Source organism: Teichococcus wenyumeiae (assembly GCF_003696345.1).
In the GTDB taxonomy this organism is placed as follows: domain Bacteria; phylum Pseudomonadota; class Alphaproteobacteria; order Acetobacterales; family Acetobacteraceae; genus Pseudoroseomonas; species Pseudoroseomonas wenyumeiae.
Genome location: NZ_RFLX01000020.1, coordinates 1 through 56,403, shown reverse-complemented (window position 1 = coordinate 56,403; position 56,403 = coordinate 1). Strand labels below are relative to the sequence as shown.

51 protein-coding genes and 2 other RNA genes (1 of these 53 only partly in view) are annotated in these 56,403 nt (G+C 70.3%); 32 read left to right on the top strand and 21 right to left on the bottom strand.

What is annotated here, in order from left to right:
* A protein-coding gene (locus EBE87_RS20600) for an aminotransferase class V-fold PLP-dependent enzyme (RefSeq protein WP_120638481.1) crosses the window boundary here: on the top strand, positions 1–732 show its 3' portion. It extends 399 nt beyond the left edge of the window; only the last 732 of its 1,131 coding nucleotides appear in the window; the start codon falls outside the window, past its left edge; the stop codon is at positions 730–732.
* On the opposite strand, the gene EBE87_RS20595 is transcribed toward EBE87_RS20600, so the two are convergent.
* The 8 genes from EBE87_RS20595 to miaA all read right to left on the bottom strand — a co-directional run bounded on the left by EBE87_RS20595 (position 729) and on the right by miaA (position 9,477).
* Entirely contained in the window at positions 729–1,934 is a 1,206-nt protein-coding gene (locus tag EBE87_RS20595) for a mandelate racemase/muconate lactonizing enzyme family protein (RefSeq protein ID WP_120638480.1), read from the bottom strand. The two genes, EBE87_RS20600 and EBE87_RS20595, sit on opposite strands and share 4 nt — an antisense overlap.
* Complete coding sequence (gene puuE, locus EBE87_RS20590) at positions 1,931–2,854, bottom strand: allantoinase PuuE (protein ID WP_120638479.1); 924 nt, start codon at positions 2,852–2,854, stop codon at positions 1,931–1,933. Before puuE ends, EBE87_RS20595 begins: the two co-directional genes overlap by 4 nt.
* A gap of 40 nt (positions 2,855–2,894) precedes the next feature.
* The gene (locus EBE87_RS20585) at positions 2,895–3,788 is read right to left on the bottom strand and encodes a metallophosphoesterase (protein WP_120638478.1); all 894 of its coding nucleotides are present in this window, start codon (positions 3,786–3,788) and stop codon (positions 2,895–2,897) included.
* 4 nt (positions 3,789–3,792) lie between these two features.
* Positions 3,793–4,872 carry a zinc-binding metallopeptidase family protein gene (locus EBE87_RS20580; protein ID WP_120638477.1) on the bottom strand — a complete coding sequence of 360 codons (1,080 nt, stop codon included), beginning with the start codon at positions 4,870–4,872 and terminating at the stop codon, positions 3,793–3,795.
* A gap of 134 nt (positions 4,873–5,006) precedes the next feature.
* Entirely contained in the window at positions 5,007–6,023 is a 1,017-nt protein-coding gene (gene ilvC, locus EBE87_RS20575; protein ID WP_120638476.1) for a ketol-acid reductoisomerase, read from the bottom strand.
* Between the two features lie 28 nt (positions 6,024–6,051).
* Positions 6,052–6,576: an acetolactate synthase small subunit gene (ilvN, locus tag EBE87_RS20570; RefSeq protein WP_120638475.1), complete on the bottom strand. Its 525-nt coding sequence runs from the start codon at positions 6,574–6,576 to the stop codon at positions 6,052–6,054.
* A gap of 49 nt (positions 6,577–6,625) precedes the next feature.
* The gene (locus EBE87_RS20565) at positions 6,626–8,422 is read right to left on the bottom strand and encodes an acetolactate synthase 3 large subunit (protein WP_120638474.1); all 1,797 of its coding nucleotides are present in this window, start codon (positions 8,420–8,422) and stop codon (positions 6,626–6,628) included.
* Between the two features lie 89 nt (positions 8,423–8,511).
* Positions 8,512–9,477, bottom strand: a complete 966-nt coding sequence (gene miaA / locus EBE87_RS20560) for a tRNA (adenosine(37)-N6)-dimethylallyltransferase MiaA (protein WP_120638473.1) — start codon at positions 9,475–9,477, stop codon at positions 8,512–8,514.
* 26 nt (positions 9,478–9,503) lie between these two features.
* Between miaA and serB the strand changes: the two genes are divergently transcribed.
* Positions 9,504–10,394 (top strand): phosphoserine phosphatase SerB, encoded by an 891-nt coding sequence (serB, locus tag EBE87_RS20555; RefSeq protein ID WP_120638472.1) that lies wholly within the window; start codon positions 9,504–9,506, stop codon positions 10,392–10,394.
* Positions 10,395–10,447: 53 nt separating this feature from the next.
* Here the strand turns inward: serB and EBE87_RS20550 are convergent, their stop codons facing one another.
* The 3 genes from EBE87_RS20550 to hflK all read right to left on the bottom strand — a co-directional run bounded on the left by EBE87_RS20550 (position 10,448) and on the right by hflK (position 14,422).
* Positions 10,448–12,001, bottom strand: coding sequence for a DegQ family serine endoprotease (locus EBE87_RS20550; RefSeq protein WP_120638471.1), 1,554 nt, complete (start codon positions 11,999–12,001; stop codon positions 10,448–10,450).
* A 172-nt stretch (positions 12,002–12,173) separates the two neighbouring features.
* Positions 12,174–13,160 (bottom strand): protease modulator HflC, encoded by a 987-nt coding sequence (gene hflC, locus EBE87_RS20545; protein WP_122140064.1) that lies wholly within the window; start codon positions 13,158–13,160, stop codon positions 12,174–12,176.
* On the bottom strand, positions 13,157–14,422 hold the full coding sequence (gene hflK, locus EBE87_RS20540; protein WP_367604911.1) for an FtsH protease activity modulator HflK: 1,266 nt from the start codon (positions 14,420–14,422) through the stop codon (positions 13,157–13,159). The genes hflC and hflK overlap by 4 nt, the downstream gene beginning before the upstream one ends.
* A gap of 171 nt (positions 14,423–14,593) precedes the next feature.
* Here hflK and apbC point away from each other — a divergent pair, with 171 nt between their 5' ends.
* On the top strand, positions 14,594–15,763 hold the full coding sequence (apbC, locus tag EBE87_RS20535) for an iron-sulfur cluster carrier protein ApbC (RefSeq protein ID WP_122140065.1): 1,170 nt from the start codon (positions 14,594–14,596) through the stop codon (positions 15,761–15,763).
* Positions 15,764–15,768: 5 nt separating this feature from the next.
* Positions 15,769–16,470: a DJ-1/PfpI family protein gene (locus EBE87_RS20530; RefSeq protein WP_120641099.1), complete on the top strand. Its 702-nt coding sequence runs from the start codon at positions 15,769–15,771 to the stop codon at positions 16,468–16,470.
* A 15-nt stretch (positions 16,471–16,485) separates the two neighbouring features.
* On the opposite strand, the gene EBE87_RS20525 is transcribed toward EBE87_RS20530, so the two are convergent.
* The 6 genes from EBE87_RS20525 to EBE87_RS20500 form a co-directional block, all read right to left on the bottom strand.
* Positions 16,486–16,635, bottom strand: coding sequence for a hypothetical protein (locus tag EBE87_RS20525; protein WP_233553509.1), 150 nt, complete (start codon positions 16,633–16,635; stop codon positions 16,486–16,488).
* 257 nt (positions 16,636–16,892) lie between these two features.
* Complete coding sequence (locus EBE87_RS20520; protein WP_120641098.1) at positions 16,893–17,783, bottom strand: PfkB family carbohydrate kinase; 891 nt, start codon at positions 17,781–17,783, stop codon at positions 16,893–16,895.
* A complete protein-coding gene (locus EBE87_RS20515; protein WP_120641097.1) occupies positions 17,780–18,001 on the bottom strand; it encodes a hypothetical protein in 222 nt (73 codons plus the stop codon). The genes EBE87_RS20520 and EBE87_RS20515 overlap by 4 nt, the downstream gene beginning before the upstream one ends.
* Before the next feature lies 1 nt (position 18,002).
* Complete coding sequence (locus EBE87_RS20510; RefSeq protein ID WP_122140066.1) at positions 18,003–18,191, bottom strand: hypothetical protein; 189 nt, start codon at positions 18,189–18,191, stop codon at positions 18,003–18,005.
* Between the two features lie 156 nt (positions 18,192–18,347).
* Entirely contained in the window at positions 18,348–19,286 is a 939-nt protein-coding gene (gene thyX, locus EBE87_RS20505) for an FAD-dependent thymidylate synthase (protein WP_120640335.1), read from the bottom strand.
* A 116-nt stretch (positions 19,287–19,402) separates the two neighbouring features.
* Positions 19,403–20,464 (bottom strand): SDR family oxidoreductase, encoded by a 1,062-nt coding sequence (locus EBE87_RS20500; RefSeq protein ID WP_120640337.1) that lies wholly within the window; start codon positions 20,462–20,464, stop codon positions 19,403–19,405.
* Positions 20,465–20,563: 99 nt separating this feature from the next.
* On the opposite strand from EBE87_RS20500, the gene EBE87_RS20495 reads away from it, so the two are divergent.
* The 4 genes from EBE87_RS20495 to EBE87_RS20480 all read left to right on the top strand — a co-directional run bounded on the left by EBE87_RS20495 (position 20,564) and on the right by EBE87_RS20480 (position 23,186).
* Positions 20,564–20,941 carry a winged helix-turn-helix transcriptional regulator gene (locus EBE87_RS20495; RefSeq protein ID WP_120640334.1) on the top strand — a complete coding sequence of 126 codons (378 nt, stop codon included), beginning with the start codon at positions 20,564–20,566 and terminating at the stop codon, positions 20,939–20,941.
* Between the two features lie 69 nt (positions 20,942–21,010).
* A complete protein-coding gene (locus tag EBE87_RS20490) occupies positions 21,011–22,186 on the top strand; it encodes a M20 aminoacylase family protein (RefSeq protein WP_120640333.1) in 1,176 nt (391 codons plus the stop codon).
* Positions 22,187–22,237: 51 nt separating this feature from the next.
* Positions 22,238–22,568: a transfer-messenger RNA gene (ssrA, locus tag EBE87_RS20485) on the top strand.
* 87 nt (positions 22,569–22,655) lie between these two features.
* On the top strand, positions 22,656–23,186 hold the full coding sequence (locus tag EBE87_RS20480; RefSeq protein WP_408887723.1) for an SspB family protein: 531 nt from the start codon (positions 22,656–22,658) through the stop codon (positions 23,184–23,186).
* A 77-nt stretch (positions 23,187–23,263) separates the two neighbouring features.
* Here the strand turns inward: EBE87_RS20480 and EBE87_RS20475 are convergent, their stop codons facing one another.
* Positions 23,264–24,892, bottom strand: a complete 1,629-nt coding sequence (locus EBE87_RS20475; RefSeq protein ID WP_120640331.1) for a helicase HerA-like domain-containing protein — start codon at positions 24,890–24,892, stop codon at positions 23,264–23,266.
* Between the two features lie 303 nt (positions 24,893–25,195).
* On the opposite strand from EBE87_RS20475, the gene EBE87_RS20470 reads away from it, so the two are divergent.
* The 5 genes from EBE87_RS20470 to EBE87_RS20450 all read left to right on the top strand — a co-directional run bounded on the left by EBE87_RS20470 (position 25,196) and on the right by EBE87_RS20450 (position 28,446).
* A complete protein-coding gene (locus tag EBE87_RS20470; RefSeq protein ID WP_120640336.1) occupies positions 25,196–26,797 on the top strand; it encodes a fumarate hydratase in 1,602 nt (533 codons plus the stop codon).
* Between the two features lie 8 nt (positions 26,798–26,805).
* Positions 26,806–27,207, top strand: a complete 402-nt coding sequence (locus tag EBE87_RS20465) for a RidA family protein (protein WP_120640330.1) — start codon at positions 26,806–26,808, stop codon at positions 27,205–27,207.
* Positions 27,207–27,605 (top strand): VOC family protein, encoded by a 399-nt coding sequence (locus EBE87_RS20460; RefSeq protein ID WP_120640329.1) that lies wholly within the window; start codon positions 27,207–27,209, stop codon positions 27,603–27,605. The genes EBE87_RS20465 and EBE87_RS20460 overlap by 1 nt, the downstream gene beginning before the upstream one ends.
* Positions 27,606–27,701: 96 nt before the next feature.
* Positions 27,702–28,058 (top strand): hypothetical protein, encoded by a 357-nt coding sequence (locus EBE87_RS20455; RefSeq protein ID WP_122140067.1) that lies wholly within the window; start codon positions 27,702–27,704, stop codon positions 28,056–28,058.
* Positions 28,059–28,212: 154 nt separating this feature from the next.
* A complete protein-coding gene (locus EBE87_RS20450; RefSeq protein ID WP_120641260.1) occupies positions 28,213–28,446 on the top strand; it encodes a ribbon-helix-helix domain-containing protein in 234 nt (77 codons plus the stop codon).
* On the opposite strand, the gene EBE87_RS20445 is transcribed toward EBE87_RS20450, so the two are convergent.
* From EBE87_RS20445 to EBE87_RS20435, 3 genes are read right to left on the bottom strand one after another with little or no spacing between them, the layout of a single operon-like run.
* Positions 28,443–28,946, bottom strand: coding sequence for a GNAT family N-acetyltransferase (locus tag EBE87_RS20445; RefSeq protein WP_120641261.1), 504 nt, complete (start codon positions 28,944–28,946; stop codon positions 28,443–28,445). The genes EBE87_RS20450 and EBE87_RS20445 overlap by 4 nt on opposite strands.
* Positions 28,943–31,852 carry an AsmA family protein gene (locus EBE87_RS20440; protein WP_122140068.1) on the bottom strand — a complete coding sequence of 970 codons (2,910 nt, stop codon included), beginning with the start codon at positions 31,850–31,852 and terminating at the stop codon, positions 28,943–28,945. Before EBE87_RS20440 ends, EBE87_RS20445 begins: the two co-directional genes overlap by 4 nt.
* Positions 31,852–35,493 carry a hydantoinase B/oxoprolinase family protein gene (locus EBE87_RS20435; protein ID WP_120640480.1) on the bottom strand — a complete coding sequence of 1,214 codons (3,642 nt, stop codon included), beginning with the start codon at positions 35,491–35,493 and terminating at the stop codon, positions 31,852–31,854. The genes EBE87_RS20440 and EBE87_RS20435 overlap by 1 nt, the downstream gene beginning before the upstream one ends.
* Positions 35,494–35,673: 180 nt before the next feature.
* On the opposite strand from EBE87_RS20435, the gene EBE87_RS20430 reads away from it, so the two are divergent.
* From EBE87_RS20430 to ftsZ, 19 genes are all read left to right on the top strand, one after another.
* The gene (locus EBE87_RS20430) at positions 35,674–36,444 is read left to right on the top strand and encodes a TerB family tellurite resistance protein (RefSeq protein WP_120640481.1); all 771 of its coding nucleotides are present in this window, start codon (positions 35,674–35,676) and stop codon (positions 36,442–36,444) included.
* A gap of 19 nt (positions 36,445–36,463) precedes the next feature.
* Positions 36,464–37,213 (top strand): N-acetylmuramoyl-L-alanine amidase, encoded by a 750-nt coding sequence (locus EBE87_RS20425; RefSeq protein ID WP_456316297.1) that lies wholly within the window; start codon positions 36,464–36,466, stop codon positions 37,211–37,213.
* 63 nt (positions 37,214–37,276) lie between these two features.
* Positions 37,277–37,694, top strand: an RNA gene (gene rnpB / locus EBE87_RS20420) — RNase P RNA component class A.
* 285 nt (positions 37,695–37,979) lie between these two features.
* The gene (mraZ, locus tag EBE87_RS20415; protein WP_120640482.1) at positions 37,980–38,450 is read left to right on the top strand and encodes a division/cell wall cluster transcriptional repressor MraZ; all 471 of its coding nucleotides are present in this window, start codon (positions 37,980–37,982) and stop codon (positions 38,448–38,450) included.
* Entirely contained in the window at positions 38,447–39,397 is a 951-nt protein-coding gene (gene rsmH, locus EBE87_RS20410) for a 16S rRNA (cytosine(1402)-N(4))-methyltransferase RsmH (RefSeq protein ID WP_120640483.1), read from the top strand. The genes mraZ and rsmH overlap by 4 nt, the downstream gene beginning before the upstream one ends.
* Positions 39,382–40,254 (top strand): cell division protein FtsL, encoded by an 873-nt coding sequence (ftsL, locus tag EBE87_RS20405; RefSeq protein WP_122140069.1) that lies wholly within the window; start codon positions 39,382–39,384, stop codon positions 40,252–40,254. The genes rsmH and ftsL overlap by 16 nt, the downstream gene beginning before the upstream one ends.
* A gap of 5 nt (positions 40,255–40,259) precedes the next feature.
* A complete protein-coding gene (locus EBE87_RS20400) occupies positions 40,260–42,344 on the top strand; it encodes a peptidoglycan D,D-transpeptidase FtsI family protein (protein WP_122140070.1) in 2,085 nt (694 codons plus the stop codon).
* Between the two features lie 4 nt (positions 42,345–42,348).
* Positions 42,349–43,800, top strand: coding sequence for a UDP-N-acetylmuramoyl-L-alanyl-D-glutamate--2,6-diaminopimelate ligase (locus EBE87_RS20395; RefSeq protein WP_120641243.1), 1,452 nt, complete (start codon positions 42,349–42,351; stop codon positions 43,798–43,800).
* Positions 43,797–45,167 (top strand): UDP-N-acetylmuramoyl-tripeptide--D-alanyl-D-alanine ligase, encoded by a 1,371-nt coding sequence (locus tag EBE87_RS20390; protein WP_122140071.1) that lies wholly within the window; start codon positions 43,797–43,799, stop codon positions 45,165–45,167. The genes EBE87_RS20395 and EBE87_RS20390 overlap by 4 nt, the downstream gene beginning before the upstream one ends.
* Positions 45,164–46,252, top strand: a complete 1,089-nt coding sequence (mraY, locus tag EBE87_RS20385; RefSeq protein ID WP_120640497.1) for a phospho-N-acetylmuramoyl-pentapeptide-transferase — start codon at positions 45,164–45,166, stop codon at positions 46,250–46,252. Before EBE87_RS20390 ends, mraY begins: the two co-directional genes overlap by 4 nt.
* A complete protein-coding gene (gene murD, locus EBE87_RS20380) occupies positions 46,252–47,625 on the top strand; it encodes a UDP-N-acetylmuramoyl-L-alanine--D-glutamate ligase (RefSeq protein WP_120640496.1) in 1,374 nt (457 codons plus the stop codon). Before mraY ends, murD begins: the two co-directional genes overlap by 1 nt.
* Complete coding sequence (locus EBE87_RS20375; RefSeq protein ID WP_199707857.1) at positions 47,625–48,752, top strand: FtsW/RodA/SpoVE family cell cycle protein; 1,128 nt, start codon at positions 47,625–47,627, stop codon at positions 48,750–48,752. The genes murD and EBE87_RS20375 overlap by 1 nt, the downstream gene beginning before the upstream one ends.
* On the top strand, positions 48,749–49,858 hold the full coding sequence (murG, locus tag EBE87_RS20370) for an undecaprenyldiphospho-muramoylpentapeptide beta-N-acetylglucosaminyltransferase (RefSeq protein WP_120640494.1): 1,110 nt from the start codon (positions 48,749–48,751) through the stop codon (positions 49,856–49,858). The genes EBE87_RS20375 and murG overlap by 4 nt, the downstream gene beginning before the upstream one ends.
* Positions 49,859–49,865: 7 nt before the next feature.
* Positions 49,866–51,299, top strand: coding sequence for a UDP-N-acetylmuramate--L-alanine ligase (murC, locus tag EBE87_RS20365; protein WP_120640493.1), 1,434 nt, complete (start codon positions 49,866–49,868; stop codon positions 51,297–51,299).
* 8 nt (positions 51,300–51,307) lie between these two features.
* The gene (gene murB / locus EBE87_RS20360; RefSeq protein WP_120640498.1) at positions 51,308–52,204 is read left to right on the top strand and encodes a UDP-N-acetylmuramate dehydrogenase; all 897 of its coding nucleotides are present in this window, start codon (positions 51,308–51,310) and stop codon (positions 52,202–52,204) included.
* Complete coding sequence (locus tag EBE87_RS20355) at positions 52,201–53,112, top strand: D-alanine--D-alanine ligase (RefSeq protein ID WP_120640492.1); 912 nt, start codon at positions 52,201–52,203, stop codon at positions 53,110–53,112. The genes murB and EBE87_RS20355 overlap by 4 nt, the downstream gene beginning before the upstream one ends.
* Positions 53,102–54,007: a cell division protein FtsQ/DivIB gene (locus tag EBE87_RS20350; RefSeq protein ID WP_233560117.1), complete on the top strand. Its 906-nt coding sequence runs from the start codon at positions 53,102–53,104 to the stop codon at positions 54,005–54,007. The genes EBE87_RS20355 and EBE87_RS20350 overlap by 11 nt, the downstream gene beginning before the upstream one ends.
* Complete coding sequence (ftsA, locus tag EBE87_RS20345) at positions 54,004–55,290, top strand: cell division protein FtsA (RefSeq protein WP_120641109.1); 1,287 nt, start codon at positions 54,004–54,006, stop codon at positions 55,288–55,290. Before EBE87_RS20350 ends, ftsA begins: the two co-directional genes overlap by 4 nt.
* A gap of 70 nt (positions 55,291–55,360) precedes the next feature.
* On the top strand, positions 55,361–56,403 hold a 1,043-nt coding region (ftsZ, locus tag EBE87_RS20340), incomplete at its 3' end, for a cell division protein FtsZ (protein ID WP_122140111.1).

The following is a 56,403-nucleotide window of genomic DNA, read 5'->3' as shown; positions in this document are numbered from 1 at the left end:
GCGGATGGCGACTGGACCCGCGCGGTGCTGGAAGCCATCGCCCGCCCCGGCGCGCCGCCGCTGGCGGTGGCCTGCCTGACGCCGCTGCACTGGTCGGACGGCGCGGTGATCGACCTGGACCGCATCGCCCCCGCCGTGCATGCCGCCGGGGCGGCGCTGGTGGTGGATGCCACCCAGGCGGTGGGCGCCATGCCGGTGGACGTGGCCCGCTGGCAGCCGGATTTCCTGGCCTTCCCGACCTATAAATGGGTGCTAGGCCCCTATAGCCTCGCCTTCCTCTATGCCGCGCCGCACCGCCAGTCCGGCCTGCCGCTGGAGGAGAATCAGGTGAACCGCCCCGGCGGCCAGTTCGCCCCCGGCGCCCGCCGCTACGACAAGGGCGAGCGCAACGACCCCATCGCCCTGCCCATGGCGGCGACGGGGCTGGAACTGGTGGCATCCTGGGGCACGGCGGCGGTGGAAGCGCGGCTGCGCAGCCTGACGGACCGGCTTGCAGAGGATGCCATGGCGCTCGGCATCCCGGCGCTGCCACGGGCGCTGCGGGCACCACATATCCTGGGCCTGCGCATTCCCGGCGGCATGCCGCCCGGGCTGATCGAGGCGCTGGCGGCGGCGGGGGTTTATGCCAGCGACCGGCTGGGGGTGCTGCGCGTCAGCCCGCATGTCTGGGCCGAGGAAGCCGATTGCGACCGCTTCCGCGCGGCCCTGGCGCGGGCGCTGGGGCGCAGCTAGCGCCCCTCCAGCGCCTTCTCGTAGCCCACCTGGCTATTGCCGCCCACCGTGGCCCAGAGGAAGGGCGCCATCACTTCCTGCCGCAGCTCCATGCCCAGGCCGGGGCGGTCCGGGATGGAGACGCGCCCGCCCTGGATGCGGCCTTCCGGCGGGTCGTCGGTGATTTCCACGTATCCCTCCATCTCCTGCCACATCGGGTAGATTTCCTGGATGGCGAAGTTCGGGATGCAGGCGGCGAATTGCAGCGCCACCGCCGTGGCCAGCGGGCTGCCGCAGACATGCGGCTGCACCCGCATGCCATAGGCCTCGGCCATGGCGGCGATCTTCTTGCCCTCCATGATGCCGCCGGTCAGGCCCAGGTCGGGCTGGATGATGTCCACCGCCCGCGCTTCCAGCACCGGCTTGAAGCCGTATCGGGTGTAGAGCCGCTCCCCGGCCGCGACGGGCATGCGGATGCTGTCGCTGATCTTTTTCAGCGTGCCGGTGTCGAAGGGGTCGCAGGGTTCCTCGACGAAAAAGATGTCGAATTCCTCGATCTTCCGGCAGAAGCGGATCGTCTCGTCCGTGGTCAGCCCGCCGCTGAGGTCCAGCAGGATATCGACATCCGGCCCCACCGCGCCGCGCAGCGCCTTCACTTTCTCATAGGCCAGCGTCAGCGCCTCCCGCGGCAGGTCGCGGCGGGACGGATGGCGGGAGGTCGCCTGCGGATGCGCTTCCCGATAGGCGAAGGGATAGAATTTCAGCGCGTCATAGCCTTCCGCCACCGCCTTCTCGGCGGCCTGCACGAAGGGCGCGACCTCCCGGTGCGGCTGGCCCCAGCCATTGTGGTAGAGGCGCACGTCGTCGCGTATCCTGCCGCCCAGCAGCTCATAGACCGGCACGCCCAGCGCGCGGCCCTTGATGTCCCAGAGCGCCTGCTCGATGGCGGAGATGGCGGCAAAGACGATCGGCCCGCCGCCCTTGGCCCAGAAGGTGTGATCATACATCTCCGACCACAGTGCCTCGATGCGGAAGGGATCGGCGCCGATCAGCATCCGCTCCCCGATATCGCGCAGCATGCCGGCGGCGGCGGTGGCGCCCAGGCCATAGGCGATGCCGGCCTCGCCGATGCCGGTGATGCCCTCGCTGGTGCGGATCTCCACCACCACGGGGTGCAGCCGCGCGGTCTGGACGATGGAGATGCGGAGCTCGGTGATCCTCATTTCGGCGGATGCACCTTCAGCCAGTGGCGGGCGATCTCCTCCCGCGTCGTCACCCAGACATCCGGGCAGGATTTCACGTGGTCCAGGAAGCGGGCCAGCGCGGCGGCGCGCGCGGGGCGGCCCACCAGGCGGCAATGCAGGCCGACGCTCATCATCTTGGGCGCGGTCTGGCCTTCCTGCCGCAGCAGGTCGAAGGCATCGCGCAGGTGCTGCTCGAACCCGTCATTGGAGGCGAAGCCGGGCGGCACCGCGAATTTCATGTCGTTGTTGTCGAGCGTGTAGGGAATGATCAGCAGCGGCTTGCCGGCGACCGTGACGTAATAAGGCAGGTCGTCGTCATAGGCATCGCTGTCGTAGAGAAAGCCTCCGTGTTCGGCGACGAGGCGGCGCGTCTGCTCGCTGATGCGGCCGGTATACCAGCCGACCGGCGGCTTCCCCACCGTGCGGGTAATGGTCTCCACGCATTTCGCGATATGCTCGCGCTCGGTGGCCTCATCGATGTTCTGGTAGTTGATCCAGCGCCAGCCATGGCTGGCGACCTCGTGCCCCGCTTCCGCGAAGGCGGCGCCCACCGCCGGGTTCAGCTCCAGCGCCCGGCCGACGCCATAGACCGTCAGCCGGAAATCCCGCTGCCTGAACAGCCGCAGCACCCGCCAGACACCGGCGCGGGCGCCGTAGTCGAACTGGCTTTCCTTGCCGATGTCGCGGGCGCCCAGCACCGGGTTCCCGCCCGGCGTCTCGTTCAGATAGATCTCGCTGCCGGCATCGCCGTTCAGCACGCTGTTCTCGCCGCCCTCCTCGTAGTTCAGCACAAAGGAGATGGCGAGCTTCGCGCCCGCCGGCCATTGCGGGTCCGGCGGGTTCGGGCCGTAGCCCTGGAAGTCGCGGGGATAGCAGCTGTCTGGGGCCAGGATCGTCATGGGAACGAAGCTTGGACGGCTCCAGGCGCCCTGGCAACGCTCAGGACAGCCGCACCATGACGATCTCCGGCGCCACGCCCAGGCGGATGGGGAAGACGCTGCAGCCCAGCCCGCCGGAGACGATCAGCCGCTTCCCTTCCTCCTCCACCAGCCCATAGGCATAGCGGTTGCCGTAGCGGGAGCCGACGATGGGCGACCAGCCCGCCAGCCGCACCTGCCCGCCATGGGTATGGCCAGACAGCGTCAGCGCCACCCGCCCGGGCACATTGGGGAACTGGTCAGGCTCATGCGCCATCAGGATGGCCGGGGCATCGTCGGCGGCCAGGGGCGCCATGGCGGCGCGCAGGTTGTCGACGCCGCGGTAGATGCCGGGGATACGGCGGAAGGCCAGCATGCTCTCGGTGCCGCAGAGCCAGACGCCATCCCCATGCGGCAGCCGCACCGCGCCATTGGCCAGGATGGTGAAGCCGGCCTGTTGCAGCAGGCCCCGCAGCGCCGGCACGCCCCGTCCCGCCCGCTGCACCGCCTGGTCGTCCCACCAGTCGTGGTTGCCCAGCACGCCGAAGCAGCCCAGCGGCGCCCGCAGGCCGGAGAGCGCCTCCACCACCTCCGGCATCGGCAGGCGGCGGCGGACCCAGGGGAAATGGCCGGGAATGTCGCCCAGCAGCAGATGCGCGTCCGGCTCCAGCGCATTGGCGGTGGCAACGATCCGGCGGATACGGTCCAGCGGCATCCAGGGCTCGTTGGAATGGATATCGGCGATGACGCAGAGGTTCAGCGGCGGCCGTGCGCCCCAGCCGGGCAGCGAGAGCCGGTATTCCCGCACCGTCAGCAACAGCCCCGGCTCGATCACCAGCCCAAAGGCACTGACGGAGGCGCCGCTGGCCAGGGTGATGACGCCACCGGCCAGCAGGCGGCGGCGCGTCAGCCGCATGAGCTCACCCGGCGTCGGCCCGCACCTTGCCATGCACCAGGGACTGGATGAAGCCGAGCTTCGTCACGACCTCGGGCGAGAGTACGAAGGGGTAGAGATCCGCCACGCCCATGGAGCGGTTGAGGCTGTTCACCGCCACCGTCAGCGGCACCCAGGCCTCCATCACGGCATGGATGTCGGTGGAGCGGTAGGGGTCGAAATCCACCTCCGCCTCCAGCTCCCCTTCCCGGTCCACGCGGGGCGAGATGCCGATGCCCAGCGCCCGCGCCATCTCCAGCGTGTCCACGATATGGAGGTAATGCGCCCATGTTTCCGCGAAATCCTCCCACGGATGCGCGGTAGCATAGGTGCTGACGAAGTGTTCCTGCCAGTCCGCCGGCGCGCCCTCGTTGTAATGGCGCTGGAGGGCGGCGCCGTAGTCCTGGCTGTCGTCGCCAAAGATGGCGCGGCATTCCTCGAGCCGCCCGGCGTCCCGGACCAGCAGGTCCCAGAAGTGGTGGCCGGATTCGTGGCGGAAATGGCCCAGCAGGGTGCGGTAGGGCTCGCCCATGACGGTGCGGCGGCGGGCGCGCTCGGCATCGTCGGCCTCCACCAATGCCAGGGTGATCAACCCGTGGTCGTGGCCGGTCATGACCTTCTGCTGTGCATCCGGCGCGTCGGCCAGGAAGTCGAAAGCCAGGCCGTGCTCGGGGTCCTCCGCGCGCGTGTGCAGCGGCAGGTGCAGGCGGATGAAGCTGTAGAAGGCGCGGCGCTTCGCCATCTCGATCTTCTGCCAGCGCTCCAGGTTCACCGGGTCGGAAAGGTCCGGGATGGTGCGGTTATGGCGGCAGGCGAGGCAGAAGCGCTCCTCGCTCTCCGCCGGCACCAGCCAGTTGCAGGCCTCGTGCCGGGCATTGTCGCAGAAGCGCAGGGGCTGGTTCGGCAGGGCCCTGGCATAGAACTCGCCCGGCTTGCCCACGATGTCTTCCAGGGCAGAGAGCACGTTGCGCTCCGGCAGATAGCCCAGGGTGCTTTCGCACTTCACGCAGCGCGTGTTCTCGAAGTGCAGCACCTGGCCGCAGACCTGGCATTTGTAGAGGCGCATGGAGGATGTCCCTGAACCCGGGACCACCCCGGCGCGTGGCAGGTGAAATGCCGCGCCGTCGTTACGGTTGCGGCCCGCTTCAGCATAGCAGAGCCGCAACGGAAAAGGGGCCCCGAAGGGCCCCTCGCCGATGCTCAGTTCTTGGCCTTGTCGACCAGGGCGCCCTTGGTGATCCAGGGCATCATGGAGCGGAGCTTGGTGCCGACCTCCTCGATCGGGTGCTCGGCCAGACGGCGGCGGGTCGCCTTGAAGGAGGCCTGGTTGACCTTGTTCTCCAGCATCCAGTCGCGGGTGAACTTGCCGGACTGGATGTCGTTCAGCACGCGCTTCATCTCGGCCTTGGTCTCGGCGGTGATGATGCGGGGGCCGGTCACGTACTCGCCATACTCCGCGGTGTTGGAGATGGAGTAGTTCATGTTGGCGATGCCGCCCTCATAGATGAGGTCGACGATCAGCTTCACTTCGTGCAGGCACTCGAAATAGGCCATCTCGGGGGCATAGCCGGCTTCCACCAGCGTCTCGAAGCCCGCCTTGATCAGCTCCACGAGGCCACCGCAGAGGACGACCTGCTCGCCGAACAGGTCGGTCTCGCATTCTTCCTTGAAGGTGGTCTCGATGATGCCCGAGCGGCCGCCGCCGACGGCGGAAGCGTAGGAGAGCGCGATCTCCAGCGCATTGCCCGAGGGGTTCTGGTGCACGGCCACCAGGCAGGGCACGCCGCCGCCCTTCTGGTACTCGCCGCGCACGGTGTGGCCGGGGCCCTTCGGCGCGATCATGAAGACGTCGATATCGGCGCGCGGCTCGATCAGGTTGAAGTGCACGTTCAGGCCATGCGCGAAGGCCAGCGCGGCGCCTTCCTTCATGTTCTCGTGCAGGTGGTCGCGGTACAGGTCGCCCTGGCCCTCGTCCGGCGTCAGCACCATCACCAGGTCGGCCCACTTGGCGGCCTCGGCGGGCGACATGACCTTGAAGCCGGCGGCCTCGGCCTTCTTGGCGGACCCACCCGGGCGCAGGCCGATCACGACATCCGTCACGCCGGAATCGCGCATGTTCATGGCATGGGCGTGGCCCTGGCTGCCGAAGCCGATGACCGCGACCTTCTTGCCCTTGATCAGGTTCACATCCGCATCGCGGTCGTAGTAAACGCGCATCTCTCGCGCTCTCCTCAGGCTTGGTTGTTCAGGGTTGCAGCGCGGCGGTGCCGCGCGCGATGGCCACGGCGCCGGTCCGGCTGACTTCCGCCAGCCCGATCGGCCGCATCAGGTTGATGAAGGCATCCAGCTTCTCGCCGCTGCCCGTCATCTCAAACACGAAGCTCTCGGTGGTGGCATCCACCACGCGGGCGCGGAAGGCATCGGCCAGCCGCAGCGCCTCCTGGCGCCCCATGCCGGTGCCGACCACCTTGATCAGCGCCAGCTCCCGCGTCAGGTGCGGGCCTTCCAGCGTCAGGTCGGCCACCTTGTGCACCGGCACCAGGCGGTCGAGCTGCGCCTTGATCTGCTCGATCACCATCTCCGTCCCCGTGGTGACGACGGTGATGCGGGACAGGCGCCCGGCCTCGTCCACCGGGGCCACGGTCAGGCTGTCGATATTGTAGCCCCGGCCGGAGAAGAGGCCGATGACGCGCGCCAGCACGCCGGCCTCATTCTCCACCAGCACGGCGATGGTCGCCGCGCGCTGCGCGTTGTCGGTCATGTCGGACATGGTCTCGGTTCCGTGGAGGGTCAGGGTCGCGGATCAGGCTGGCCGAGTATCAGACCAGCACCTTGCCCTCATCGGTCACGCCGGCGATGCCGCCTTCCTGCCCGGCCGCCAGCAGCATCTCGTTATGCGCGGCGCCGGACGGGATCATCGGGAAGACGTTCTCCTTCTCGTCCACCGCGCAATCCACGATCACGGGGCGGTCGATGGCGATCATCTCGCGGATCACGCGGTCCAGGTCGTCCGTGCCCTCGATCCGCATGCCGACGCCGTGGAAGCTCTCGGCCAGCTTCACGAAGTCCGGCAGGGCCGCGCTGTAGCTTTCGGAATAGCGGCCGCCATGCAGCAGCTCCTGCCACTGCCGCACCATGCCCATGTACTGGTTGTTCAGGATGAACACCTTCACCGGCAGGCGGTACTGCGCCAGCGTCGCCATCTCCTGGATGTTCATCAGGATCGAAGCCTCGCCGGCGATGTCGATCACCAGCGCGTCCGGATGGGCGATCTGCGTGCCCATCGCCGCCGGCAGGCCATAGCCCATGGTGCCGAGGCCGCCCGAGGTCATCCAGCGGTTCGGCTTCTCGAAGCCGAAATACTGGGCGGCCCACATCTGGTGCTGGCCGACCTCGGTGGTGATGAAGGTCTCGCGGCCGCTTTCCTGGGTCAGCTCGTACAGGCGGCGCACCGCGTGCTGCGGCTTGATGATCTTGCCTTCCTGGACGTAGGACAGGCACTTCTTGCCGCGCCACTCGTCGATCTGGCGCCACCAGCCAGCCAGGGCCTCGCGGTCCTGCTGCGCCGGCATTTCCTCCCAGGCGGCGATCATGGCGCGCAGGATGGCGGCGGCATCGCCCACCACCGGCACCTCGACCTTGACGTTCTTGTTGATGGAGGACGGGTCGATATCGGCGTGGATCTTGATGGAACCCGGCGCGAAGGCGTTCAGCCGCCCGGTCACGCGGTCATCGAAGCGGGCGCCGATGTTGAACATCACGTCGCACCCATGCATGGCGAGGTTCGCCTCAAAGGTGCCGTGCATGCCCAGCATGCCCAGGAACTGCGGGTCGCTGGCCGGATAGGCGCCCAGGCCCATCAGTGTATTGGTGCAGGGCATGCCCGCCATGCGCACGAACTTCGCCAGCAGCTCGCTGGCCTCTGGGCCCGCGTTGATGACGCCGCCGCCGGCATAGACGATGGGGCGCTTGGCCTGCTTCAGCAGCGACACCGCCTTGCGGATCTGCCCGGCATCGGGCTCCGTCTGCGGGCGGTAGGAACGGTGGTCCTGTTTCGGGGCCTCGGTATAGGGGCCCTTGCCGATCAGGATGTCCTTCGGCAGGTCGATCACCACCGGGCCGGGGCGGCCGGAGCGCGCCACGTAGAAGGCCTCGTGCACCGTCTCGGCCAGCTTGTTGATGTTCTTGACCAGGTAGTTGTGCTTGGTCGCGGGCCGGGTGATGCCGGTGGTATCGGCTTCCTGGAAGGCATCGTTGCCGATCAGATGCGTCGGCACCTGCCCGGTCAGGCAGACGATGGGGATGCTGTCCAGCAGCGCGTCCACCAGCCCGGTCACGGCGTTGGTGGCGCCGGGGCCGGAGGTCACCAGCACGCAACCCACCTTGCCGGTGGAGCGCGCATAGCCCTCGGCGGCATGCACCGCCGCCTGCTCATGCCGCACCAGGATGTGGCGGATGGCGTTCTGGTTGAAGATGGCGTCGTAGATCGGCAGTACGGCGCCGCCGGGATAGCCGAAGATAACCTCTACGCCCTGCTCCTTCAGCGCGCGCAGGACGATCTCGGCACCCGTCAGGGACTGGGTGTCGGACGCGGCGGGAAGGATCTGGGAAGACATGGCGGTTACGGGCTTCCTGACATGTTGGGCCCTGGCACGGCATGACGCCATGCGGGCGTGGCGGTGTTACCGCGCCCGCGCCACGCCCGTCAACGGTGCCGATCAATAAAAGCGATAATTTGAGCCCAATCACTTTCTGAAAATTGCTCTAGACCCGTCACGCGCGCATGGATCGTATGCGTGGCGCTCACATCCGCGAGTGGCTGGTGCCGGAACCAGGTGGCCTGCCGCTTGGTGTACTGGCCGATGGCGAGGCAGGCGCGGCGTCCGGCCTCCTCCAGGCTCATCTCCCCGCGCAGGGCCGCCGAGATCTCCGGCACGCCATGCGCACGCATCGCAGGCAAGTCGGGGTCCAGCCCCTGGGCCAGCAGCGCCCGCACCTCCTCCACCGCGCCCGCCGTCATCATACCCGCCCAACGGACGCCGATGGCGGCGCGCAGAACCTCACGCGGCGGGTCCAGCCGGATGGCGGCGAAGCGCCAGGGCACCCCATCCCGCTCCGCCGGGCCGGTGCCGGGCTCCCGCTGCCAGGCGGCCAGCCCGCGCCCCGTGCCGCGCCAGACCTCCCAGGCACGGGCGAGGCGCTGGCTGTCGCTGGGGCGCAGGCGGGTGGCGGTGTCCGGGTCCTCGGCTGCCAGGCGGGCATGCAGGGCGGCGGGGCCATGCTCCGCCAGGAAGGCGCGTGCTTCCTCCCGCGCCTCGGGCGGCACGGGCGGCACTTCGGTCAGGCCCTGGGTCAGGCTGCGGAAATAGAGGCCGGTGCCGCCGCACAGGATCGGCAGCCGTGCCGCCGCCATTTCCTCCAGTGCCCGCTCCCGCCACCAGGCGACGCTGGCGGCCTGCCCCGGTGGATGCACGCCGTAAAGGCGGTGCGGCGCGCGCGCCTCCTCCTCCGGGCTCGGGCGGGCGGTCAGCACGCGCAGCCCGTCATAGACCTGCATGGAATCGGCATTGATGACCGTGCCGCCCAGTTGCTCGGCCAGGGCCAGCGCCAGGGCCGACTTGCCGGATGCGGTGGGCCCCGCCACCAGCAGCGCGAAAGGTTGATCACTCATGGCTGCACAGGCATGGTCCGGCCCCGATGTCTCATATTCTCACCCTGATCGCCCCGCCGGGTCACCTGCAGGCGTCCGTCATCTCCCGCATGCGCGCGGCCCTTCTCGACCTTGGCGGCCAGCCCGGCACCCCGGACTGGCTGGCGGAAGGCGAGGCCTTGGACCTTCCCTTCTCCGGCCTCGCCCCGGAACAGGCCGATGCCATCGCGCGCGGCGCTTTGGAAGGGGCGCCGGTGGATTGCATCGCGCAAGCCGCCGAAGGCCGCCGCAAGAAGCTGCTGGTGGCGGACATGGACAGCACCATCGTCACCGCCGAGACGCTGGACGAGCTGGCCGCCTATGCGGGCGTGCAGGACCAGATCGCCGCCATCACCCAGCGCAGCATGAATGGCGAGATCGACTTCGCCACCTCGTTGCGGGAGCGGGTGGCGATGATCAAGGGCCTGACGCTGACGGCGCTGGAGGAAACCTGGGCCAAGATCGAGATGATGCCGGGCGCCGAGGTGCTGGTCCGCACCATGGGCGCGCATGGGGCGCATTGCGCCATCGCCTCCGGCGGCTTCACCTGGTTCACCTCCCGCGTGGCGGAGAAGCTCGGCTTCCACAGCCACCACGCCAATATCCTGCTGGATGACGGCACCGCCCTGACCGGCAAGGTCGAGGAACCGGTCTTCGACCGCGACGCCAAGCTGACCATCCTGAAGAAGCTGGCGGCCGAGCTGGGCCTGCCGCTCACCGCCACCGTCGCGGTGGGGGATGGCGCCAATGACCTGGCGATGCTGGGCGCCGCAGGCCTGGGCGTGGCCTATCACGCCAAGCAGGTGGTGGCCGCCACCGCGCGCGTGCGGGTGGACCATGCCGACCTGCGCGCCCTGCTCTTCGCCCAGGGTTACCGCGCCGCCGACTTCGTGGCCTGACACGAAAAAGGGGGGCCGAAGCCCCCCTTCCCCAAGCCTGGGCAAAGCCCGGTTCAGCCCGGGCTGCCGCTTTCCGGCCGCAGGCGCAGCGGCACGAAGCGCTGGCCCTGGCCATTCTCGATCAGCAGCAGTGCGCTGGGGCGGTTCTGCTTGCGCAGGCGCTCCAGCTGCTCACGCACCTCCTGCGGGGTGGAGACGCGGTTCTGCTGCACTTCCACGATCAGGTCGCCAGGGGTGATGCCACGCTCGGCGGCGCTGCTGCCCGGCGCCACCTCGGTCACCACCACGCCCTTGGCCTCGTCGCGCAGGCTGAAGCGCTCCTTGGCCTCGGGGGTGATGGGCGAGACCTTCAGGCCGAGGCCGGAAAGTTCCAGCGCAGAGCCGGGGCGGGTCTGCTCGGGCGCGGCGCTGGTGGAGGCCTGCTGGTCGGTCGGCAGCTCCGCCACCGTCACCTTCAGCTGCTCTTCCTTGCCGTTGCGCCAGACGGTCATCGGCACCTCGGTGCCCACCGGCGTCTCGGCCACGATGCGCGGCAGGCTGCGCATCTCCTTCACATCCTGGTTGTTGAAGCGCAGGATCACGTCGCCGTTCCTGACGCCGGCCTTGGCAGCCGGGCCATTCTCGTCGGCGCGGGCCACCAGGGCGCCACGGGCGCCGCCGGGCACGTTCAGGCTCTCGGCGATCTCATCCGTCACCTGCTGGATGTTCACGCCCATCCAGCCGCGCTTCACCCGGCCACCGTCGCGCAGCTGCGCCACGATGTTCTTGGCCAGGTTGGACGGGATCGAAAAGCCAATGCCGATCGAGCCGCCGGAAGGGGAGACGATGGCGGTGTTGATGCCGATCACCTCTCCCTGCATGTTGAACAGCGGGCCGCCCGAGTTGCCGCGGTTGATGGCGGCGTCGGTCTGGATGAAGTCGTCATAGGGGCCGGCATTGATGTTGCGCCCACGGGCCGAGACGATGCCCGAGGTGACGCTGCCGCCAAAGCCCAGCGGGTTGCCGATGGCCAGCACCCAGTCGCCCACCTCGGCCTTGTCGGAATCACCGAAGGGCACGGTGGGCAGCTGCTTGTCCGTCTTCACCCGCAGCACGGCCAGGTCGGTGCGCGCGTCCACGCCCACCAGCTCGGCCTTCAGCGTCGTGTTGTCCTGCAGCACGACGTTGATCTCGTCGGCGCCGTCCACGACGTGGTTATTGGTGACGATGATGCCGGAGGCATCGATGATGAAGCCCGAACCCTGGCTCTGCGCCCGGCGCGGCGGCTGGCCCGGGCGCTGGCCCGGCCGCTGACGCTCCAGGAAGTCGCGGAACAGCTCTTCAAACGGGCTGCCCGGCGGGACCTGCGGAATCTCGGGCGCATCGGGGCGTCCGGCGCGCGGACCGCCGATGGTCTGGCTGGTCTGCACATTCACCACCGCCGGCAGCAGCTGCCGCGCCAGGGGCGCGAAGCTCGGCGGGGCGGGGAACGTCTGGGGGGCGGGTGACGTGGTTCCGGGGGGAGTGACGTTGGGCGCCGTCATGGTGGCCTGTGCCCAGGCCGACAGCGGTGCTGTCAGCGGGGCGGCGGCCACGGCGGCGGCCAGCATCATGGGGGCGAGACGCATCGGCAGAACCTCGCTTTCGACCGATATCGGCCGCGTGGGTCAAGAACGCAGTGCAAATGGGGCCGTTGCCCGTGAAGGCAAAGCCCGTAACCGCGATGAGTTACGAGAAAGCTCAACTCGAAACGGGCCGCAAGGGATGCGGCCCGTTTTGGAACATTTGGATACGCGGCGCTCAGGGCGCCGGGGCGGGTGCCGGCTGCGGCGCGGCGGCGGCCGCAGCCGGGCTGGCGGGCACCGTCGACGCGGGCCTGCCGTCCGTCCCGGTCGCGGGCGCGGCGGGTGTCGGCAGCGGCATGCCGGACTGGCTGGAGCGGAAGTAACGGAAGAACTCCGAATCCGGCGTCAGCACCAGCCGCGATTCACCGTCCGAGAAGGCTTCCCGGTAGGCCTGCATGGTCCGCCAGAACTGGAAGAACTGCGGGTCCCGCTGGAAGGCATCGGCGAAGATGCCGATCGCCTCCTGCTCGCCCTGGCCGCGCAGCACATCGGCCTGGGCCTGGCTTTCGGCCAGCAGCACGGTGCGCTCGCGGTCGGCGCCGGCGCGGACGCGGGCGGCCACCTCGGCACCCTCGGCCCGCGCCTCGCGCGCCACGCGCTCACGCTCGGACTGCATGCGGTTCAGCACGGCCTGGGTATTCTCTTCCGGCAGGTCGGCGCGGCGGATGCGGACATCCTCCACGGTGATACCGAACTGCGTGGCCTCGGCATTCACCTGGCGCTTGATCTCATCCATGATCTTCTGCCGGTCGGAGGAGAGCACCCCCAGCAGCGGCTGGCTGCCCAGCACGCGGCGCAGCGAGGACGAGACGATCGAGGACAGCCGCCCTCGGATGCCCGCTTCCTGCGCGCCCGAGGTCTGGAAGAAGCGCAGCGGGTCAGAGATGCGGAAGCGGGTGAAGCTGTCCACGATCAGCCGGCGCTGGTCGCCCAGAATGACTTCCTCGCCCGGCGCGTCGTAGTCCAGCAGGCGGCGGTCAAAGGACACCACGGTCTGGATGAACGGGATCTTGGCGTGCAGACCCGGCTTCGAGATGACGCGGATGGGCTCGCCGAACTGGGTGATCATCACCTGCTCGGTCTGCTGCACCGTGAAGAGGGTGGAGGCGATGGCGACCACGGCCACCACGGCCACGCCCGCCAGAAGCGTCAAGCGGTTCATCGGGCAGCTCCCCCCTGGCGGTTGAGCATGGCCGGCGGCGCCGGCGGCGTGGACTGGGCCGCGCCCTGGGCCGGCGGCTGCGGCGCGCGCTGCTGCGCGGCGCCCTGCCCGTCCAGCGGCAGATAGGGCACGATGCCCTGCAGCCGGTCGTCCACCACGATCTTCGGGTTCTTGCGCAGGATCTCTTCCATCGTCTCCAGGTAGAGGCGGCGCATCGTCACGTCCTGGGAGGTCTGATAGGCCGTCAGCACGGACAGGAAGCGCGCGGCCTCGCCTCGGGCACGGGCGACCTGCGATTCCTTGAAGCCCTCGGCCTCCTGGATCATGCGCTGGCCCTCGCCGCGGGCGCGGGGAATGATGTCGTTGCGATAGGCCTCGGCCTCGTTGCGGGCGCGCTCGCGGTCCGCATTGGCGCGCTGCACGTCGCGGAAGGCGTCGATCACGGCCGGCGGCGGGTCCACCTTCAGCAGCTGGATCTGCATGATCTCGATGCCCGAGCCATACTGGTCCAGGATGTACTGCGTGCCCTGGCGCACCGCCTGCTCGATCTGCGCGCGGGCCTCGGTCAGCGCCGGCTGGATGGGGGTGCGCCCCACCACCTCGCGCATCACGCTCTCGGCCGCCGACTTCACGGTCTGGTCCGGGTTGCGGGTGTTGAACAGGTATTCGCCCGCGTCGCGGATGCGCCAGAACACCGCGAAGTCGATGTCGATGATGTTCTCGTCGCCCGTCAGCATCATGCTCTCCTCCAGCACGTCCCGGGCGGAGACGGGGCGGGAGAGCGGCGTGTCGTTGGGCGCGCGGAAGCCGATGTCGATGCGGTTGATGCGCGTCACGCGCGGCGTGGTCACGCTCTCCACCGGCCAGGGGATGCGGTAGTTCAGGCCGGGCTGGGTGGTGCGGTTGAAGGCGCCGAAGCGCATCACCACACCCTGCTCGTCCGGCTGCACGCGATAGATGCCGCTGGCGGCCCAGACCGCGATCAGCGCCAGCACGCCCAGGCCGATCCACTTGCCAGTGCCGCCACGGCCACCGCCGCCGGGAAGGATGCGGCGCAGCGCCGCCTGCGCCTGGCGGATCGCATCATCCAGGTCAGGGCCGTTGCTGCCGGGGCCACGCCCACCGCCGCCACCACCCTGGGGCGGTTGCCCCCAAGGCCCGCCCGGACGCGGATTGCCCCAGGGGCTCCCCCCAGAGTTCGAGCCACCAGTATTGTTCCAGGGCATCGGCCGGCACATCTCCCGTAACGTGTCGTCGCGCACCGCGCGGGTTCCGCGCGGCACAGGTTGTCGTCGGCCGCTTGCGCGAAGCGGATGCATGCGCGACAGGGCCGGATCATATGTCGCCCTGTCCGGGCTGCGGCGCAATGCGGTTGCATCACGCCACTGCGAGGGCAGGGCGGATATTGTCCGGGAAGAAGAGGTTTTCAAGCGATGTCGGAGACACTTGCAGAGGCCGTCCGGGCCGCCCTGAGCGCGGTGCGTGACCCGGACACGGGCCGGGACGTCGTCTCCTCCGGCATGTTGCAGGGGCTTTCGGCGCGGGACGGGCTGGTGCAATTCGCCCTGGCCGTGCCGCGGGAGCGTGCCCGGGCGCTGGAGCCGCTGCGCGCGGCGGCGGAGCGGGCGGCGGCGGCGGTGCCGGGCGTGCTCTCCGCCACCTGCGTGCTGACGGCGCACCGAGATATCCAGGCCGGGCCGGCGCCGACGGCACCTCATGACCATGACCATGCGGGGCACAGCCATGCCGCGCCGCCACCGGGCGCCGCCCGCGCCAGCCGCCCGCCGCCGGGCCAGGGGCCGATGCTGCTGCCGGGAGTGAAGTCCATCATCGCGGTGGCTTCCGGCAAGGGCGGCGTCGGCAAATCCACCACGGCGGTCAACCTCGCCGTGTCGCTGGCGGCGGAAGGGCTGAAGGTCGGGTTGCTGGACGCCGATATCTACGGCCCCTCCCTGCCCCAGATGCTGGGCACGCGGGAACGGCCGCGCGCCACCCAGGGCCGCATCATCCCGATCTCCCGCTGGGGCCTGAAGGCCATGTCCATCGGCTTCCTGGTGGAGGAGGAAACGCCGATGGTCTGGCGCGGCCCCATGGTGATGGGCGCGCTGGAGCAGATGCTCGGCCAGGTGGAATGGGGCGAGCTGGACGTGATGGTGGTGGACATGCCGCCCGGCACCGGCGACGCGCAACTGACCATGAGCCAGCGGGTGCCGCTGGCCGGCGCCGTCATCGTCTCCACCCCGCAGGACGTGGCGCTGATCGATGCCCGGCGCGGCATCCGCATGTTCCAGAAGGTGAACGTGCCGGTGCTGGGGCTGATCGAGAACATGTCCTACTTCTGCTGCCCCAACTGCAACCACCGGGCCGAGATCTTCGGCCATGGCGGCGCGCGGGCGGAAGCCGAGCGGATGGAGGTGGAATTCCTCGGCGAATTGCCGCTGAAGCTGGCCATCCGGGAACTGGCCGATGCCGGCACCCCCATCGCCATGGCGAAGCCGGAAAGCGAGGAGGCAAAAACCTACCGCGCCATCGCCCGCCGTTTGCGCGATAAGCTGGAACAAGGCGCGGCGGCCCCCGCCATGCCGCGATTCGTGGTGGAGTGAAGCGCGTGTCGGACACCGGCCTGCAGATTGGCTTCCTGATCTTTCCCCGCATGACGCATCTGGACTTCGCCGGACCCTGGGAGGTGCTTTCCCGCCTGCCCGGCGCCACCCTGCATGTGGTGGCCAAGGACCTGGCGCCGGTGGAGGGCAGCGGCCTGAAGGTGCTGCCGACGGTGACGCTGGAGAACTGCCCGCAGCTCGACCTCATCTGCGTCCCCGGTGGCCCCGGTCACCTGGAGGCCATGGAGGACGAGGCCGTGCTGCATTTCCTGCGGGAGCAGGAGATCGGCTGCCGCTTCCTCACCTCCGTCTGCACCGGGGCGCTGGTGCTGGCGGCGGCGGGGCTGCTGCATGGCTTCAAGGCCACCACCCACTGGGCCTCGCACGACCGGCTGGCGGCATTCGGGGCCGAGCCGGAAAAGGCGCGGGTGGTGGTGGACCGCAACCGCATCACTGGCGGCGGCGTCACCGCCGGCATCGATTTCGCGCTGACCCTGGTGGCGGCCCTGGAGGGCGAGACTTTCGCCCGCCAGGTGCAGCTTGGCCTGGAATACGCACCCGAGCCCCCCTTCCCCGGCGCCGGCAGCCCGGATGAGGCCGGCGATGCGGTGCTGGAAGCCGCGCGCGCGGCTACTGCCCCTTACCGCGCCCGCATGGCGGAGGTGGATGCGCGGGCCCTGGCGCGGCTGTCCCGCGTCACGCTGTGATCTCCTGGCAGCGCCTCAGGCGCTGCCGATGAAGATGCCCGCCAGCAGCACCAGCACGCCGCCCAGCACCACCTGGACGGTGGCGGACTGGAAGGGCGTTTCCACGTATTTCCAGCGCACCCAGGAAATCAGCAGCAGCTCCACCACCACCACGGCGCCCGCCACCGTCGCCGCTATGGCGTTGAAGACCGCGGCCGAAGCCGGATAGCTGCCCCGCAGGCGCAGGGCGAAGTGCCTTTAGATGCGCGAATCCTCCTCGCTGGAAATGGCCAGGGCGAGGGGGTCGGCTTCGGTCAGGTCCTCAAGGCGTCTCATGCGGCGACTCCCGAGCCAATTATGGCCGGGGCCGCGCCGTCTCGTGATAATATCCTTTTAAATCAAAAACTTGACGAGAATACGCCGTGTTCGCAACGGCGCTGGCGTCAGGCGGAAGCCAGCAGCGCCTCGGTCTCGGTGGCCGTGGGCATCGCAACGGCCGCCCCTTCCCGCCCCACGGCGATGGCGGCGGCGGCGCTGGCGCGGCGCATGGCGGTGGGCAGGTCCTCCCCGGCATCCAGCGCGGCGGCCAGCGTGCCGCACCAGCAATCGCCGGCGCCGGTGGTATCCACCGCCAGGGCCTGGAAGGCGGGCTGGTGATGCGTGCCGGTGGCCGTCGCGGCTTCGGACCCCTGCTCGCCCCGCGTCACCACCACGTCGATGCCGAGCGCGCCGCGCAACGCCGCCGCCTCGGGCGCCACGCCCAGGCTGGCGGCCAGCCAGGCGGCCTCATGTTCATTGGCCACCAGCAGGTCGATCTGCCGCAGCATGGCCTCCGGCACCGGCGCGGGCGGCGCCAGGTTCAGGATGATGCGGGCCCCCGCGGCGCGGGCACGGGCCACCAGCGCCACCATCTCCTCCACCGGCACTTCCATCTGCAGCAGCAGCACGGTGTCGGGGCCCAGCTCGGCATCCGCCACCTGCGTCGCCCGCACCGCCATATTGGCGCCGGAGGCCACGGAAATCTGGTTGGCGCCCCTGGCATCGACGCAGATGGCGGCGGCGCCGGTGGCCACCCCCACCCGCGCCAGGCCAGACAGGTCCACCCCCGCCGCCGCCATGCCGGAGAGCGCGACCTCCGCCAGCGAATCCGTGCCCACGGCGCCGATGAAATGGGTCCGCGCCCCGGCACGGGCCGCCGCCGTGGCCTGGTTGGCGCCCTTGCCCCCAGGCGATGCGCGCCAGCTTTCTCCCAGCACCGTCTCGCCCGGCGCCGGCAGCGTGGGGGTTGGGAAGATCAGGTCGGCATTGGCGGAGCCGAAGACCAGGACGCTCACAGGCCTCGCTGCCTTTTGCGGCCCCAGGCATAGCCGAACCAGAGCGCGGCCACGACCAGCAGCGCCGTGGCCGCGTCGTTGAAGACGAAGGTCAGCACCGCCCAGACCAGCCCCAGCACCGCCCCCACCAGCCAGACGCCGACCGAGAGCGCGGCGAAGAGCATCATCATCGGCAGGCCGAAGACCAGCAGCACCAGCAGCATCAGAACCCAGAACATCCTATCCCCCTTCCGCCCGGCGGCGTGGCGCCTTGCCGCGCGCTGCCGTGCCCGGGATGTCGTGTCGCGCGGTGGCGCGTCCAAGGGCGAAGCCGCCGACGCCCACCAGCAGCAGCAGCGCGCCGAGATCCCCCACCAGCGCCACCGCCAGCGGGATGCCGATCAGCAGCACCACCACGATCACCGCCACCGCCAGCCAATGGCGCGGCAGCAGGGCCAGCCAAAGGCGGAAGCGTTCCGAGCGCTTGGGCGCCCGGCCCTTGCCGCTGCCGCGCGCCGCCGCCCGGGGGGCACGCGCGGGCTTGGTTGCGGCGGCGGGGTTGCTGCGGGGCGCGGCGGCCAGGGCTCAGGCCTCCCGGCCCAGCATCACCATCAGCTCGCGCCATTCGCGCTTGGACAGGCCGGTGCCGGCCTGGTCCACCGCCTCGCCCGCCAGTAGGCGGCGGGTGATGTCCAGCATCTGGGCGGACAGCGTCACGGCGCCCAGGCGATAGTCGCGGAAGGCCTCGGAGACCGCCGGCACCCAGGCCTCCAGCACCCGCAGCATCGCCTCGGCATAGACCCGGATCTCGTACTGGGCATGCGCGTCGGCGCGCAGGCGCAGGAAGTTCATCAGGTTATGGAGGTCGGTCTTCCAGTACCACTGGGTATAGGTGTTCAGCGTCAGGTTCATCCGCGCCAGTTCCCGCGCCAGCCCCTGCCGGCCCGGGTCCATGACGGCGCCGGATTCATCCTCGTTCAGCATCTCGATGTAGTGGTCGTAGGCGGTGGTGGCATCCTGGCGCAGCAGGTCCATGACGCGGGCCGCGTCCTCGCCGGCCAGCACCTCGCCCCGCCCCTGGCGGTTGGAGGCGGATTGCGCCGCGAGCTGCTCCGGCGCCGGGATGTAGAATTCCCGGTCCATGACGGAATACCGGGCCGAATACTCGTTCACATTCGCCATGCGGTGGCGGATCCACTGCCGCGCCACGAAGATCGGCAGCTTCACGTGGAACTTGATCTCGCACATCTCGAAGGGCGTGGAGTGCCAGTGCCGCATCAGGTAGCGGATCAGCCCGCGGTCCTCGCTCACCGCCTTGGTGCCACGGCCGTAGGAGACGCGCGCCGCCTGCACCACCGCCGAGTCGTCGCCCATGTAGTCGATGACGCGGATGAAGCCGTGGTCCAGCAGCGGGATGGGCTCGAAGAGCATGGCTTCCAGCGCCGGCACGGTGGGGCGGCGGGTCTCGAAGCGGGCGGCTTTCGCCTCCGCCAGTTCCTGCTGCTGTGCGTCCGTCAGTGCCATGCTCGCCCCCACTCAAACCGGCGGTGGGATTACCCTTTGGGGGGCGCCGGCACTAGCGCAAAAGGCGCGGGTCCGGGCTGAGCCGGGGCCGTTCGAGCGGCCCCGGCCCATGCAGACTAGGGAATGAGCCGGTCGGCGCGGAGCTGGCCGAAGAGGTCGAAGAAGGCCTCGTCCGTCGGCTGGTAGGCGGTGAAGCCGAGGCGGCGGCTCTTGCTCATGTCGGTCACCACCTCGATCGGGCGGCCGAGATCCGCATCAGTATGCCAGGGCGAGGCAAGCCGGCCGAGATCGGGTTCCGCCAGCCCTTCCCGCTCGGCGATGCGGCGCCAGAGCGGGGCATCGCCGGCCATCTGCTCCTCCAGGGGCCGCAGCGTGCCGTCGAAGGGCGCGGGCTCGATGCCGAACCAGTTGGCGATCCGGCCCCACATCCAGCTCCAGCGGAACACATCGCCATTAACGATGTTGAAGGCTTCGTTATGCGCCGCCTCCGTGGTGGCAGCCCAGAGCAGGTGCTGCGCCAGGATCCGCGCATCCGTCATGTCCGTCAGCCCGTTCCACTGCGCGGCCGATCCAGGGAAGCGGAAGGGCCGTCCGGTCTCGCGGCAGAGGGTGGCATAGACGGCCAGGGTGGTGCCCATGTTCATGGCATTGCCCACCGCCTTGCCGATCACGGTATGCGGGCGGTGGATGCTCCAGGAAAAGCCGTCGCGCGCGGCGGCGGCGAAGACCTCGTCCTCCTGCGCGTAATAGAAGTTCTCCACCTCCAGCCGGCCCTGTTCCTCGCGGAACGGCGTCTGGGGCAGCTTGCCCTTGCCGTAGGCCTCGAAGGGGCCGAGGTAGTGCTTGAGGCCGGTGACCAGCGCCACGTGCTGTGTGCTGCCGCCCGGGCGCAGCGCGTCCAGCAGGTTGCGCACCATGGCGGCATTGACGCGGATATTCTCCGCCTCCGTCTTCTGCCGCAGCCAGGTGGTGATGAACACGGCATCCGGCCGCAGATCCGCCAGCGCCGCCGCCGTGCCGGCCGCGTCCTGCAGGTCGGCGGCCACGGGATGCACGCCGGGCTGATCGACGGGCCGGCGGGCCAGCCCATGCACCGTCCATCCCCGCGCCTGCAGCAACGACGCCGTCGCGCTGCCGACGATCCCGCTCGCGCCCACCACCAGTGCTGTTCCAGCCATCAGATGCTCCATCCGCTTCAAGGCGCCTGAGCTAGTCAGCGCCGGCCCCTGGTTCTAGACGGCACCAATCAGGGACATAGGCACCAGGAGGTAACCACCATGCGGCCGGGCAGCGAGGAAGAAGCATGGCGGGAGGACTGCGCGCCGCGCCGCGTGCTGGAGCTGTTCTCCACCAAATGGACCAGCATGATCCTGCATACCCTGCACGCCCGCCATGGCGGCACGGCGCGCACAGGCGTGCTGCAGCGCAGCCTGCCCGGCATCTCCAAGAAGATGCTGACCCAGACGCTGCGGGAGATGGAAGGCAGCGGGCTGGTCACGCGCCATGTGCAGGGTACCATTCCCCCCGCCGTGGAATACCGGCTGACGCCCCTCGGCACCCGCTTCATCGAGCCGGTGGAGCTGCTCTACGCCTGGGGGCGCGACAATGCCGATGCGCTGGACCAGCTCCGCAGCCGCCCGACCTCGCGGCGCTGAGGCCGGCTTGCCCCTGCGCCGGGCCGGTGTTTGCATGGCTGCCGCCACCGACGCAGGAATCCAGCAGACATGTCCGGCTCCCCCGCTTCCGCCATCGACCAGATCCGCCGCTACCAGGATGAGCTGACCGCCATCCGCCATGATTTCCACATCCATCCCGAGCTGGGGATGGAGGAGCACCGCACCGCCGGCATCGTGGCCGACAAGCTGGAATCCTGGGGCATCGAGGTGCATCGCGGCGTCGGCAAGACGGGCGTGGTGGGCGTGCTGCGCTCGGGCAAGGGTAACCGCGCCGTGGGGCTGCGGGCGGACATGGACGCCCTGCCCATGACGGAAAAAACCGGCCTGCCCTATGCCAGCCAGACGCCCGGCAAGATGCATGCCTGCGGCCATGACGGCCATACCACCATGCTGCTGGGCGCCGCCAAGTACCTGGCGGAGACCAAGAATTTCGACGGCACCGTGCATTTCATCTTCCAGCCCGGCGAGGAAGGCTGCGGCGGCGCCCTCGCTATGCTGGAGGACGGGCTCTTCGACCGCTTCCCCTGCGATGCCATCTTCGGCATGCACAACCGCCCGAACATGCCGGTGGGCGAATACGGCATCCGCCCCGGCGCCACCGCCGCGGGCGGCGCCTTCTTCGACATCACGGTGCATGGCAAGGGCGCCCATGGCGCGCGGCCGGAGGTCAGCGTGGACCCGGTGATCGCCGCCTGCCAGATCGCCACTGCCATCCAGACCGTCGTGGCCCGCAATGTCTCGCCCTTCGAGCCGGCGGTGATCTCCATCACCAAGATCCAGGGCGGCGATGCCTATAATGTCATCCCGGACACGGCCACGCTCTCCGGCACCGCCCGCTTCTTCTCGCGCGAGGTGGCGCAGCAGATCGAGGACGGCATGCGGCGGGTGGCCGAGGGCGTGGCGGCGGGCCTCGGCGGCAGCGCCGAGCTGGATTTCCGCCTGATCTTCGCCCCCACGATCAACGATCCCGAGCTGACCACCGCCTTCGCCGATGCCGCCGCCGGTTTGGTGGGCGAGGAGAAGGTGGCCCGCAACAAGGAGCCGGGCATGGGGTCCGAGGACTTCTCCTTCATGATGGAGAAGGTGCCGGGCGCCTATATCCATGTCGGCAACGGCCCGGGCGCCACGCCGCACAACCCGGCCTATAACTTCAACGACGAGACGACGCCCTATGGCGCCGCGCTCTATGCCCGCATTGTCGAGACGCAGCTGCCAAAGGCCTGATTTCAGGCGGAACGGCAGGCGAGAGCATAACCAAGCGAATTTGAGCGCTGGCCCCTCGATTTCGGGCCCGCATGCCCCTATATTGGTTTCGCTCACCTTCGGGTGGCTATGGCGATAAACGGTATTTGGAATAAGCATTGCGGACCCGGGGGCAGTGCCCGGCGTCTCCACCAATCAAACCACCAGGGATCGTATGGTGGTGGCATGGGGACGAAACAGTCTCGACGCGTGTGGTAAAGACTTACCTTTTGCCCGGCATTGTACCGCCGTTATCGGGCTATATCACAAGTGCCAACGATAATGGTCGCGAGACCATGGCGCTCGCTGCCTAACAATAGGTAAGCGCGGTCCGGGGGGAACCGGGCAACAGAATCCCCCCACTTCGGCTTCCAACGACGGTTTCGTGCCGCCGCCTCTTTCCGCGGTGCCGCGTGATCACTACTCTGGCCACGCTCCGGGGTTTTGCATGATGACTGATGATACGAAGCCGGTTGAAAGCCTTCTGCCCTACGATCGCTGGACTGAGGACGCGATGCGTGAGGTCGCGCTGCGCGCGCTGGACCATGTGGGAACGCATGGCCTTCCCGGCGACCACCATTTCTACCTGACCTTCCGCACCGACCACCCGGGTGTCCAGATCCCCGGGCACCTCAAGGCGCGCTACCCGGAAGAGATGACCATCGTCATCCAGCACCAGTTCTGGGACCTGAAGGTGGACCGGGCGGCACAGACCGTTTCCATCGGCCTGTCCTTCGGCGGCGTGCCGGCCAAGCTGGTCATTCCCATCAGCAGCATGACGGCCTTCTGGGACCCTTATGTCCGCGTCGGCCTGCGCTTCGGCCCGCCCGAGGCGGCCGAGGACATCCTGGACGTGCCCGACACCCTTCCCCTCTCCCCGGCCCCGGCCCCGGCCGAGGAAGGCGAGAAGGAAGCCGAGGCCGAGGGGCCGGCCCAGGTGGTCAGCCTGGACGCCTTCCGCCGCCGCCCCGCGCGGGACTGAAGCGAGCCACCAACGCCGCTGAAGCGGGGCCCGGCCGTTCCACCACCGCCAACGTGGCACGGAGCGGCCCGGTGGCCTCAGCGCTTCAACAGCGAGCCCAGGACGCCACGCACCAGCGCGCGTCCCACCTGGCCGCCGAGCTGCGAGCCGACGCTCCGCACCACGGATTTCGCCAGGGCCTCCGCCGCGCCCTGACGCCGGCCGCTGCCCATCAGGATCTCCGACAGCATTCCCCCGGCCCCGCCCCCGCTTTGCTGGGGCGCCTGCCGGCTGCCCCGCGCCACCTTGGCCGTTCTCGGACGGGCGGCGGGCGGCGGCGCCATGCCGCCATTGCCCCAGGGGCTGCCCTGCCGCACCGGCGCGGGCTGGGCCCCGGCTGTCCCCCAGGGCGAATGGGGGCTTGGGTCCGCCACCGCCGTGCCGGCCCGCTGCTGCAGCATCTCGTAAGCTGAATCGCGGTCCTCGGCGGTGTCGTAGCGGCCGCGCAGCGGGCTTGCCGCCAGGGTGGCGGCGCGCTCCTGCTCCGTGATCGTGCCCATGCGCGACTGCGGCGGGCGGATGCGGGTGCGCTCCACCATGCTGGGGACGCCGCCGGGCTGCAGGGTGGAAACCAGTGCCTCGCCCACCTCCAGCTGCGTGATGGCGGCCTCGGTGGAGAAGGCGGGATTGGCGCGGAAGGTCTCGGCGGCGGCGCGGACGGCCCGCTGGTCACTGGGCGTGAAGGCGCGCAGCGCGTGCTGCACCCGGTTGCCGAGCTGCCCCAGGACCGCGGCCGGCACATCCAGCGGGTTCTGCGTGACGAAGTAAACACCGACACCCTTGGAGCGGATCAGCCGCACCACCTGCTCCACCTTGTCCAGCAGGGGCTTGGGGGCATCCTTGAACAGCAGATGCGCCTCGTCAAAGAAGAAGACCAGCTTGGGCTTGTCCAGGTCGCCGACCTCGGGCAGCTCCTCGAACAGCTCGGACAGCATCCAGAGCAGGAAGGTGGCGTAGAGCCGCGGGCTCTGCACCAGCTTGTCGGCGGCCAGCACGTTCACGGCGCCGCGCCCGTCCGGGGTCAGCAGCATCAGGTCGTCCAGCGCCAGCGCCGGCTCGCCGAAGAAATGCTCGGCGCCCTGCTGTTCCAGCACCAGCAAACGACGCTGGATGGCGCCGATGGTGGACTTGCTGACGTTGCCGTAATGGGCCGAAAGTTCCGCCGCCCGTTCCGCGACATAGGCCAGGATGGCGCGCAGGTCCTTGAAGTCCAGCAGCAGCAGCCCTTCGTCATCGGCCAGGGCGAAGGCGATGTTCAGCACGCCTTCCTGCGTGTCGTTCAACTCCAGCAGGCGGGAAAGCAGCAGCGGCCCCATTTCCGAGACCGTGGCGCGGATCGGGTGCCCCTGCTCGCCGAAGACATCCCAGAAGACCACGGGCGCGCCCTCGTAGACGAAATCCTCGACACCCGTGGCGGCGGCCCGTTTCTCCACCTTCAGGTTGACGGTGCCGGGCTGGCTGATGCCTGCCAGGTCGCCCTTGATGTCGGCGCAGAAGACCGGCACCCCGGCGCGGGAGAAGGCCTCCGCCATGACCTGCAGCGTGATGGTCTTGCCGGTGCCGGTGGCACCGGCGACCAGCCCGTGCCGGTTGGCCAGCTTCAGTTGCAGCCATTGCGGGCTGGTGCCTGCGGCCCCGAGCAGGATTGCATCTGGTTGCATCGCCATGGATGGTTCTCCTCTCGCAACAGCAAGCGCGCCTGCGGCGGCGCTGTCCATTCAAAGACAGGCGCGCCAGGGCCGGGTTGGCTTCGGGCCCGCGCTGCGCTACCTCCAGCGCTTCAGCGACGCTGCCCTGCCTGGCCGCGCCGGGACCCTTCCGATCCTCCTCCTGCCGGAGCGCGCCCGATGACTCCTGACCACGCCCCTTCTCCCGCCGAGGCGGCCGCGCCGCTGGCCGACACGCCGATCCAGGATACGGACGCCGGCACCCCGGTCTCGCAGCGCAGCAAGGGCTTCACCTATTCCCCCATGCTGCCGCTGGGGGAGGACAAGACGGTCTGGCGCAAGCTGGACATCCCCGGCGTCCGCACCGTGCAGGTCGAGGGCCAGACGGTCCTGAAGGTCTCCCCCAAGGCGCTGGAGGAACTCGCCTTCACCGCCTGCCGCGAGGTCTCCCACTACCTGCGCCCCGGCCACCTGCAGCAGCTCTCCAACATCCTGAAGGACCCGGAGGCGAGCGCCAACGACCGCTTTGTGGCGCTGGACCTGCTGAAGAACGCCTCCATCGCCGCCGGCGGCGTGCTGCCCATGTGCCAGGACACCGGCACCGCCATCGTCTTCGGCAAGAAGGGCCAGCGCGTCTGGGTCGAGGGCGATGAGGAGGAGGCGCTGAGCTACGGCGTCCACCGCACCTATACCGAGACCAACCTGCGCTATTCGCAGATGGCGCCGCTGACCACCTTCGACGAGGTGAACACCGGCAACAACCTGCCGGTGCAGTTCGACATCTACGCCTCCCCCGGCGACCACCATGCGGACGAGTTCCACATGATGTTCGTGCTGAAGGGCGGCGGCTCGGCCAACAAGACCTTCCTGTTCCAGCAGACCCGCGCGGTGCTGAACAAGCCGAAGCTGCTGGCCTTCCTGGAAGACAAGATCAAGTCGCTGGGCACCAGCGCCTGCCCGCCCTACCACCTCGCCATCGTCATCGGCGGCACCTCGGCCGAGACGACGCTGAAGACGGTGAAGCTGGCCTCCACCCGCTACCTGGACGAGCTGCCGACCCAGGGCAGCAAGGCCGGCCACGGCATCCGCGACCCGGAGCTGGAGGCCGAGGTGCACAAGCTGACGCAGAACCTGGGCATCGGCGCCCAGTTCGGCGGCAAGTATTTCTGCCACGACGTGCGCGTCATCCGCCTGCCGCGCCATGGCGCCAGCCTTCCCATCGGCATCGGCGTCTCCTGCTCGGCCGACCGGCAGGTAAAGACCAAGATCACGCCCGAGGGCGTGTTCATCGAGGCGCTGGAGCACGACCCGGCCCGCTTCCTGCCCGAGACCACGGATGAGATCCTGGGCGGCGAGGTGGTCAAGATCGACCTGAACCAGCCGATGGACGCCATCCGCGCCACGCTGAGCCAGCACCCGGTCAAGACCCGCGTCTCCCTGACCGGCACCATCGTGGTGGCGCGCGACATCGCCCATGCCAAGCTGCAGGAGCGGCTGGACCGTGGCGAGGGCCTGCCGCAATACATCAAGGACCACCCGGTCTATTACGCGGGCCCGGCCAAGACGCCGGAAGGCATGCCCACCGGCTCCTTCGGCCCCACCACGGCCGGGCGCATGGACAGCTACGTGGAAGGCTTCCAGGCCGCAGGCGGCAGCCTGGTGATGCTGGCCAAGGGCAACCGCTCCAAGGCCGTGCGGAATGCCTGCAAGACCCATGGCGGCTTCTACCTCGGCTCCGTCGGCGGCCCCGCCGCACGGCTGGCGCAGGACTGCATCAAGAAGGTCGAGGTGCTGGAATATCCGGAACTCGGCATGGAAGCCGTCTGGCGCATCGAGGTGGAGGACTTCCCCGCCTTCATCGTGGTGGACGACAAGGGCAACGACTTCTACGACGGGCTGGAATAAGGCCCGCCATGGAGCGCCGCCGCATCAGCTCGGGCAGCCGGTTCGAGGAAGAGATCGGCTATTCCCGCGCAGTGGTGGACGGGGATGACATCTTCGTCTCCGGCACGACCGGCTACGACTACACTACCATGACCCTAGCCGAGGGCATGGTGGCGCAGTGCGAGCGCTGCTTCGCCAATATCGATGCGGCGCTGCGCGAGGCCGGCGCGACGATGGATGACGTGGTGCGCGTCACCTACATCGTGCCGGACCGGGCGGAATGGCCGGCCTGCTGGCCGGTTACCCGCAAGTGGCTGGGCCGCGCCCGTCCGGCGGCCACGCTGCTGGTCGCAGGGCTGATGGACGAGGCCATGAAGATCGAGATCCAGGTCACCGCCCGGCGCAGCCGGCGGCAGGGAGATGCTGTCTGATGCGCTTTTCGGTGGACCGGCTGGACCATCTGGTCATTACCTGCCGGGACGTGGAAATCTCGGCCTCCTGGTACCAGCGGGTGCTGGGGATGGAGCGTGAGGCCTTCGGCGAGAAGCGGCGCACCGCGCTGCGCTTCGGCGGCCAAAAGATCAACCTGCGCCCAGCGGCCTCCGACCAGGCGGACTGGTCCAGCGGCCATAACGCGCAGGTCGGCACCATGGACCTCTGCTTCGTGGTGGCCGTGGCGGGCGAGGATATCGCCACCCACCTGCGCGAATGCGGCGTGACCATCGTGGACGGGCCCGCCCCCAAGGTGGGCGCCCTGGGGCCGATCACCTCGGTCTATTGCCGCGACCCGGACGGTAACCTGATCGAGATCTCCACCTACAGCCGATAAGGCTGGCGGTACCTTGACCACCATCTTACCCTTGGCTTGCCATAATCCGGCACGAATCCCATCTATACTGGCGTTCGTAGAGCCCAGGAGGGTGACATGAAGTTCTTCAACGGCCTGCGTACCGCGGCCCTGGCTGGCCTGACCGGCGTGGCGCTGCTGGCGGCCTCGCCCGCCGCCGAGGCCCATGGCTGGCACCGGCGCGGCCCGAGCGGTGGCGCCGTGGCCGCTGGCATCATCGGTGGCCTGGCGGTCGGCGCCCTTGTGGCCGGTGCCGCGCAGGCTGCCCCGCCCCCGCCGCCGGTCTACTACGCGCCGCCCCCGCCGCCGGTCTATTATGCCCCGCCAGTGGCTTATTACGCGCCGCCACCGCCGCCCCGCGCGTATTACGCGCCGCCTCCGCCCCGCGTGTATTACGCGCCATCCCCACCGCCGCCGCGCTATTACGCCTGGTAAGCGGACCAGCTTCGGAACACCCCTGGGAAGCCCTTCCCGGGGGTGTTGCTTTTCAGGGCTCCACCGCCCTTTCTCCATGGGCCAGGAGACCCCACCAAGGCCCATCCAATGACCAGCAGCACCGAATCCGACAGCCTCCGCGCCCGCGCGGCCCATGCAACGGGTCGCTGAGGTGACAGGCGCGCATCTGGAAAAGCGCTCCTTCTCGCTGGCCGGCCACCGGACCAGCGTGGCGCTGGAGCCTGCCTTCTGGAGCGCGCTGGAGAAGCTGGCTGCCGCCCGTGGGCAATCCCTGGCGCGGCTGGTGCAGGCGGTGGACGAGGCGCGGCTGGAGGCGGATATCCCGCTGGCCAGCGCCCTGCGCGTCCATGCGCTGGAATCCCGCTAGCGCAGGTCCGACTCGAAGGCGGCCCAGCGTTCGTGGTCCCGCCATTCCCCGCCGACCTTGAGGTATTGCGGGGAAAAGCCTTCCAGGCGGAAGCCCAGGCGCTTTACCAAGGCAATGGACGCTGTGTTGCCCGGCTGGATATTGGCTTCGAGCCGGTGCAGGCCCAGGCGCTGGAAAGCGTGCCGCGCCGCCTGGCGCACCGCTTCCGTCATCAGCCCGCGCCCGCCGAAGCCCGCCATGCCGTAGTAGCCGAGAAAGGCGCTGTGGAAGGCACCCGCGACGATCTGGCTGATATTCACCACGCCCACGATCCCGCCCGAGGCAGCCTCCCGCGCCAGCAGCGAGACATTCGGGCCGGTCAGGATCTGCGCGAACCAGGCATCGAAGCCTGCCTCGTCGGTGAAGGGATAGGCCCAGGGGGCATGGTGGGCGCGGCTGGCGGCATTGGCGCGGATCAGCGCCGGCGCGTCCTGCCGCGTCACAGGGTGCAGCGTGATCATGGCGTGGTGGCGGCGCGCGGCTGTTCCGCCCGCCAGCGCAGCCAGTCGGCGATATCCAGCAGCCGGCGCGGCTGCCGCAGCGGGCCGGTCAGGCGCAGGCCCAGTTCCGGCCCTTCCGGCGGCGCCAGCCACAGGGAGAGGTCGATGCTGCCATGTGCCAGGTCCACCTCCCCCCGCACGCTGGCCATCGCCTGCTCGCCCAGGGAAAGGCTGGCCTGCTCGATCACCGCGCGCCCGGCCTGCAGCCGCAGCTTGGCGTCCAGGCGGTCGAAGCCGGTGGTGCCCTCGGCCAGCGCCGCGCGCAGCGCCGCCTCGGCGCCCGTACCGGTCTGGGCCGCGGCGCGCAGGGCGGCATTGAGATCGGTGCCCGCCAGCACGCCGCCCCGCACGCTCAGGCGCGCCGCGCCTTCCAGCCCGGCCAGCAGCGCGGCGGGGCTGTGGCCGGTGGCGCGCAGCGACATCTCGCCATCCAACTGCCCGGACACCAGGCTCAGCGGCAATCCGGGCGGCGGTGCCTCCAGCCCGATGCCGTTCAGCCGCAGCTCCGTCGTCATGACCGGGGGGGAGGCCGTGGTATCGACCACGGCTCCGCCTTCCAGCTTGCCGCCGCGCAGCAGGGCCTGGAGCTGGTCCAGTTGCAGGATGCCACCGTTCAGCCGCAGGCCGGTCGAGAGCTGCTCCAGCGGCGGCAGCAGGGGCGGCATGGCGCGCGCGGCCTGGAGCGTCAGGTCGGCATCCACCAGCCCCAGCGGCCAGAGCACCAGCGGTTCCTCACCACCGGCCGGGGCGGGCAGCGGCAGGCGCTCGGCCTGCAGCCGACCGGTCAGGCGCGGCCGCGCCGCGGGGGCCAGGGCCAGGCCGAGCTGCCCGCCCAGCCGCATCTCGCCAGCCACGAGGTCGAAAGTCTCCAGCTGCCCACCGGAGCGCGTGGCCTGGAGGTTGGCGATCAGCGACAGCGATCCCTCCCCCAGCCACAAGGGCGGCTTGCTGCCCAGCGCCTCGGCCAGCAGGCGCTGGGCGCCGGGGTGGCGCAGGGTCAGGATGCCGGCATAGCGCGGCGCCAGCGCGTCCAGCGTGCCATTGGCCTCCACCCGCGCATCGCCCAGGTCCAGCCCGCCGCGCACCGCCAGGGCGTTCAGCGCCCCATTGGCGGACAGCCGCAGCGCCAGCGGCTGCGTGGTGATGGGCGCGGTCTCGTCCCAGGTGCCGGGCAGGAAGGCCAGCAGCGGGCGGGCCACCGGCGCCGTCACCTCCAGCGCCATGTCGGTCAGGCGCGGCGGGGCATTGGCGGCGCCGGGGGCCAGCATGCCGCTCAGCGCCACCTCGGCCCTGGCGATGCGGGCGGCGACGCGGCGCGCCGTCAGCCGCCCGGCCTCCATGGCTGCATCGACGGACAGGCGCTCCATGGCCAGGTCGCGCCAGCTCGCCCGCTCGGCATTCAGGCGCAGGTTGGCGTCCCAGCCGGGGTTGCGGGTGGCCATGGCCATCAGGTCGAGGTGCTGCGGCAGCCAGTTATCCAGGTCCAGCCGGTCGAAGGTCAGGCCCAGGCCCAGCGCCGGCCGCGCCCCGAAGCGCAGCACCCCCGCGCCGGAGATCCGCGCACCATCGATGGTGGCGGTGAATTCCGGCATGGCGACCTGGGATTCCTCCAGCACCAGCCGCATGCGGCCCTCGCCCTGGCGCAGCAGGGTCGGGTCCGTGGCATCAAGCTGCGCGCCCAGGGCCAGCAGCGTGGTGCGGAGCGCGCTGCCGCGGAAGCGGATGGCGGCTTCCAGCTTGCTCGTGCTTTCCCGCAGCCGCCCGGTGGTGGCACCGGACATCTCGATCTCGGTATCGCCCGGCAGGATGGCGGACACGTCGGAGAGCGTCAGCCGATCGCCTTCCACGAAGGCGGCGGCGCGCAGCCGGCGCAGGGTGATGCCGCGCAGCGTCGCCGCCTCGGCCGAGAGATCGATGCCGAAGGGCAGGCTGGGGGCCGAGGCATTGCGCAGCGCCGCCACCCAGGGGTCCAGCACCACCCGGCCGGTGACCAGCGCCAGGTCCAGCCGGGGCACCGGCGCGAGGCGCAGCGTGGCGGCGCCGCGCGCCGGGCTGCCGCCCAGGTCCAGGGTCAGGTCGCTGGCGGTCAGCAGGTCCGCCGAGGCCGAGAGCGCGCCGCGCAGCCGGAAGGCGCCGCCGGGGCCGGGCACCAGCGCCGCGAGGTCGCTGCCGCCGCCCTGGATGGTGCCCTCGAAGCCGCCTTCCGGCAGCAGCACGCCGCTGGCGGAGAACGAGGCCTTGGCCGCCGCCACCGTCAGGTCCAGCGGCGCGGCATCGTCCCATCCGGGACGGCCGAGGACGGTGTTGAAGGTGGCGTCCAGGTTGCGCCAGCGGAAGCGGCCGTCGATGCGCAGGGCATCGGTGGCGCTGCCGGCGGCCAGTTCCGCCGTCACATCCTCCAGCGGCACATTGCCGATGATGATGCGGCTGTCCTCGATGCGGCCGCGCAGCCCGGTCAGCCAGGGCGGCGGGCGGAAGGGCTGGCCGGAGGTCGGCGGCCAGGGCAGCCGGATCTCGGCGCCCACCAGCACCACCTCGCGCGGTTCCAGTTGCAGGCGCAGCAGCGCGCCCAGGTCCAGCCGCAGCCGCAGCGCGCGCGCCTGGATAGACAGGCCGCCCTCCGGCCCGCCGCCCTGCAATTCGCCGATGATGACGCCATCGGCCTCCAGCATCGGCTGCGGCAGCAGCGCCAGCTTCACCGGCCCGGTCAGCATCACCGGCTGGCCCAGCCGCCCGGCGGCCAGGATGGCCAGCCGGTCCCGGTGGGTGTTCCAGTCGGTCAGGCGCGGGCCGAACCACAGCGCCGCCGCCAGCAGCACCGGCAGCGCCACCAGCAGCCCGAGCGCGATGCGACGAGGCCAGGGCATCAGATGGCGCGGTCTCCCTCACGGCCCCAGCCGCCGCCGCCGGGGGTCTCCAGCCCCAGCACCTCGCCGGCGGCGAGTTCGGCGCGGTCGCGGCCGCCCATCTCCTGCACGGTGCCGTCCAGCCGTTCCACCCATTGCCGGCCCGGGGCGCCGGGGGCGCCGCCATGCAGCCCATGCGGCGGCACCTCCCGGCGGGAAGCGACGACAATGGCCTGCATCGGCCGCAGGAAGCGGATGCGCCGGCGCACGCCATCCCCGCCATGCCACTGCCCGGCACCGCCGGAGCCACGGCGGATGGAGAATTCCTCCAGCCGCACCGGATAGCGCAGCTCCAGGATCTCGGCATCCGTCATGCGGGTATTGGTCATGTGGGTCTGCACGGCCGAGGCGCCGTTGAAGCCCGGCCCGGCGCCGACGCCGCCGCAGACCGTCTCGTAATACTGGTAGCGGTCATCGCCGAAGAGCAGGTTGTTCATGGTGGCCTGGGCGCTGGCGCAGGCATCCAGCGCCGCCAGCAGCGCGTTGCACGCGGCCTGGGAGACCTCGGTATTGCCCGCCACCACGGCGGCGCCAGGGCGCGGCGAGAGGAAGGTGCCCTCCGGCAACACGATCTCCAGCGGCACCAGGCAGCCGTCGTTCAGCGGGATGTCGCCGCCGACGAGGCAGCGGAAGCAGTAGAGCACCACGGCGCGCAGCACGGCCGGGGGCGCGTTGAAATTGCCGGGGCTCTGCTCGCCGGTGCCGGTGAAGTCGATGGTGGCGCTGCGGCGGGCGCGGTCCACCCGCACGGCCACCTTCAGGGGGCGGCCGTCATCCATGGTGTAGGTGAAGCTGCCGTCGGAGAGCTTCTCAATGGCGGCGCGGACGCTTTCCTCCGCATTGTCCATCACGTGGCGCATATAGGCGCGCACGGTATCCAGCCCGAAGGCGCGCACGGCCCGCTGCAATTCCTGCACGCCGGTCTCGTTGGCGGCGATCTGCGCCTTGATGTCGGCGACATTCACGTCCGGGCTGCGGGCCGGGTATTTGGCACCAGACAGCAGGGCGCGGAACTCGGCCTCGCGGATCGTGCCGCCATCCACCAGCAGGAAATCGTCGATAACGACGCCCTCCTCCTCCAGCGTTCTGGATTCGGGCGGGGTGGAGCCTGGAGTCAGCCCGCCGATATCGGCATGGTGGCCGCGTGAGCCGACAAAGAACAGGATTTCCGTCCCGGCCTCGTCAAAGACCGGCGTGATGACGGTGATGTCCGGCAGATGCGTGCCGCCGTTATAGGGGTTGTTCAGCGCCACCACGTCGCCGGGCTTCAGGGTGGCGCCGCGCGTACGGATGACGGTGCGCACGCTTTCCCCCATGGCGCCCAGATGCACGGGCACATGCGGCGCATTGGCCACCAGCCGGCCCTCCGCATCAAAGAGCGCGCAGGAGAAATCCAGCCTTTCCTTGATGTTGACCGAGAGCGAGGTGTTCTGCAGCACCGTGCCGGTCTGCTCGGCGATGCTCATGAAGAGGTTGTTGAACAGCTCCAGCAGCACCGGGTCCGGCTTGCTGGCATCGGCCACCGCGGCATTGGCGCGGGCGGCGGTGCGGCGCAGCACCAGATGGTTCAGCGGCGTGACCTCGGCGGTCCAGCCGGGCTCCACCACGGTAGTGGCGATGGCCTCGCGAATCAGCGCCGGGCCGGGAATGCGGTCGCCGGCCAGCAGCGTGTCGCGGTCGAAGACCGGCGCGGCATGCTCGGCGCCGGCGGTGAAGAGCGGCACGGTGGCCAGGGGCGCGGGTCTCTCGTCCGCCGGGCGCGGCGGCAACCTGGGCTCGGCCACGGCCTCCCCCTCGGCGATGCTTTCCACCACGCAGGCTTCCACCACCACCGGGCGCTCCGGCGTGGCGAAGCCGAAGCGGCGGCGATGCGCTTCCGTGAAGGCTTCCAGCACCGCGTCATGCTCGCCGAAGGGCACGGGCAGGAAGCTGTCGGTGCCGGCATAGCGCAGGTGCAGCCGGCGCTCGGCGCGCAGGCGGGCGGCGTCGTTGCCCTGGGCCAGCAGGTCGGCACGGCCCTCTTCGGCCAGGGTGTCCAGCCTGGCGGCCAGCTCCGCCATGCCCTCGGGCCGCAGCGGGGTTTCCACCGCCGCCTCGCCGATCACGCTCTGGTCCGCCAGCCCCATGCCATAGGCCGAGAGCACGCCGGCAAAGGGATGGATGAAGACCGTCTCCATGCCCAGCTCATCCGCCACCAGGCAGGCGTGCTGGCCGCCGGCACCGCCGAAGCACTGCAAGGCGAAGCGGGTAGCGTCGTGGCCCTTCTGGATCGAGACCTGCTTGATGGCATGCGCCATATTGGCCACGGCGATGCGCAGGAAGCCCTCGGCCACCGCGCGCGGGTCCTGCGGCGCCTCGCCGGTGGCGGCGGCAATCTCGGCGGCCATGGCAGTGAATTTCTGCCGCACCACATCGGCATCCAGCGGCTGGTCGCCGCCGGGGCCGAAGATGGCGGGGAACTGGGCGGGCTGGATCTTGCCCACCATGACATTGGCATCCGTCACCGTCAGCGGCCCGCCCCGGCGGTAGCTGGCGGGGCCGGGCACGGCACCGGCGGAAGCCGGCCCCACCCGGAAGCGGGCGCCGTCGAAATGAAGAATAGAACCGCCGCCGGCCGCGACGGTGTTGATGGCCATCATCGGCGCCCGCATGCGGATGCCAGCCACCACCGTCTCGAAGGCGCGCTCGAAGGCACCGGCATAAAGCGCCACGTCGGTGGAGGTGCCGCCCATGTCGAAGCCGATGATGCGCTCGAACCCCGCCATGCCCGCCGTGCGCGCGGCGCCGACGATGCCGCCCGCCGGGCCGGAAAGGATGGCGTCCTTGCCCTGGAATTTTTCTGCGAGTGTCAGCCCGCCGGAGGACTGCATGAAATACAGGCGCGCGGCCTCGCCCCCGGCTTCCGGGCGCAACTCGCCCGCCACCTGCTCCACGTAGCGGCGCAGGATCGGGGAGAGGTAGGCATCCACCACCGCCGTATCGCCGCGCGGCACGATGCGCGGCAGCGGGCTGGCCTCGTGGCTGAGGCTGACCTGGGTGAAGCCTACCTCGCGCGCGATCTCGCCCACCCGCTGCTCATGCGCCGGGTAGGTCCAGGCATGCATCAGCACCACGGCCACGGCGCGGATGCCGGCGGCGAAGCCGGCTTCCAGCGCCGCGCGGGCGGCGGCCTCGTCCAGCGGCGCGATCTCGGCGCCGTCGGGGCCGATGCGGCCGCCGATCTCGGCCACCTGCTCATGCAGCAGCTCCGGCAGCTTGATGTCGAGGTCGAAGAGCCGGGGCCGCGCCTGGTTGCCGATGCGTGCCATGTCGGCGAAGCCGTGGTTGACCAGCATCAGCACCCGCTCGCCCTTGCGCTCCAGCAGCGCGTTGGTGGCAACGGTGGTGCCCATCTTCACGGCCTCCACCATCCCCGGCGGAATGGCGGCGCCTTCCGGCAGGCCGAGGCAGGCGCGGATGCCCGCCACCGCCGCGTCGCGGTAGCGCTCCGGGTTCTCGGAGAGCAGCTTGCGGGTGGAAAGCCGCCCCTCGGGGTCGCGGGCCACGATATCCGTGAAGGTACCGCCCCGATCGACCCAGAACTGCCAGCCAGCCGCGCCCATTGGTTATCTCCAGTGTATCAGTCGTGCCGGTGTGGCGCCCGGCCGCCCGCCATGCAACCCGTTTCGGCAACCCGTGGCGTGCCTTTGCGGGACGCATGGCACAAGCCCGGCATGGCAGGGGGCGATGCGACATGGTAGGGGGCTGAAGCGAATGGCATCTGAGCAGGGAGCGGCCTGGGCTTGAGCCTCTGGGGCAAGATCATCGGCGGCGTGGCGGGCTTCGCGATGGGCGGGCCCTTTGGCGCCGTCATGGGCGCGGCGCTGGGCCATGCGGCCGAGGAAGGCACGCGCTCGCCGGAACTGGACCCGCGGCCGGAACTGGCCGCGCATATCCGCAGCAAGGAACAGCTTTTCTCCATCGGCGTCATCGTGCTCTCGGCCAAGCTGGCCAAGAGCGACGGGCCGGTGAAGCGGATCGAGATCGACGCCTTCAAGCGCGTCTTCCGCATCCCGGACGAGAATATGCGCGATGTCGGCCTGCTCTTCGACCGCGCGCGGGAAGAGGTGGGCGGCTTCGAGCCCTTCGCCACCCGCATGGGCGTGGCCTTCGCCGACCAGCCGCAGATGCTGGAGGAGGTGCTGGCCGCCCTGCACCACATCGCCCGCGCCGATGGGCCGATGACGCGGGGCGAGGCCATCTTCCTGGCCAAGGTGCGCACCGCCTTCCGGCTGGACGAGGCCGCCGGTGAGCGTGCCAGCGCCGGCCGCGCCGGGGGCAGCTTCCCGGGAACCGCCGAGCCGATCGGCGTGGACCCTTATTCCGTGCTCGGCGTCCCCGCCGGCGCCAGCGACGACGAGGTGCGCCAGGCCTGGCGCAAGCTGATGCGCGAGCACCATCCCGACAGCCTCGCCGCCCGCGGCCTGCCGGAGGAGCTGGTGCGCGGCGCCACCCGCAAGGTGGCCGAGATCAATGCCGCCTGGGACCGCATCAAGCGGGCGCGCAATCTGTGAGCGTGGGGCAATGGCTGCCATGATGCCTGCTTTCCGGGAACGCCCGAGCCCGAACCACGATGAGCGCCCCGCCGGCACGCCCATCGACATGCTGGTGCTGCACTACACCGGCATGAAGACGGCCAGGGAGGCGCTGGAGCGCCTGTGCGACCTCCACCCGCCCGCGCCGCTGCCCCGCGTCTCCTGCCACTACCTGGTGGAGGAGGACGGGCTGGTCTGGCGCCTGGTGCCGGAAGAGCGGCGGGCCTGGCACGCGGGCGTGTCCTTCTGGCGCGGGCATGACACGCTGAACGGCCGCAGCATCGGCATCGAGATCGTCAATCCCGGCCATGAATGGGGCTACCGCCCCTTCCCCGCCCTGCAGATGGCGGCGGTGGCGGACCTGTGCCTCGACATTCTCGGCCGCCACCCGATTCCGCCGCAGAACGTGGTGGCGCATAGCGACATCGCCCCCGACCGCAAGCAGGACCCGGGCGAGCTGTTCGACTGGGAAGGGCTGGCCGCCAATGGCATCGGCTTCTGGCCCGGCGGCGTGGACGGCAGCGGCGCCGACCGGCCGGAAGGCGGCATGGGGCGCGCGGCGGAACTGCTGGCGCGAATCGGCTATCCTGTCGACCCCGCCCGCCCGCGCCTGGCCCTGACCGCCTTCCAGCGCCGCTTCCGGCAGGAACGCGTGGATGGTGAGGCCGACTCGGGCACCCTGGCCCGGCTGGAAGCGGTGCTGCGGCTGAGCGAGGCTGCGGCCAGCCCGGCGAGCCTCGCCGGCTGAAGCACGCGAATCGGTCGCTTAGCGATTGACTTTCCACGGTATGCGGCGCACTTGACCCCGGCGTCAGACGGCCGGGCGACCGCTGGTGGGGGAGCGATCCCCTGCTGGAGGAAAGTCCGGGCTCCACGGAAATGCGGTGCCGGTCAACGACCGGCGGGGGCAACCCCAGGGACAGTGCCACAGAAAACAAACCGCCCGCGTGGCTTCGGCCCCGGGGGCAAGGGTGAAACGGTGCGGTAAGAGCGCACCGCGCCCCTGGCGACAGGGGCGGCAGGGTAAACCCCACCGGGAGCAAGGCCGAATAGGGGGAACCGGCGGGATGGCCTGAAAGGGCACCGACCGCAGGGGCTTTTTCCGCCCCGTTCCCCGGGTTGGCCGCGAGAGGCTCGGTGCAAGCCGAGTCCCAGAGGAATGGTCGCCTATCCTGCCGGAGTCGCATCCGGCGGGTGGACAGAACCCGGCTTACAGGCCGTCTGACGCACCTCAGCCACAGTTCACATCATTTGTCAGGTTGCTGGTGAAGCATCAGCTTCAACCTATTGATTTAATGTATATTCACGATCCGTCCACACCGGGTTTAGCGCTTGCCGCCCGGTTACAACCCGTGATATCCCATGCCATCCCATGAACGATCCATGAGCTCGGGGGGGCTGAGGATCGGGACCGGGATGGTCGGGTGAGCCGGTGAGGTCGGGGGACCTCACCGGCCGCTTCCCGGTCTAGCTGTGCCGCAAGGCATGCCGCGAAGGGGGATTGGCGGCGACAGATGGCCCGGTTCATGGGGACACATACCAATCGGCTGGACCGGAAGGGGCGGACTTCCGTCCCTGCTCCGTTCCGCGCCGAATTGGCGCGTCTCGGAACCGACGAGATCGTGCTCCGCCCCTCTCACCGGGCGCCCTGCCTGGAAGCCTGGCCCATGCCCGCCTTTGAAGCGATGGCCGGCAGCATGGATCAGTTCGATGTGTTTTCCGACGCGGGCGACGACATGGCGGCGGCGCTCTTCGCCGATGCCTTCCCGACCCGTCCGGATGGCGAGGGCCGCATCATGCTGCCCGAGGAACTGATCGCCCATGCCGGCCTGGGCGAGTCGATCTCCTTCGTCGGCCTCGGCAAGATCTTCCAGATCTGGGAGCCGGGGGCAGCCAAGCGTTACACCGAAGAAGCCCGTGCCCGCGCCCGCGAGCGGGGCCTGACCATGCGCGCACCCGGCGCAATACCGGGAGGCTCGGCATGAGCGGCCATATTCCTGTCATGCTCCAGGAAGTGCTGGATACCCTCGCCCCGCGCGACGGCGGCATCTACCTGGACGGCACCTTCGGCGGCGGCGGCTATGCCTCCGCCATCCTCTCCGCCGCCGCCTGCACCCTGCACGCGATCGACCGCGACCCGGACGCCATTGCCCGCGGCGGCGCCGTGGCCGCGCGCTTCCCGGGCCGGCTGCACCTGGTGCAGGGCCGCTTCGGCGAGATGGTGGAGCTGATGCGCGAGCAGGGCGTCAGCGCCCTGGATGGCGTGGTGCTGGACCTCGGCATCTCTTCCTTCCAGATCGACCAGGCGGAGCGCGGCTTCTCCTTCCGCTTCGACGGCCCGCTGGACATGCGGATGGAGAAGGCCGGCCCATCGGCGGCCGATCTGGTGAACCGCCTGCCGGAAGCCGAGCTGGCCGATATCCTGTGGCAGCTGGGCGAGGAGCGGCATTCCCGCCGCATCGCCCGCACGATCGTGGCCGCCCGCAAGGAAGCGCCGATCGAGACCACCTCGCAGCTGGTGCGCATCATCCATTCCTGCATGCCGCGCGACCCATCCGGCCAGGACAGCGCCACCCGCTCCTTCCAGGCGCTGCGCCTGAAGGTGAACGACGAGCTGGGCGAAGTGGAGCGCGGCCTCGCTGCCGCAGCCTCGCTGCTGGCGCCCGGCGGGCGGCTGGTGGTGGTGGCCTTCCACTCGCTGGAAGACCGGCTGGTGAAGCGCTTCATGCAGCAGGCCGCCGGCCGCGCCCCCGGAGTTTCCCGCCACCTGCCCGTGGCCGGTGACCATCAACGGAAGGCGGCGCCCTTCCGGCTGGTGGTGAACAACGCCCTGCGTCCCGGGGAGGCCGAGACATCGGCCAACCCGCGTGCCCGTTCTGCCCGGCTGCGGGCCATTGAGAAGATTGAGGAGGCTCCATGTTCCGCCCCCTGACCATTATCGCCATCACGGCTTTCTGCGTCGTGGGCTGGAACGTGTACCGCGCCGAGGACTCGGCCCGGCAGCTGGACCGCGAGCTGCGCGACCTGACCCGGCGCATCGAGCAGGCCCGCGACCGCACCCAGGTGCTGAGGGCCGAGTGGGCCCTGCTGAACGAGCCGGAGCGGCTGCGCCAGGTGGCCCAGAAGTACCTGCCGCTGGAGACCATGACCCCGGCCCAGTTCATCCGGCTGGCCGACCTGGGCGGGCGGTTGCCGGTGGCGGTGGCCTTTTCCGGGCCTGTGAACCTCTTCGGCTCCACGGGCGAGACGGCGGTGGCCGAGGCCAAGCCGATCACCGCCCCCACCAAGCCCGCCACAACCGTTGCCGCCGCCACGCCGGCCGCCGAGGCGCCGGAGCCTGCCGCGCCGCCGGTGCGCGTCGCCGCCCGCAGCGCCCCGGCGCCCCAGGTTGAGCACGCGCGGCCCGAGCCGGTGCGCGCCGAGCCTGCCCGTGCTGAACCGGCCCGCGTCGAGCCCGCCCGCCAGCCGGTGGCCGTGGCCCGCGCCGAGGAGCCGCGCCGCCGCCCGCCGGCCCCGGTGCCCACCCCGCGCGCCGAGACCGTGGCCCTGCGCGAGACGCCGCGCGAAGCGCCGCGTGAGCGGGTGGTGGCCGAGTCGCCGCGCCCCGGCCTGCTGCGCCAGGCGATCCACCTGCCCATCGGCAGCGCCAATGCCTCCCCCCTGCCGCAGCCCGGCACCGGCGGCAGCATCAGCGCGCCCGTGGCCGCCGGCGGCTCCTCCCTCGGCATGGCCGCGCGCGGCACCCTGGCGCCGCCAGTTCCGCTGCCCGTGCCTGTGCCTGTGCGCTGACCGCCATGCACGACCTGCCTCCGCCTTCCCCGAATTCCGTGCCTTCCCGCGGCGGCCATCTGCGCCAGCCGGCGATGCTGCCGCATGACGAGGTGATCGACCTCCGCGCCGGCCAGCGGCCCGCCGCCGGGCGCGCCGTGCAGCCGGACCTGCTGCGCCGCGCGCATCTGGAGAAGAGCCGCGGGCGGCTGGTGGTGACGGCGCTGGGCTTCGGCGCGCTGTTCCTGGCGGTGGCGCTGAAGCTGACCGCCGCGACGATCCTGGACCCGGCCGAGCCGGTTCGGCTGCAGGCGGCGCTGCGCGCCATCGCGCCGCCGGCCGAGCATCCGGCCAGCCGCGCGCCCATCACGGACCGCAATGGCGAGATGCTGGCGATGTCGCTGCCGATCACGGCGCTGACCGCCAACCCGCGCGTGCTGCACAATCCGGCGGAAGTGGCGGACAAGCTGCGCAGCGTGCTGCCGCAGCTGGACCGGGAGAAGCTGATCGAGCGCATCTCCGGCGACAAGGGCTTCGTCTACATCACCCGCAGCCTGACGCCGCGGGAGCAGCAGGGCATCATCAACCTCGGCATCGCCGGCGTCGATTTCGAGCATGCGGAGCGCCGCTACTACCCGCAGGGCCGCGCCGGCGTGCATGTGCTCGGCAACGTGGACGTGGACGGCAAGGGCATCGCGGGCATCGAGCGCAGCTTCGACGAGCGGCTGCGCACCGAGCTGGGCAAGCCGCTGCGGCTGTCGCTGGATATCCGCGTGCAGCTGGCGCTGCGCGACGCGGTGCATGAGGCCATCACCAGCTTCAACGGCATCGGCGGCGCCGGCGTGGTGCTGGACATCAACACGGCCGAGGTGCTCGGCATGGTGTCCCTGCCCGATTACGACGCCAACGACATCGGCGAGGCGACGCCCGACCAGCGTTTCAACCGCGCCACGGTGGGCGTGTACGAGCCGGGCTCGACCTTCAAGCTGCTGACGGCGGCGGCGGCGCTGGAATACGGCACCTCCAATGTCTGGAGCAGCCGCTTCGACGCCAGCCGGCCGCTGCGCTACGGCCGCTTCACCATCACGGACTACAAGGGCAAGAACCGCTGGCTCTCCTTCCCCGAGGTGCTGGCCTATTCGTCCAACCTCGGCGCCGCCCACATGGCCATGACCTTTGGGCCGGAGCGGCAGCGGGAATTCCTCAAGAGCGTCGGCATGCTGTCCCGCATCAGCCTGGAGGTGCCGGAAAAGGCGCTGCCGCTGGTGCCTCCCGCCAGCGCCTGGAAGGAGATCAGCATGGTCACGATCTCCTACGGCCACGGCATCAGCGTGACGCCGATGCATGTCATCACCGGCATCTCCGCCATCGCCAATGGCGGCGTGCTGCATGAGCCGACGCTGCTGGCGCAGCCGCCGGGCGTGGAGCGGCCGGGCCGGCGCGTCGTCAGCGAGCAGACCAGCAGCATCATCCGCAGGCTGATGCGCCTGGTGGTGACCGACGGCTCCGCCAAGTTCGCGGAAGTGCCGGGCTACTTCCTGGGCGGCAAGACCGGCACGGCGCAGAAGACCGGGCCACACGGCGGCTACCTGATGAACCAGCGCATCGCCGCCTTCGTGGGCGCCTTCCCCACCTACGCGCCGCGCTACGCGCTGTACGTGATGGTGGACAATCCGCAGGGCACCAAGGCCTCGCACGGCTATGCCACGGCGGGCTGGGTGGCGGCGCCGGCGGCGCATACGGTGCTCAGCCGCATCGCGCCCGTCCTGGGGCTGGTGCCGGAAGACCCGAACAACCCGGCGCTGGTGGCCGCGACCTCCATCCCGCTGCAGCCGCGCGGCACGCCCAGCGCGCCCGGCTCCCCGGTGGCCAATACGGCGCCGCGCGCGCCGGCCGCCTCCCCGGCCAGCAGCACCCGGGCCGCGACGCCGCCGCGCGTGGCGCCGCCGGTGCGCCCCTCCACGCCCGCGCAGACCCTGCAGCTGCCCTCCCCCTCCCCGCGCGTCCTGCCGCTGGCCCCCGCGCCGGGCAGCCTGGCGCCGCCGGTGCCGCTGCGCCTGACCTCGGCCACCACCCCGGTGGCGGCGAGCCCGAACCTTGCGCCTCGCTGACCTCATGCGCCACGCGCCCGGCCTCCACCTGCTGCAAGCAGCCGCCACGCCCGATATCCTGGGCCTGACGGCGGACAGCCGTGCCGTGCGGCCGGGCTACCTCTTCGCGGCCCTGCCCGGCACGCGCTCCGATGGCCGTGCCTTCATCGCCGATGCGGTGGCGCGCGGCGCCGGCGCCGTGCTGGCGCCGGAAGGCACCGACTGGCCCGCCGGCGTGCCACCCCGCCCCATGCTGACCTCCGCCGATGCCCGCCGCGCCCTGGCGCAACTGGCCGCCGGCTTCTACGGGCTGCAGCCCGCCACCGTGGTCGCCATGACCGGCACCAACGGCAAGACCAGCACGGTGGATTTCCTGCGCCAGATCTGGACGCTGGCAGGCAAGCGCGCCGCCTCCCTCGGCACACTGGGGCTGCGGGCGCCGGACTTCCCCGAGACGCCGTCGCTGACCACGCCGGACCCGGTGAAGCTGCACGAAACGCTGGCGGAACTCGCCCGCGGGCGCGTGACCCATGCGGCGCTGGAGGCTTCCTCCCACGGGCTGGAGCAGCGGCGGCTGGACGGGCTGCGCGTTGCCGCCGCCGGCTTCTCCAACCTGACGCGAGACCACCTGGACTACCATGGCGACATGGCGGGCTATGCTTCCGCCAAGCTGCGGCTGTTCGACACGCTGCTGGAGCCCGGCGCCGGTGCCGTGGCCAGCGCCGACATGGATGCCGGGGTGCTGGCGCAGCTGCGCGGCATCGCGGCCCGGCGCGGCCTGCGCCTGCACACGGTGGGCGAGCAGGGCGAGGCTATCCGCCTGCTGCGCCAGGAGGCGCTGCCCGAGGGGCAGGTGCTGGTGCTGGATGCCTTCGGTCGCCGCGCCGAGGTCTCGCTGCCCCTGCCCGGCCGCTTCCAGGCCGATAACGTGATGATGGCCGCCGCCCTGGCCGTGGCCACCGGCCTGCCCGCCGACCAGGTGCTGGCGCTGCTGCCGAAGCTCTCCGGCGTGCGCGGGCGGATGGAACTGGCGGCGCGCCTGCCCAATGGCGCCGCCGTCTATGTCGATTACGCCCATACCCCGGATGCGCTGGAGCGGCTGCTGAAGGCGCTGCGCCCGCATGCCACCGGCCGGCTGCATGTGGTCTTCGGCGCCGGCGGCGACCGCGACCCCGGCAAGCGCCCGCTGATGGGCGAGGTGGCCTCCCGCCTCGCCGACCATGCCGTCGTGACCGATGACAACCCGCGCACCGAGGACCCCGCCGCCATCCGCGCCGCCGTGCGCGCCGGCATGAGCCAGGGCGAGGATGTCGGCGACCGCGCCGCCGCCATCGCCCATGCCATCGAGGGCCTGGCGCCGGGCGACGTGCTGGCCGTGGCTGGCAAGGGCCATGAGAGCGGCCAGACCATCGGCACCACCACCCTGCCCTTCGACGATGTGGAGACGGTGCGCCGGATCCTGGGCCAGGCCGCGTGAGCCCGCTCTGGACCGCCGCCGAGCTGCGCGCCGCCACCGGCGGCGCGCTGGAGGGCGAGGCCGCCGTCACCGGCGTGGCCATCGACAGCCGCGCCGTGCAGCCGGGCGACCTCTTCGTGGCGCTGCGCGATGCGCGGGACGGGCATGACTTCGTCCCCGCCGCCTTCACCAACGGCGCGGCCGCCGCCATGGTGGACCGCGACGTGGCGGGCGGGCCGCTGCTGCGGGTGGACGACACACTGGCCGGCCTCGCCGCGCTGGGTGCCGCCGGGCGGGCGCGCAGTGCCGCGCGCATCGCGGCCATCACCGGCAGCGTCGGCAAGACCACCACCAAGGACATGCTGCGGCACGGGCTTTCGGCCTTCGGCGTCACCCATGCCGCCGTGGCCAGCTACAACAACCACTGGGGCCTGCCGCTGACCCTCGCCCGCATGCCGCGCGAGGCCGCCTATGGCGTGCTGGAAATCGGCATGAACCACCGGGGCGAGATCGCGCCCCTGGCCCGGCTGGCCCGGCCGCATGTGGTGGTCATCACCCAGATCGGCGCCGCCCATATCGGCCATCTCGGCTCGCTGGAGGAGATCGCGGCGGAGAAGGCGGATATCCTGGAAGGGCTTTCCGCCGGCGGCGTCGCCGTGCTGCCGCGCGACAGCGACTTCTTCCCCATGCTGGCGGAGCGTGCCCGCGCCGCCGGCGCCAGCGTCACCGGCTTCGGCGAGCACGCGGCGGCGGATGCCCGGCTGCTCTCGGCCGATTGCGGCCCGCTCTCCTCCACCGCCGAGGTCATGCTGCATGGGCAGCACCTGACGCTCTCCATCGGCGCGCCGGGGCGGCACCTGGTGGTCAATGCCCTGGCGGCGCTGGCGGCCGGGACGGCCTTGGGCGCCGACCCCGCCCGCTTCGCCGCGGCGCTGGACAGCTTCCGCCCCGGCGCCGGCCGCGGTGCCCGCGTCGCCCTGGCGCTGCCGGGCGGCGAGGCGCTGCTGCTGGACGAAAGCTATAACGGCCAGCCCCCCGCCATGCGCGCCGCGCTCGCCGTGCTGGGCACGCAGGAGGCCACGCGGCGCATCGCCGTGCTGGGCGATATGCGGGAGCTTGGCGATTTCGGCCCTGCGCTGCACGAAGGTCTGCTCCCCGATGTGGCGGGCAATGCCGACCTCGTCTTTTGCTGCGGTCCCTTGATGCGTGGTCTATACGACCGCCTGCCAGAAGCCCTGCGCGGCGCCCATGCCCCCACCAGCGAGGAACTTGCCCCGCTGGTGCGGGCGGCCGTGCGTCCGGGCGATGTTGTGTTGGTTAAAGGTTCGCTCGGCACCCGCATGGCGGCGGTGGTCGGCGCCCTGAAGTCCGAAGGGGCGCACTCGTGATCTACAATCTGCTCTCGCCTTTCTCCGAGGGCTTCATCCTTTTCAACCTGTTCCGCTACGTCACCTTCCGCTCCGGCGCGGCCTGCATGACGGCGCTGTTCATCAGCCTGTTCTTCGGCAATGCCATCATCCGCTGGCTGCGCTCCTTCCAGAACGGCGGCCAGCCCATCCGCACCGATGGGCCGGAAGGCCACCTTCTGACCAAGAAGGGCACGCCCACCATGGGCGGCGTGCTGATGCTGGCCGGGCTGGTGCCGGCCACGCTGCTCTGGGCGGACCTGCGCAACGGCTTCGTCTGGGCCGTGCTGCTGGTGACGCTGAGCTATGGCGCCCTGGGCTTCTGGGACGACTGGCTGAAGGTCACCAAGCGCAACACCAAGGGTGTTTCCGGCACCATGAAGCTGGTGGTGCAGGCGGGCGTGGGGCTGATCGCGGCCATCTGGATCACCTCGCTGCAGCCCAGCGGCATGGCCTTCAAGCTCAGCATCCCCTTCCTGAAGGACACGATGCTGAACTTCAGCATCCTCTTCCCGGTCGTGGCGATGCTGGTGATGATGGGCGCCTCCAATGCCGTGAACCTGACGGATGGCCTGGATGGCCTGGCCACGGTGCCGGTGCTGCTGGCCGCCGCCGTCTTCGGGCTGATCGCCTATCTCGTCGGCAACCGCGTCTTCGCCGACTACCTGCAGCTCAACGGCGTGCCGGGCACGGCGGAACTGGCGGTGTTTCTTTCCGCGCTGATCGGCGCGGGCCTCGGCTTCCTGTGGTTCAACGCGCCGCCGGCCGCCGTCTTCATGGGCGATACCGGCTCCCTCGCGCTCGGCGGCGCGCTGGGTGCCGTGGCGGTCGCCACCAAGCATGAGATCGTGCTGGCCATCGTCGGCGGGCTTTTCGTGGTGGAGACGGTCTCCGTCATCATCCAGGTCTTCTGGTTCAAGCGCACCGGCCGCCGGGTCTTCCTGATGGCGCCGCTGCACCACCATTTCGAGAAGAAGGGCTGGGCCGAGCCCACCATCGTGATCCGCTTCTGGATCATCGCCATGATCCTGGCGCTGGTCGGCCTCTCGACGCTGAAGATCCGCTGATGAGCACCGCCCCTTTCCTCCCCTTCGCCGGACAGCGTTTCGCCGTGGTGGGCCTCGGCCGTGCCGGGCTGCCTTCCGCGCGCCGGCTGGTGGAATGGGGCGCCGAGATCCTGTGCTGGGACGATGGCGAGGCGGCGCGCGAGGCCGCCACCGCCGCCGGCCTGCCGGTGGGCAACCCGGCCGAGGTGCCGCGCTTCCCCTTCGACGCGCTGCTGCTGTCTCCTGGCATTCCGCACATCCTGCCGCGCGTGCATCCGGCCGCCGCTGCCGCGGCCCGGGCCAATGTGCCCGTGATCTGCGATGCCGAGCTGCTGTTCCGCGCCGTGCGGGCCAGCGGCAGCGCCGCGCGCTTCATCGGCATCACCGGCACCAATGGGAAATCCACCACCACGGCGCTGATCCACCACCTGCTCGCCCGCGCCGGGCGCGAGGTGGCGGTGGGCGGCAATCTCGGCCCCGCCGCGCTGGGCCTGCCGCTGCTGGGCGACGACGGCCTCTATGTGCTGGAGATGTCCAGCTACATGCTGGAGCGGATGCAGGAGTTGCGCTTCGACGTGGCGGTGCAGCTCAACCTTTCGCCGGACCACCTGGACCGGCATGGCGGCATGGACGGCTATGCGGCCGCCAAGATGCATGTCTTCGACCGGCAGGACCGCACGAGCCTCGCCGTGGTCGGCATGGACGATGAATGGGGCCCGCATTTCGCCGCCGGCCGCGCCGGCAAGGTGGTGCGGATCTCCGGCCAGGCGCGGCAGTCCGGTGGCATCTGGGCCGAGGAGCGCGCGCTGCGCAGCGACGACGGGCTGATCACCGACCTCGGCACCGCCCCCGCCCTGCCCGGCAGCCACAACGCGCAGAATGCCGCCGCCGCCACCGCCGTGGCGCTGCATCTCGGCCTGACGCGGGAGGAGATCGTCGCCGGCATCGCCGATTTCCCCGGCCTGCCGCACCGGCAGGAAGCGGTGGGCACGATCGACGGCATCGCTTTCGTCAATGACAGCAAGGCCACCAATGCCGACAGCACCGAACGCGCGCTGGCCAGCTACGACCGCGTGGTGCTGATCGCGGGCGGCGTGCCCAAGGCGGGCGGCATCGCGCCGCTGGCGCCGCTGTTTCCGCGCATCGCCCATGCCGTGCTGATCGGCGAGGCGGCGGAGGATTTCGCCGCCACCCTCGCGGCTGGCGGCGTGGCGCATGAGATCGCCGGCACGCTGGAGGCCGCGGTGCCCGCCGCCCTCGCCGCCGCGCGCGCGACGAATACGCCGGTGGTGCTGCTCTCGCCCGCCTGCGCCAGCTTCGACCAGTTCTCCGGCTTCGATGCGCGCGGCGATGCCTTCCGCGCCCAGGTCGCCAGCTTGATGGAAACCGTGTGATGGCTCTCTCCCGCGCCGACACTTCCGTTCTGGGCCGCTGGTGGTGGACGGTGGACCGCTGGACCCTGGCGGCGCTGCTGTCGCTGGTCGGCTTCGGCTATGTGATGCTGCTGGCGGCATCCCCGGGCGTGGCGGAGCGCATCGGCGCCTCTTCGCGCGACATGTTCATCCTGAAGCAGGTCTTCTTCCTGGCCGCCGCCACGGCGGTGATGGTGTCGATCTCGGTGATGCCGGTGAAGCTGGTGCGGCGCCTGGCGCTGCTGGGCTGCATCGGCGCGCTGCTGATGACCATGGCGACGCTTTCCGTCGGCGTAGAGATCAAGGGCGCGCGGCGCTGGCTGCACCTGCCGGGCCTGACCATCCAGCCTTCCGAATTCATGAAGCCCTGCTTTGCGGTGGTCGCCGCCTGGCTGCTGGCGGAAGGGCGCAACTACGGCTGGCGCGCCTATGCCGCCGTGGGCGTGCTGTTCTTCATGATCGTCGGCACCCTGGCCAAGCAGCCGGACATGGGCATGCTGATGGTGGTGGCCTCGGTCTTCTTCGCGCAGCTTTTCGTCGTCGGGATCAACATCTTCCTGGTGGCGGGCTGCGGCGTGGTGGGCGTGCTGGGCGCGGTCGGCGCCTATTTCACCATGCCGCACTTCCGGGACCGCCTGAACCGCTTCCTCGACCCCGCTTCCGGCGACACCTACCAGGTGACGGTGGCCATGGAGGCCTTCGGCCATGGCGGCCTGCTGGGTGTGGGCCCCGGCGAGGGCCGGCTGAAGGCCATGCTGCCCGACGCCCATGCCGACTTCGTCTATGCCGTCGCGGGCGAGGAGTTCGGCATGATGATCTGCCTGCTGATCCTCGGCGTCTTCGGCTTCATCGTGCTGCGCGGGCTGCTGCGGCTGCTGGGCGAGCGCGACATGTTCATCATCCTCGGCGCCACCGGGCTGCTGACGCAGTTCGGGCTGCAGGCCTTCATCAACATGGCCTCGGCGCTGCACCTGATCCCGACCAAGGGCATGACGCTGCCCTTCATCTCCTACGGCGGCTCCTCCGTCGTCGCGGTGGCGCTGGGCGCGGGCATGCTGCTGGCATTGACGCGGCGCCGCATCTCGCGCGCCGCGCAGGACGAGGAATGACGCGCCCCATCGTCATCGCCGCCGGTGGCACCGGCGGGCATTTCTTCCCCGCCGAGGCCCTGGCGGCGGAACTGCTGCGCCGTGGCCACCGCATCGCGCTGATGACCGATGCCCGCAGCGCCGATTACGGCAGCGCCGTCTTCGCCAATACGGAACGCTTCGTGCTGCAGGGCGCGGGCCTCGCCGGGCGCGGCATGCTGCGCGCCGCCAAGGGCGCCGCGGCGCTGGTGGCTGGCACCATGCAGGCGCGCGGGCTGCTGCTGCGCCTGAAGCCGCAGGCGGTGGTGGGCTTCGGCGGCTATCCTTCCGTGCCGCCGCTGCTGGCGGCGCGCATGCTGGGCGGCCAGCGCCCGGCCACCATCCTGCATGAACAGAACGCGGTGCTCGGCCGCGCCAACCGCCTGCTCTCGCGCGGGGCCGATGCGCTGGCGCTGGCCATCGCCAATACCCAGCGCGTGCCGGAGGGCGCGAACCGCGTGCCGGTCGGCAATCCGGTGCGGCCGGCGGTCGCGGCGCTGGCGGGCCAGGGTTTCATCCAGCCGCAGGGTTCGGTGCGGCTGCTGGTGCTGGGCGGCAGCCTCGGCGCCCGCATCTTTTCCGATGTGGTGCCGGCCGCCATTGCGGAACTGCCGGCGGCGCTGCGGCAGCGGCTCTCGGTCGTGCAGCAATGCCGCACGGAAGACCTGCCGCGCGTCCGCGCCGCCTATGAGGAACTGCATGTCCCGGCGGAGCTTTCGCCCTTCTTCGGCGATGTGGCCGGGCTGTATTCCACCGCGCATCTGGTGATCGCCCGCGCGGGCGCTTCCACCGTGGCGGAACTGGCCTGCGCCGGGCGGCCCAGCCTGCTGGTGCCGCTGCCCGGCGCCATCGACGACCACCAATCCGCCAATGCCCGCGCCCTGGCCGATGCCGGCGCGGCGCAGGTGGTGCCGCAGCGGGACTTCACGCCGGCCGCCCTGGCCAAGGCTTTGCAGGACCTGCTGGAAACACCGGATGCACTGGCGCGTGCCGCCGCCGCGGCCGCCGCACTGGCGGCACCGCAAGCCGCCGCTACACTGGCCGATCTCGTACTCTCCCGCGCCGCGGCGCGCGGTTTTCAGGAATAGAACTGCCATGCGCGCGTTGCCGCTGAATATCGGGCCCATCCACTTCGTCGGTATCGGCGGCATAGGCATGTCCGGCATCGCCGAGGTGCTGCACAACCTCGGCTACGTGGTGCAGGGCAGCGACATCGCCGAAGGCTACAACATCGACCGGCTGCGCGAGGCCGGCATCAATGTGATGATCGGCCATGACGCCGCCAATCTGGGCACGGCGCAGGTGATCGTGACCTCCACCGCCGTGAAGCGCGACAACCCGGAAGTGGTGGCCGCCCGTTCCCGCCTCATTCCGGTGGTGCGCCGCGCGGAGATGCTGGCGGAGCTGATGCGGCTGAAGTGGGGCATCGCCATCGGCGGCACCCATGGCAAAACTACCACGACATCGCTGGTCGCCACCGTGCTGGAAGCGGCGAAGCTGGACCCGACCGTGATCAACGGCGGCATCATCAACGCCTATGGCACCAATACCCGCCTGGGCGAGGGCGAATGGATGGTGGTGGAGGCGGATGAGAGCGACGGCTCCTTCCTGCGCCTGCCGGCTGTCGCCGCCGTCGTCACCAACATGGACCCGGAGCACCTGGACCACTGGGGCACCGAGGAAGCGATGAAGCAGGGCTATGCCCAGTTCGTCGGCAATATCCCCTTCTACGGTTTCGCAGTGCTCTGCGCGGACCACCCGAATGTGCAGGCGATGATCCCCTCGATCGATCGCCGCCTGATCACCTACGGCTTCTCGCAGCAGGCCGATGTGCGGGCGGAGCGCCTGATCACCGACCGCATGGGCGCGACCTTCGAGGTGACGGTGCATGACCGCAACACCGGCCGCACCCGCCAGTTGAAGCCGATGCGCCTGCCGATGCTGGGCCAGCACAATGTGCAGAACGCCCTGGCCGCCATCGCCGTCGGCATTGAGATGGATATCGACGAAGGCACCATCCGCTCGGCGCTGGCCGGCTTCAAGGGCGTGAAGCGCCGCTTCACCCGCGTGGGCGAGGCCAATGGCATCCAGGTGATCGACGATTACGGCCACCACCCGGTGGAGATCGCCGCCGTGCTGAAGGCGGCGCGGCAGGCGGGCGCGCGGGACGTGATCGCGGTGGTGCAGCCGCACCGCTATTCGCGGCTGAAGCAGTTGTTCGAGGACTTCTGCCAGTGCATGAACGATGCCGGCACCGTCATTGTCGCGGATGTCTACGCCGCCGGTGAGCAGAAGATCGAGGGCTTCGACCGCGACGCGCTGGTGGACGGGCTGCGCTCCCACGGCCATCGCAGCGTCGTGCCGCTGCCCGGGCCGGACAGCCTGCCGGAGATGATCAATGCCATCGCCAAGCCGGGCGACTACGTCGTCTGCCTCGGCGCCGGCAATATCACCACCTGGGCCGCAGCCCTGCCCGAGAAGCTGATGGAACTGCAGCCGCGCCCGCGCGTCGCCGGGGGGAAGCGGTGAAGCCCGGCATGGCGGAAAACCCGACCCTTCCCCCGCTGCGCGGCCGCGTGCAGCAGGATGCGCCGCTGGCCGCCACCACCTGGTTCCGCGTCGGCGGCCCGGCCGAGTGGCTGGTGCGCCCGGCCGATGTGGACGACCTGCTGCTGCTGCTGCGCGACAAGCCGCGCGACATGCCGCTGATCACCATCGGCGCCGCCTCCAACCTGCTGGTGCGGGACGGCGGCGTGCGCGGAATCGTGCTGAAGCTGGCACGTGGCTTTTCCGAGATCGTGGTGGAAGCCGATGGCATCGTCGCCGGTGCCGCGGCGCTGGATGCGACGGTAGCGGAACATGCGGCGGAAGCGGGTCTCGATGGCCTCGCCTTTCTGTCCGGCATTCCCGGCAGCATCGGCGGCGCCGTCGCCATGAATGCCGGTGCCTACGGCGCCGAGGTGAAGGACGTGCTGGACTGGGCCGAGATTGCGACGCCCGCCGGCCTGCTGCGACTTTCGGCGGCGGAACTCGGCTTTGCCTATCGCCGCGCCGCGCTGCCGGAAGGCGGCGTGGTGGTGCGTGCGCGCTTCCATGCGAAGCCGGGCGACAAGGACGCCATCGCCGAGCAGATGCGCACCATCCGCGCCGCGCGCGAGGAAACCCAGCCCGTGCGCGCCCGCACCGGCGGCTCCACCTTCAAGAACCCGGCGGGCCGCAAGGCCTGGGCGCTGATCGATGCCGCCGGCTGCCGCGGGCTGAAGCGCGGCGGCGCGCAGATCTCGGAGAAGCACTGCAACTTCCTGCTCAACCTGGGCGAGGCCACGGCCGCCGATCTGGAAGGGCTGGGCGAGGATGTGCGCGAAAAGGTGCGCGACATGTCCGGCATCACGCTGGACTGGGAGATCAAGCGGATCGGGGAGGCTTTGTCGTGAAGCGCATCGCGGTTCTGCATGGCGGCTTTTCCTCGGAGCGCGAGGTTTCGCTGGCCACGGGCGCCCAGGTCATCGCGGCCCTGCGCGACGCCGGCTTCGAGGTGCTGCCGGTGGAGGTGACGCAGGATCTTTCCGCGCTGATCGCCACCTTGCAGCGCGAGAAGCCGGACGCGGTCTTCAACGCCCTGCACGGTCCCTTCGGCGAGGATGGCTGCATCCAGGGCGTGCTGGACTGGCTTAAGATTCCTTACACGCATTCCGGCGTGCGGGCTTCCTCCGTCGCGATGGACAAGCACGCGGCCAAGGCGGTCTTCGCCGCTGCCGGCCTGCCGCTGGCCGAGCACCGCGTCGTCACGGCCGAGCAGCTTGAAGCCGCCGACCCCCTGCCCCGCCCCTATGTGGTGAAGCCGCTGAACGAAGGTTCCTCCGTCGGCGTCGAGATCCTGCGCGAGGGCGACAACCGCCGCGCCGAGGTGGCGCGCAACTGGCGCTTCGGGCCGCAGATCATGGCCGAGGAATACATCCCCGGCCGGGAGCTGACCGTGGCCGTGATGGGCGAGGATGCGCTGGCGGTGACCGAGATCGGCACCGGCCATGCCTTCTACGACTACGACGCCAAATACGCCGATGGCGGCAGCCGGCACACCATTCCGGCGCAGGTGCCGGAGGATGTGGCGCGGGAGGCGATGCGCATCGCACGTTCTGCGCATGATGCGCTGGGTTGTCGTGGCGTATCGCGGGCCGATCTGCGATATGATGACTCCACCGGCCGCGTTGTGCTGCTGGAAGTCAACACACAGCCTGGCATGACCCGTACGAGCCTGGTGCCCGAGCAGGCCGCCTATCGCGGCATCGGCTTTTCCGATTTGTGCGCATGGATGGTGCAGGAAGCTCGCCATGGCCCGTAACCCTGCATCGATGCGCGGCGCGCCGCGCTCGCGCCTGGCCGCCGAGGGCACCCGCCCCCGTGCGCCCGCGCCGCAGCGCCCCAGCAGCCTGCGCCTCTGGCTGCGCCGCCGCCGGCCGCTGCTGCGCCCGGCGCTGTTCGGCCTCGGCGCGCTCAGCATCGCGGCGGTCTGCGGCGTCAGCCTCGCGGCGCTGGAACCCGCCGGCCGCTTCTCCTGGCTGAACGAAGGCGTCGCCGAGATCGGCGCCGGCTTCGGGCTGACGGTGCAGGAGATCGTGGTGCGCGGGCAGCAGAACACGCCCAAGGAACTGATCCGCGCCGCCATCGGCATCCGCAACGGCGACCCGCTGCTGGCCTTCTCGCCGGAAGCGGCGCGGCAGCGGCTGGAAAGCATTGCCTGGATCGAGAGCGCGGAGGTGCAGCGCAACCTCTCCGGCAACATCCTGGTGGTGGTGCATGAGCGGCGGCCCTTCGCCATCTGGCAGCACAACAACGACTTCGCGGTGGTGGACCGCGAGGGCCGCGTGGTCTCCGCCGATACGCTGGATGCCTTCGGCCCGCTGCCGCTGCTGGTGGGCGAAGGCGCGCACAAGAACGGCGCCGCCGTCTACGATGAGTTGAAGAAGGCGCCGGAGGTGCTCGCCCGCACCCAGGCGCTGATCTATGTCAGCCAGCGGCGCTGGAACCTGCGGCTGCACAACGGCACCGATATCCTGCTGCCCGAGGGGCATGAGGATGCCGCCATCGCGCGGCTGGCCGAGTTGCAGAAGGCACAGTCGCTGCTGGACCGGCCTGTTGTCGCCATCGACATGCGGCTGCCGGACCGGCTGGTGGTGCGCCAGCACCCGCAGCCCGAGCAGCCCGCCACCAGTCCGCGCGGACGAGGCCGCGGATGAACCGCATCACCCGCCTTTCCGCCGCCGAGACACAACCGCTGAAGCGCAAGCGCGCGCGCAGCGGGCCATATGGTGTGCTGGATATCGGCAGCTCCAAGGTGGTCTGCCTGATCGGCAAGGTGGAAAGCGACGGCAGGCCGCGCGTGCTCGGCTATGGCTGGCAGCGCGCGCGCGGCGTCAAGGGCGGCAATATCGTCGACCTGCAGGAAGCCGAGCATTCCATCCGCGCGGCTGTCGCGCAGGCGGAGGAGATGGCGGACCTGAAGCTCTCGGGCGCTATCGTCAACCTCTCCTGCGGCCAGCCTTCCTCGCGCGTGATGAACCTGCAATGGCCGATCGGCGGCCGTGCCGTCACGGAAGCTGACCTGCGCGCGGTGCTGAGCGAAGGCCGCCGCCGCTCGCAGGAGGAAGGGCGCGAGACGGTGCATGCCGCCACGCTCGGCTTCACCATCGATTCCACGCCAGGCGTCGAAGATCCGCGCGGCATGATGTGCGAGCTGCTCGGCGTGAAGCTGCATCTGGTGGATGGGGCTTCCGCGGCGCTGCGCAACCTCGGCCTCTGCCTCGCCGGCTGCGACCTGGAGGTGGAGGAGCTGGTGAGCGCGCCCTTCGCCGCAGCACTCTCCGTTCTTGTCGAGGATGAGAAGCAGCTTGGCGCCACTGTCATCGACATGGGCGGCGGCACCACCAATATCGCCGTCTATGGCGACGGCTACCTGCTGCACACGGCACAGCTTCCGGTGGGTGGCTGGCAGGTGACCAACGATCTGGCGCGCGGCCTCGCCACGCCTCTAGGGCATGCGGAGCGCATGAAGACGCTGCATGGCTCCTGCATGGAAGGCGGCAACGACCAGAAGGAAATGCTGTCCGTGCCGCAGGTCGGCGAGGATGACGACCATCTGGTGCAGGTTTCGCGCGCCCACATGGTCGGCATCATCAGGCCGCGGCTGGAAGAAACCCTGGAACTGGTGCGCGACCGGCTGGAGAGCGCGCTGGTTGGCAGTGAATCGGGTGCGCGCGTGGTCTTGACCGGCGGCGCCAGCCAATTGGTTGGCGTGCGCGATCTTGCCGCGCGCATCCTCGATAAACCCGTGCGGATCGGCAGGCCGCAACCCGTGCCGGGTCTGCCGGATTCCGCACTTGGTCCTGATTTCGCCACTACCCTGGGGCTGTTGCACTGGGGTGCTGGCGAGGGCCGTCCGTTGCTTGATCTGGATCCTGCTCCGGAACGCGGAAACGGTCGATTTATTCGCTTCGTCAACTGGCTTCGCGACCGCGTCTGATGCATTCTGAACGCGCGCCGATTCACCGCCCGAACAACGCCGCTGGCCACGCCCAAGGAGACATGCTGTCATGACGCTGAACCTGACCATCCCGCGCCAGCAGCACACGGATTTCAGTCCGCGAATCACCGTCGTCGGTGTTGGCGGCGCGGGCTGCAACGCCGTGAACAACATGATCGCCATGGGCCTCGACGGCGTCGAGTTCCTGGTGGCGAATACCGACGCGCAGGCGCTCGTGCACAGCCGCGCGGAACGCCGCGTGCAGCTCGGCCCGCACCTGACGCAGGGCCTGGGCGCGGGCGCAAAGCCGGAAATCGGCCGCGCGGCGGCCGAGGAAGCGACCGAGGACCTGGCGCGGCACCTCGAAGGCATGCACATGGTGTTCATCACCGCGGGCATGGGCGGCGGCACGGGCACCGGCGCGGCGCCGGTCATCGCGCGCATGGCGCGTGAGCGTGGCATCCTGACGGTGGGCGTGGTGACGAAGCCCTTCGACTTCGAAGGCCCGAAGCGCCGCCGCTCCGCCGAGGTCGGCCTGGAGGATCTGCAGTCCTATGTGGACACGCTGATCGTCATTCCGAACCAGAATCTCTTCCGCAAGGCGAACGAGCGCACCACGTTCGCCGAAGCCTTCAAGATGGCGGACGACGTGCTCTACATGGGCGTGCGCGGCGTCACTGACCTGATGGTCAACCCGGGCCTGGTGAACCTCGACTTCGCCGACATCCGCACCGTGATGGCGGAGATGGGCAAGGCGATGATGGGCACCGGCGAGGGCGAGGGCGAGGACCGCGCGGTGAAGGCGGCCGAGGCCGCGATCAGCAACCCGCTGCTGGAGGATACCTCCATGCTCGGCGCCAAGGGCGTGCTGATCAACATCACCGGCGGCTACGACATGACGCTGTTCGAGGTGGATGCCGCGGCCAACCGCATCCGCAGCGAAGTGGACGAAGATGCCAACATCATCTTCGGCTCCTCGGTCGACGAGGACATGAATGGCCGCCTCCGCGTCTCGGTGGTCGCCGCCGCAATAGACGCCATTCAGGAGCAGCCGGCGGCCGAGCGTCCGAAGCTGGTGGCCATGGGTGGCGCCGGGCCGGTGAACGCCGTCTC

What these genes read in the sequence shown, in the direction of transcription:
- EBE87_RS20595 (WP_120638480.1), bottom strand. Translation starts at nt 1,934, where the DNA reads ATGAGGATCACCGAGCTCCGCATCTCCATCGTCCAGACCGCGCGGCTG.
- puuE (WP_120638479.1), bottom strand. Translation starts at nt 2,854, where the DNA reads ATGACGATCCTGGCCCCAGACAGCTGCTATCCCCGCGACTTCCAGGGC.
- EBE87_RS20585 (WP_120638478.1), bottom strand. Translation starts at nt 3,788, where the DNA reads ATGCGGCTGACGCGCCGCCGCCTGCTGGCCGGTGGCGTCATCACCCTG.
- EBE87_RS20580 (WP_120638477.1), bottom strand. Translation starts at nt 4,872, where the DNA reads ATGCGCCTCTACAAATGCCAGGTCTGCGGCCAGGTGCTGCACTTCGAG.
- ilvC (WP_120638476.1), bottom strand. Translation starts at nt 6,023, where the DNA reads ATGCGCGTTTACTACGACCGCGATGCGGATGTGAACCTGATCAAGGGC.
- ilvN (WP_120638475.1), bottom strand. Translation starts at nt 6,576, where the DNA reads ATGTCCGACATGACCGACAACGCGCAGCGCGCGGCGACCATCGCCGTG.
- EBE87_RS20565 (WP_120638474.1), bottom strand. Translation starts at nt 8,422, where the DNA reads ATGTCTTCCCAGATCCTTCCCGCCGCGTCCGACACCCAGTCCCTGACG.
- miaA (WP_120638473.1), bottom strand. Translation starts at nt 9,477, where the DNA reads ATGAGTGATCAACCTTTCGCGCTGCTGGTGGCGGGGCCCACCGCATCC.
- serB (WP_120638472.1), top strand. Translation starts at nt 9,504, where the DNA reads ATGTCTCATATTCTCACCCTGATCGCCCCGCCGGGTCACCTGCAGGCG.
- EBE87_RS20550 (WP_120638471.1), bottom strand. Translation starts at nt 12,001, where the DNA reads ATGCGTCTCGCCCCCATGATGCTGGCCGCCGCCGTGGCCGCCGCCCCG.
- hflC (WP_122140064.1), bottom strand. Translation starts at nt 13,160, where the DNA reads ATGAACCGCTTGACGCTTCTGGCGGGCGTGGCCGTGGTGGCCGTGGTC.
- apbC (WP_122140065.1), top strand. Translation starts at nt 14,594, where the DNA reads ATGTCGGAGACACTTGCAGAGGCCGTCCGGGCCGCCCTGAGCGCGGTG.
- EBE87_RS20515 (WP_120641097.1), bottom strand. Translation starts at nt 18,001, where the DNA reads ATGTTCTGGGTTCTGATGCTGCTGGTGCTGCTGGTCTTCGGCCTGCCG.
- thyX (WP_120640335.1), bottom strand. Translation starts at nt 19,286, where the DNA reads ATGGCACTGACGGACGCACAGCAGCAGGAACTGGCGGAGGCGAAAGCC.
- EBE87_RS20500 (WP_120640337.1), bottom strand. Translation starts at nt 20,464, where the DNA reads ATGGCTGGAACAGCACTGGTGGTGGGCGCGAGCGGGATCGTCGGCAGC.
- EBE87_RS20495 (WP_120640334.1), top strand. Translation starts at nt 20,564, where the DNA reads ATGCGGCCGGGCAGCGAGGAAGAAGCATGGCGGGAGGACTGCGCGCCG.
- EBE87_RS20490 (WP_120640333.1), top strand. Translation starts at nt 21,011, where the DNA reads ATGTCCGGCTCCCCCGCTTCCGCCATCGACCAGATCCGCCGCTACCAG.
- EBE87_RS20480 (WP_408887723.1), top strand. Translation starts at nt 22,656, where the DNA reads ATGACTGATGATACGAAGCCGGTTGAAAGCCTTCTGCCCTACGATCGC.
- EBE87_RS20475 (WP_120640331.1), bottom strand. Translation starts at nt 24,892, where the DNA reads ATGGCGATGCAACCAGATGCAATCCTGCTCGGGGCCGCAGGCACCAGC.
- EBE87_RS20470 (WP_120640336.1), top strand. Translation starts at nt 25,196, where the DNA reads ATGCTGCCGCTGGGGGAGGACAAGACGGTCTGGCGCAAGCTGGACATC.
- EBE87_RS20465 (WP_120640330.1), top strand. Translation starts at nt 26,806, where the DNA reads ATGGAGCGCCGCCGCATCAGCTCGGGCAGCCGGTTCGAGGAAGAGATC.
- EBE87_RS20460 (WP_120640329.1), top strand. Translation starts at nt 27,207, where the DNA reads ATGCGCTTTTCGGTGGACCGGCTGGACCATCTGGTCATTACCTGCCGG.
- EBE87_RS20455 (WP_122140067.1), top strand. Translation starts at nt 27,702, where the DNA reads ATGAAGTTCTTCAACGGCCTGCGTACCGCGGCCCTGGCTGGCCTGACC.
- EBE87_RS20450 (WP_120641260.1), top strand. Translation starts at nt 28,213, where the DNA reads ATGCAACGGGTCGCTGAGGTGACAGGCGCGCATCTGGAAAAGCGCTCC.
- EBE87_RS20445 (WP_120641261.1), bottom strand. Translation starts at nt 28,946, where the DNA reads ATGATCACGCTGCACCCTGTGACGCGGCAGGACGCGCCGGCGCTGATC.
- EBE87_RS20440 (WP_122140068.1), bottom strand. Translation starts at nt 31,852, where the DNA reads ATGCCCTGGCCTCGTCGCATCGCGCTCGGGCTGCTGGTGGCGCTGCCG.
- EBE87_RS20435 (WP_120640480.1), bottom strand. Translation starts at nt 35,493, where the DNA reads ATGGGCGCGGCTGGCTGGCAGTTCTGGGTCGATCGGGGCGGTACCTTC.
- EBE87_RS20425 (WP_456316297.1), top strand. Translation starts at nt 36,464, where the DNA reads ATGATGCCTGCTTTCCGGGAACGCCCGAGCCCGAACCACGATGAGCGC.
- mraZ (WP_120640482.1), top strand. Translation starts at nt 37,980, where the DNA reads ATGGCCCGGTTCATGGGGACACATACCAATCGGCTGGACCGGAAGGGG.
- rsmH (WP_120640483.1), top strand. Translation starts at nt 38,447, where the DNA reads ATGAGCGGCCATATTCCTGTCATGCTCCAGGAAGTGCTGGATACCCTC.
- ftsL (WP_122140069.1), top strand. Translation starts at nt 39,382, where the DNA reads ATGTTCCGCCCCCTGACCATTATCGCCATCACGGCTTTCTGCGTCGTG.
- EBE87_RS20400 (WP_122140070.1), top strand. Translation starts at nt 40,260, where the DNA reads ATGCACGACCTGCCTCCGCCTTCCCCGAATTCCGTGCCTTCCCGCGGC.
- EBE87_RS20395 (WP_120641243.1), top strand. Translation starts at nt 42,349, where the DNA reads ATGCGCCACGCGCCCGGCCTCCACCTGCTGCAAGCAGCCGCCACGCCC.
- murD (WP_120640496.1), top strand. Translation starts at nt 46,252, where the DNA reads ATGAGCACCGCCCCTTTCCTCCCCTTCGCCGGACAGCGTTTCGCCGTG.
- EBE87_RS20375 (WP_199707857.1), top strand. Translation starts at nt 47,625, where the DNA reads ATGGCTCTCTCCCGCGCCGACACTTCCGTTCTGGGCCGCTGGTGGTGG.
- murG (WP_120640494.1), top strand. Translation starts at nt 48,749, where the DNA reads ATGACGCGCCCCATCGTCATCGCCGCCGGTGGCACCGGCGGGCATTTC.
- murC (WP_120640493.1), top strand. Translation starts at nt 49,866, where the DNA reads ATGCGCGCGTTGCCGCTGAATATCGGGCCCATCCACTTCGTCGGTATC.
- murB (WP_120640498.1), top strand. Translation starts at nt 51,308, where the DNA reads ATGGCGGAAAACCCGACCCTTCCCCCGCTGCGCGGCCGCGTGCAGCAG.
- EBE87_RS20350 (WP_233560117.1), top strand. Translation starts at nt 53,102, where the DNA reads ATGGCCCGTAACCCTGCATCGATGCGCGGCGCGCCGCGCTCGCGCCTG.
- ftsA (WP_120641109.1), top strand. Translation starts at nt 54,004, where the DNA reads ATGAACCGCATCACCCGCCTTTCCGCCGCCGAGACACAACCGCTGAAG.